The sequence below is a fragment of the Saccharopolyspora rhizosphaerae genome (assembly GCF_003931915.1).
Classification (GTDB): domain Bacteria; phylum Actinomycetota; class Actinomycetes; order Mycobacteriales; family Pseudonocardiaceae; genus Saccharopolyspora; species Saccharopolyspora rhizosphaerae.
Genome location: NZ_RSAA01000016.1, coordinates 110,612 through 165,974, shown reverse-complemented (window position 1 = coordinate 165,974; position 55,363 = coordinate 110,612). Strand labels below are relative to the sequence as shown.

Here is a 55,363-nt window from a genome sequence, read left to right as displayed (position 1 = left end):
TGCACTCGACAGGGTGTGGGAGAGTAAGACACCGCCGACACATACCTTGGTGGGGCGGGGCAGAAGGTGAGAACCTTCTGCCCCGCCCCTTTTTCATGCCCCTTTTCCAGCCACGAGCTCGACCGTCCGGATGTCGTGACGACTTCCTACCCTGCGCACCCGGTCGCGTTCTGTGCATCGCTTCAGTCTCCGGTGCAACACCGTTCTTCGTGGTGGGGGCTGCAGTTCCTGCCTCTGAGCGCGGGCCTGTTTCGTCCAGCTGTCTGCACGCTTCCCGCTGGGCCCGTGTGCAGGCCTTCCGTTCCCGTTCGCGCTGGTCGTGCTGTTTCCTGGACCCCGTCGACCGCTTACCGTCGAGGACAGATCGCGGGGGAGGCCGGTGCTCAGCGGTCGGCGCGGGTGGTCGAGAGGTGCGCTTGGTGAAGCCACCACAGTTCGCCCTTGGGGTGCGCGGGCAGGCTCGGCGACTCGTCGTCGGCGCCGTACCCGAGGAGGGGGCGTGAGAACAACGGCCGAACCTGCGATCAGCCCATCACCGCTGCGACGGCCTCGGGCAGGCCTTCCGTCAGACCCGTGTTCGGCGTCAGGCTAGGGCGCGGCGGCGGATCTCGAAGCAGAGGACGGCTGCGGCGCTGGCGACGTTGAGCGACTCGACGCCGCCGGCCATGGGGATCGCGATCGGTTGGGCGATGCGCTCCTCGACCTCCGTGGACAGGCCGGCCGTTTCGCTGCCGAGGACGAAGACCGCGCGATCGCCGAACTCGGTCTCGTAGAGGCTGTGCTGGGCGTCGGCGTCGAGGGCGTAGAGCGGGTACCCGGCCTCGGTGAGCAGTTCCGCGGCTTCGGCGGCGGTGCGGGTCCGCAGGACCGGGGAGTGGAACGCCACGCCTGCTGAGGCCTTGATGACCAGCGGGTCGAGACCGGCCACTCCGCGGTGCGGAACGACGATGCCGTCGATCCCCGAGGCGGTCGCGGTCCGCAGGATCATGCCGACGTTCGCGGGGGTGGTGAGGCCGTCCAGCAGGAGGATGCTGCGAGGGGCGGTCGCGGGGTCGGCGAGGGCGTCAACGAGCGGACGCATCTTGCGGGCCACGACGTCGGCCACCACGCCCTGGTCGTGACGGCCGTTCCCGGCGAGGACCTTCACCCGGTGCGCGCTGGCGCGCTGCACCTTCACCGCGCGGTCGGCGGCGGCTTCCTCGATCTCCGCGATGGCTCCACCGCGGAGCCCTTCGGCGACGATCACCTTGTCGACCCGCAGGTCGTAGTCGGCCAACGCCTCCAACACGGGCTTGCGCCCGTAGACGGTGACGAATCGGTCCTTCGGGGAAACTTCGCTGGTCACACCATCAAGTGTCACATGTCCGCGTTCAGGCCTGGCGGGTGAACCCCTCGACGCGGGGGCGATGTGTGCCAGGATTTCGGCATGCCCGATCGTCTTTCCGCCGTCGACGCCTCCTTCCTCTACTTGGAGGACTACACGACGCCGATGCACGTCGGTGGTGTTGCGGTGTTCCGGCGGCCGCGAAGCGATTTCGACTACGAGCACCTGCTGTCGATGATCGACCGGCGGTTGGGTCTCGTGCCCCGCTACCGCCAGCGGGTGATGGAGGTCCCGGGCAGCCTCGCCCGTCCGGTGTGGGTGGACGACCAGGACTTCGACCTCACCTACCACGTGCGCCGGTCGGCGCTGCCGAAACCGGGCAACGACGACCAGCTGCACGACCTGGTGGCGCGGCTGATGTCCCGCAAGCTCGACCACACGCGCCCGCTGTGGGAGCTGTACCTGGTCGAGGGGTTGTCGAAGAACCGGGTCGCGATCATCACGAAGACCCACCAGGCGGTGATCGACGGGATCGGCGCGATCGACATCGGCCAGGTGATCTTCGACCTGCAGCGCAACCGCGTGGTCGAGGACCCGGACGCGCTGTGGATGCCGCGCCCGGCGCCGACCGTGACGCAGCTGCTGCTGGAGGCGGCGACGGACGCGGTGCAGCGCCCGGGTGAGGTCGTGGAGAACGCGCGGGCCGCGATGGTCGACGCGTCCGCCACGGTGCAGAAGGTGACGCGCGCGCTCGGGGGCGTCGCGTCGGCGGTCCGCGCCGCGCTGGTGCCGGCGCCGAGCGGTCCGCTGAACGCGCCGACGTCGTCGCAGCGCCGCTTCGCCGTGGCCAAGGCGAAGCTCGACGACCTCCGCGCGGTGCGGCGGGCGCACGGGAGCACGGTGAACGACGTCGTCCTGGCCGTGGTGGCCGGGGCGCTGCGCAACTGGTTGCTCTCGCGCGGCGAGGTGGTGACCCCGTCGACGACGCTGCGCGCGATGGTGCCGGTCTCGGTCCGCTCCGACGACGCCGAGGCCGACGCGGCCTACCAGGACACCGCGAGCCTGCCCGTCGGTGCGGTCGGCAACAAGGTGTCGGCCTACCTGGTGGACCTGCCCGTGGGCGAGGGCAATCCGACGATGCGGTTGCACCAGGTCAGCCATGCCATGCGGGCCCACGCCGAGTCGGGCCAGTCGGTGGCGGCCGATGCTCTGGTGAAGGTCGGCGGGTTCGCCCCGCCGACGTTGCACGCGCTGGGCGCCCGGGTGGCCAACGAGTTCTCCGACCGGCTGTTCAACGTGCTGGTCACGAACGTCCCGGGGCCGCAGGTGCCGCTCTACGCGGCGGGGGCGAGGATGATGGAGATGTTCCCGGTGGTTCCGCTGGCCAAGAACCAGTCGCTGTCGGTGGGCGTGACCTCGTACAACGGCGCGGTGTACTTCGGGTTGAACGCGGATCGGGACGCGATGCCCGACGTCGGCGTGCTTGCGGCGATGATCGGTGAAGCAGTAGACGAGATGATCGGGACGGTCGACGCATGAGGATTTACCTGCCCGCCACGCTGCCGACGTTGCAGCAACTGGTGGCCGACAAGCAGTTCCAGCCGCTCGGCGGGACGGCTTTCGCGTTGACTCCGGCGCTTCGCGAGTCCTACGCCAGCGGCGACACCGAAGAGCTGGAGTACGCGGCGATGCGGGAGGCCGCTCGCGCGTCGCTGCGGCTGCTCGCCGCCGACGAGGACGGCAAGGTCGAGGCGCGGCGGGTGGTGATCTCCGCCGACGTCGACGACGTGACGCTGCGTCCGGACCTGGACCACGCGGTGGTGAAGGTGTCGGGCCCGGTGGTCTGGAAGCAGCTCGCGGCGGTGCACGTGGACACCGGCGAGGCGGAGGACGCGGTGCGCGCGGCCGCCGAGGTCATCGACGCTGCGGACCTCGGCGACCCGGACGCGGAGTTCACCCTGGGCGAGGCCGAGGACCACGAACTCGCTTGGTACGCACCGCAGGAAGTCCCGTTCCTGCTCGAGCTGATGTGAGGCGTCAGCGCGGCGGCTGCGCCATGGGCGGCAGGTCTTCGAAGACGCCGACCTCGTGCTCCGGGGGCAGCGCGATGTCCACCGGCGCGCCCCAGTCGCGGTAGGTCGAGGTCAGCGAGACTTCGCCGGCCTGGGCGACCTCCGTGGTGGCCGCGAACTTCGCGGGCAGTCCCTGCTCGTCGAGCCAGAGCTCGTAGCCGAGTTCGCGCTGCCCGTTGGCGGCCGCGCGCTGGAAGCGCTTCCGCTGCTCTTCGTCCGGGGCGATCTCGGCGGCCTTGTCGGTGAGGATCCGCAGCTCGTAGCGGGTGGTGGGTCGTCCGTCGACGGTGTCCGGTGCGGAGCTCTGGATCCGGGTCGCCTGCTCGACACCGCTGAAGGTGGCGCGCGGGTCGACGGATTCGTGCAGCTGGTCCAGGGCCGGGCTGAGCAGCTTCGACCCGAAGTCCGCGCCGTCGTCGGAGATCCGCAGCCACGGCTTGTTCGCGTCCGGCCGGGCCAGCGGGGTGTTGAGGTAGCCGACGTCGTCCACGATGGACACCGCGAGCCGCTCGGTCCGGGTGTTGCGGGTCTTGCCGTCGAGCACCAGGTCGGCCTGCGGTCCCCGGTAGCGGACGGCACCGTCCGCGGTGAGCTGCCCGACCACGCCGAGGCTTCCGGTCATGGTGGTGTGCGCGGTGCCGGTCCGGTTGATCTTGGCGAGGGTGTCGGTGAGCATCGGCTCGGCCGCAGGGCGCGGGTCGGGGCGGGCGGCGGGCTTGGTCGCCGCCGCGGGGGGCTGCGGCTCGCTGGTGCAGGCGCCGAGTGTGGCGGTCAGGGCCAGACCGGCGGACAGCAGCGCAGTCCTGGTGCGGGCTCGGGGCATCGGGCGCGCTCCTCGGGCGGGTGGTGGACGGGCTCGAGTTTCGCTGGCCAACGCTAGCAACGAAGTGCCGTCATCACCGGGGACGCGATTCCCCGTTAGTGGGACGCGGTCGATCACACGAGGCGCGGTCGATCAGGTTTCGTCGCGCCCCGCCCGGGAGCGCAGCAGTCGGCGGAGCGAGGCGAGCTGATCGGGGTTGCCGCCTTCTTCCGCCGCGTAGGTGTCGAGGTAGCAGTCGGGATCGTCGTCGCCGCCGAGGTGCCCGCAGTTCGGCGGGCACTCCTCCGCCGCTTCGGCGAACTCCTCGAACGGGGCGATGACGTCGTCGGCGGTGACGTGGGCGAGCCCGAACGAGCGGATGCCGGGCGTGTCGACGACCCACCCTCCGCCGGGCAGGGGGAGCGCGACGGCTGAGGTGGAGGTGTGCCGTCCCTTGCCGACGCCGCTGACTTCGGCGGTGGCGCGTTCGGCTTCCGGGACGAGCCGGTTGACCAGCGTGGACTTGCCGACACCGGAGTGCCCGACGAGCGCCGACACCCGGTTGGCGAGCAGCTCCCTCAGTTCCTCGGGTTCGGCGTCGAGGCGGGTGATGGTGATCGGCATGTCCAGCGACGAGTAGTTCTCGATCCACTCGCCCGGCTCGGCCAGGTCGGCCTTGGTCAGGCACAGGACCGGGGAGAGCCCGCCCGCGTAGGCGGCGACCAGGCAGCGGTCGATGAAACCGGGCCGCGGCGGCGGGTCGGCGAGCGCGGTGACGATGACCAGCTGCTCGGCGTTGGCGACGACCACCCGTTCGTAGGGGTCGGTGTCGTCGGCGGTGCGCCGCAGCACGCTCCTGCGATCGGTGACGCGGACGATGCGCGCGAGCGTGTCGGGTTTGCCGGAGATGTCGCCAACCACGCCCACCAGGTCGCCGACGACGACGGGCGTTCGGCCGAGTTCGCGGGCCCGCATGGCGGTGACGATCCGCTTCGGGTCGCCGTCGAGCGCCACGGTCCAGCGGCCGCGGTCGACGGCGATGACCATGGCCTCGGCGGCGTCGGCGTGCTTGGGGCGCTGCTTGCTGCGCGGCCTGCTGCCCCGTCCGGGACGCACCCGCACGTCGGATTCGTCGAGGTTGCGCCAGCCGCGCTTGCTCATCAGCGGGCTCCCGGGATCACGCGGTCTCCTCCAGCATCGCGGTCCACATCCCGGGGAAGTCCGGGATGGTCTTGCTGGTGGTGGCGATGTCCTCGACGACCACCCCGGGGACCTCCAGCCCGAGGATCGCGCCGGCGGTGGCCATCCGGTGGTCGGCGTAGGAGTGCCATGCGCCGCCGGTCAGCGGGACGGCGTCGATGACCAGGCCGTCCTCGGTCTGCTGCACCTGACCGCCGAGCCCGTTCAGCTCGGCCTCCAGGGCGGCGAGCCGGTCGGTCTCGTGCCCGCGCAGGTGCGCGATGCCGCGCAGCCGCGAGCGTCCGGAGGCGAGCGCGGCGAGGGCGGCGACGGTGGGGGTGAGTTCCCCGACGGCCCGCAGGTCGATCTCGACGGGCTCCAGCTGGTCGGGGCCTGTGACGGTCAGGCCGTCGGAGTCGAGGCGGACGTCGGCGCCCATGCGGGCGAGGATCTCGCGGATCGCGTCGCCCGGCTGGGTCGTCCGGGACGGCCACCCGGGCACGGTGACGCTGCCACCGGTGACGGCGGCGGCCGCCAGGAACGGGGTCGCGTTGGAGAGGTCGGGCTCGATGTCGGAGTCGAGGGCTCGGATCGGGCCGGGTTCCACGCGCCACTGGTGGCGGCGCGAGGTGTCGACGGTGACCCCGGCGTCGCGCAGCATCTCGACGGTCATCTCGATGTGCGGCTGCGACGGCACGGGCGGGCCGGAGTGCCGGACGGTGACGCCCTGCTCGAACCGCGGGGCGGACAGCAGCAGCCCGGAGACGAACTGCGAGGAGGCCGAGGCGTCGATGGTGACCACGCCGCCGGGCAGAGCGCCGGTGCCGTGGACCTCGAACGGCAGCGAGCTGCCGGTGATGTCGGCGCCGAGTGCGCGCAGCGCGTCGAGCACGGTGCCGAGCGGGCGCTTGCGGGCCTGCGGGTCGCCGTCGAAGGAGATGCGGCCGACGGCCAGCGCGGCCACCGGGGGCACGAAGCGCATCACGGTCCCGGCCAGCCCGCAGTCGACCTCGGCCGGTCCGCGCAGGTCAGCCGGGATGACCCGCCAGGAGCCGTCCGGCCCGTCGGTGATCGTGGCGCCCAGCGAGCGCAGGGCGGAGGCCATCAGCTCGGTGTCCCTGCTGCGCAGCGGTGCGCGCAGCTCGGAGGGGCCGTCGGCGAGCGCGGCGAGCACCAGCGCCCGGTTGGTGATCGACTTCGAACCGGGCAGCGGGACGGTCGCGCGCACGGCGCCGGTGGCGACGGGAGCAGGCCAGAGCTGGGTCATGGGTCAATGATCCCGCATTCCACCCGGGTGTTTCAGCGCCGGGGCGCTCAGGACGCTCGCCTGGGACGAACAGGACTGCCAGGATGAAGTGGACGGACCCCTCGCCCTCGGGAGGTAGGACACCGGATGTGCGGTAGGTACGCCTCCAGCAAGGACCCCGGCAAGCTCGCCGCCGAGTTCGCGGCCCTGGACGCCACCGGTGGTGCGGCGCCGGGTCCGGACTTCAACGTGGCCCCGACCAAGCGGGTGCTGACCGTGGTGCAGCGACACCCGAAGGACGAGGCCGGTGAGGCCGACCTGGAGAGCACCGAGCGGTCGATCCGGGTCATGCGCTGGGGCCTGGTGCCGTTCTGGGCGAAGGACAAGTCGATCGGCAGCCGGATGATCAACGCCAAGTCGGAGACGGTCACCAGCAAGCCCGCGTTCCGCAGCTCGATCAAGCGGTACCGCTGCCTGGTGCCCGCCGACGGTTGGTACGAGTGGAAGCGCGACGGCGGCAGGAAGCAGCCGTTCTTCATGACGCCGCCGGACGGTTCGAGCGTGGCGTTCGCCGGGATCTACTCGACGTGGCGGGAGGAAGGTTCGGCCGAGCCGCTGGTGACCTGCTCGGTGTTGACGACGTCCGCGGTCGGGCAGCTCACCGAGGTGCACGAGCGGATGCCGATGGTGCTGCCGCAGGGGGCGTGGGCGCACTGGCTGGATCCGGACGAGCCCGACGTGTCGGACCTGCTGCGGCCGCCACCCCTGGAGGTCGCGGACTCGCTGGAGGTCAGGCCGGTCTCCACGGCGGTCAACAACGTCCGCAACAACGGGGTGGAGCTGCTCGAACGCGTGTCGCTCGACGCGCCTGGGCAGGCGGTAGGTTTGGACGCGGAGAAGTAGCGGAGCCGAGGTGGGAGCGGGATGTGTGGTCGGTACGCCGTGCGGCAGGACCCGGCGGCGTTGGCCCAGGAGTTCGCGGCTGCTGATCGCACCGGGGGTGCGACGGGCGCGGACTTCAACATCACGCCGACCAAGACGGTGCCGATCGTCGTGCAGCGCGGTGCTGAGCGCAGCGTCCGGCCGGTCCGCTGGGGGTTGGTGCCGACCTGGGCGGAGGAAGCCGACGGCGGTCCGCCGATGATCAACGCGCGGGCGGAGACGATCACCACCAAGCCGGCCTTCTCGGAGTCCGCGCGACGCCGTCGCTGCTTGATGCCCGCGACCGGTTGGTACGAGTGGAAGCCCGGTGATGCGCGGCGGCAGCCCCACCTGTGCCGGCGCCGGGACGGCCGGAGCCTGGCGATGGCGGCGGTGTTCTCGGCGTGGTGGGATCCGAAGTCCATCCGTCAGCCGCTGGTGACCTGCGCGGTCGTGACCACGGCGGCGGCGGGTGAGCTCGCCGAGGTCCACCACCGGATGCCGCTGGTGCTGCCCGAGGACCGCTGGGCGGACTGGCTGGACCCGAGGCGGAGCGAAATCGACGAGTTGCTGCGCCCCGAGCCGAGCGTGCTCGGCGAGCTGGCGCTCCACACGGTGTCGACCGAGGTGAACAGCATGCGCAACAACCGTCCCGACCTGCTCGAACCTGCCGACCCGGTCCCCGCGCCGGCCGAACAAGCGGTGTTGTTCGAGTCATGACCCGCATCGAGGTCGACACCCCGCACGGCCCGGCCCGGGCCGAGCTGCACTGCGCTGAGGAAGGTCGTGCCGCGCTGCTGCTCGGGCACGGCGCCGGTGGCGGCTTCAACGCGCCCGACCTCGTGGCGGCCACCCGCGCCGCCACCGACGCCGGGGTGCACGTGGCGCTGGTCGAGCAGCCCTACCGGGTGGCGGGCAGGAAGGCCCCCGCACCCGCGAAGCAGCTGGACACGGCCTGGTTGGCGGTGGCCGAGGACCTGGGCGAGCGCTGGTTCGACGACCTCCCGCTGATCTTCGGCGGGCGGTCCTCCGGGGCGCGCGTGGCGTGCCGGACCGCCGACGCGGGGGACGCGCTGGCGGTGCTGTGCCTGGCGTTCCCGCTGCACCCGCCGGGCAAGCCGGAGAAGTCGCGGGCGGCCGAGATCGACGCCGTGAAGAACCCGGTGCTGGTGGTGCAGGGCGAGCGCGACGCGTTCGGGCGTCCCGAGCCAGCCCACAACCGCGAGGTGGTGCTGGTCGCCGGGGACCACTCGCTCAAGGCCGACGTGGACGCGGTGCACCGGGCCACCTCGGAGTGGCTCGGCCGGGTGCTGCGGCTCATCGACTGAGGTCGCTCACCCGGGTGGCTTCTGCGGGCGCGCTCACCTCTTCCGCCCGGTGAACCCGCAGGTCCGAGACGTGTTCGTGAAACCTGATCATCATGTGAAATCCGCTGTGTTGCCCTCGCGCGTCCGCAGCGCGCAGGATGTGGCGGCGTCGGCCCCCCGAGCGATCTTGAGGCCGGGCAGGAGGTCCCCCGATCCTGCCCGGTGCGGGGTGCGGCTGTTGCGCGGCAGCGGCACCGAGCACCGGGAGGAGCGGTCCTGCACGGGATCGCTCCTCCCGGGCTTCCGCTCAACTCGCGATGTCGGCGAAGGTCGCCCCGAGGAGGTCGGCGAGGTCCTGCGGGGCCAGTTCGATCTCCAGACCGCGCCGGCCTGCGCTGCAGTAGATGGTGTCGAAGTCCTGGGCGGTGCGGTCGATGACGACCGGGAGGCGCTTCTTCTGCCCCAGCGGTGAGATGCCGCCCGCGACGTAGCCGGTGGCGCGCTCCGCCGCCGCGATCTCGGCCATCTTCGCCTTCTTGCCGCCCGCGGCCGCGGCCAGGGCTTTCAGGTCGAGCTGGCCGGTGACCGGGACCACGCCCACGGTCAGGCTGCCGTCGACGTCCGCTACCAGCGTCTTGAACACCCGATCGGGTGGTTGTCCCAGCGCTTCGGCGGCCTCGAGCCCGAACGACTCCGCTCGCGGATCGTGGTCGTAGGCGTGCACGCGGTGCGTGACGCCCTTCTTGCTCAACAGCGCCGTCGCTGGAGTTCCCTTGCCTGCCACGCACGTCACCTTAAGGCGGCGGAATAGCCGCCCCGGCAGGAGTGTTGCACCCAGCGTGACGATGGATGCGACGAACACCTGCGTGCTGGACCGTCCGCCGCGCGCCGAGCAGCCGTTGCCGGGGAGTAATGGCAGGACAGCGCGGGTACCCTCGAAGTCGGACCATGCGAAGGACTGCATGGGTTCGTCGTCTGCCGCCACGTCATCTGGGCGGCGTGAAAGGAGCCTGGTGCCTAGCACCCCACAGGACTCGAACACCGCGGAAACAGCCGCGCACGTCGAACAGGACGAGCGCGTGGAGGAAACGGAAGAGCAGCGGGCCGCCCGCTTCGAGCGGGACGCCATGCCGCTGCTGGACCAGCTCTACGGTGCAGCGCTGCGGATGACCCGCAACGCGCAGGACGCCGAGGACCTGGTCCAGGAGACGTACCTCAAGGCCTTCTCCGCGTTCGCGTCCTTCACGCAGGGCACGAACCTGAAGGCGTGGCTGTACCGGATCCTCACCAACACCTACATCAACGGCTACCGCAAGCGGCAGCGCCAGCCGCAGCAGCAGCCGACCGATGAGATCGCCGACTGGCAGCTCGCGCAGGCCGAGAACCACACTTCGACCGGGTTGCGCTCGGCCGAGGTCGAGGCGCTCGACCGCCTGCCGGACACCGACGTGAAGGCCGCGCTGCAGCTGCTGGCCGAGGAGTTCCGCATGGTCGTGTACCTCGCGGACGTCGAAGGGTTCGCCTACAAGGAGATCGCCGAGATCATGGGCACTCCTATCGGCACCGTCATGTCGAGGCTGCACCGCGGTCGCAGGCAGCTGCGTGAGATGCTCACCGACGTCGCCCGTGATCGTGGCTTCTTGCGGGAGACCCAGCAGGAGGTGAGCACTTCATGACCAACTGCGACGAGCCCGATGAGGCCTCATGCCAGGACGCGCTCGCCGAGGTGTGGCTGTTCCTGGACAACGAGTGCGACCCGGAACGCCGGGAAGCCGTCCAGCGCCACCTCGACGGTTGTGGCACCTGCCTGGAGCACTTCGGCATCGAGGAGCACCTGAAGGCGTTGCTGCAGCGCAAGTGCAGCGGTGAACACGCGCCGACCGAGCTCAGGGACCGGCTGCGCTCCTCCATCCGCGAAGCAGTCCTGAGCAAGGCGGAGATCACCGTCGAGCACGGTCCGGAAGGGACGTCGGTCGAGGTCCGGACGAAGAAGTGAACCCTGCTCGACACACCTGACAAGCTTCCACGGCACCGCACCACCCAGGTGGTGCGGTGCCGCTGCGTTGCGGGGACCTGCGAGAGCCGCGTGCCCCAGGTGTGGAACTCAACCGGCACAGCCGCAGGGTCGAGGCGGTGAGCGGCGCAGCCGCCTCTCCAGGTGAGGGACTCAACCGGCACTTCTGAGCGGCTTGGCCACCCATCAGGAGCAGCGCACGGAGTCCACGGAGCCGCTCAGGTCCTGCTACCCGCACCGCTGAACGCGCAAGCTTTGAAAGAAGGTCAAGGCTTCTCGCGGCGGGCGACCCATGCTGCAGCCTGCGTCCGCCGCTCCATCCCCAGCTTCGCCAGCACCGAGGTCACGTAGTTCTTGACCGTCTTCTCCGCGAGGAACATCTGCTCGGCGATCTGGCGGTTGGTCAGGCCCTCGCCGATCAGCTCGAGCACCTTGCGCTCCCGCTCGGTCAGCGCGGCCAGTTCGTCCGGTTCGGGGCTGCTGGACTGCCGCAGGTGCTCGAGCACGCGTCCGGTGGTGACCGGGTCGAGCAGCGAACGGCCTGCGGCGACCTCGCGGACGGCGTTGACCAGGTCCTGGCCGCGGACCTGCTTGAGCAGGTAGCCCGAGGCGCCGGCGTTGATCGCGCCGACGAGGGCTTGTTCGTCGTCGAAGGCGGTCAGCACCAGGCAGTGCGGGGCGTCGGGGAGTTCCCGCAGCTTGCGGGTCAGCTCGAGGCCGTCGCCGTCGGGCAGCCGCATGTCCACGACCGCGACGTCCGGTCCGGTGGCCTGAGCGCGCGCCAGCGCCTCGCCGACACCGCCGGCCTCGGCGACCACCTCGACGTCGGACTCGGTGTCGAGCAGGTCCCGGAGCCCGCGCCGGACGACCTCGTGATCATCGACCAACAGCACCCTGACCGCCACACCACCACGCTAATGGGCGTGCGGGGCGGTGCGCGCAGCAGTGTCGGCTTTTGCTCCCGGGCGACCGGCGCGAGCGTCGATCACTTCCGGGCCTTCTTGGCCTTCTTCGCCTTCTTCCTGGCCTTGCGGGACCCCTTGTCGGCGGTCTTGCGCGCCAGGTAGCCGACGCTGGGCTTGCCGCCGGTGTCGACCGACGCGAGCAGGACCCCGCCGATCAGGCCGACGTTCTTCAGGAAGTGGATCTGCTGCTCGGTGCGCTGCTGCGGGTCCTCGTGCTCCCAGAAGCGGTGCGCGGCCAGCGTGGTGGGCACCATGCTGGCGGCGAGCAGCAGTGAGGCCAGCCGCGGGAACTTGCCCAGGGCCAGCATGGCGCCCGCACCGATCTTCACGCCGGCGTCGATGCGCACCAGCGTCTCGGGATCGGTCGGCACCTGCGCGGGCAGCGCGTCGGTGACCGGCTTCGTCTTCTCCAGCAGCGGCGTGGCGGCCTTGGCGTGGTTCGAGACGTCCTTGAGGGCGCCGATCCCGCCCCAGATGAAGATCGAAGCGAGCATCGGACGCGCCAGGCGGCGAATCAGCATCGGGGGAACCTCCTCGTAGGTCGTCCGAGCTCGACGGTACTGACTCGATCCCCGCCGCGCCTGACAACGATCCTCAGCGCAGGTCGACCTGGGCGAAGACCTCGTCCCAGGCGGCGGCGACCTGGCGGGCGCACAGCTCCGGCGCGGCGCCGCCGATGCCGGTGCCCAGTCCGGGCATGGCGATGGAGCGCACCACGCGGTGCACCGGAGCGCCGTTGTCGAGGACCGCGCTGGCCCAGAGGCGCAGGACCGCACGGGCGGCGAGGTAGGGGTGCACGGTGTCGGCGGGCAGCGCCTCGCCCGGTTCGCGCATGGTCGGCGCGCTGATCAGCCAGATCGGGCTGGGCACGCCGGTGGGGACCAGCAGCGCTTCGCCCACCGGCAGTTCACCGCCGTGGTAGGCGAGCACTGCGCTGCGCACCTGCTCCTCGACCTTCGGGAAGGCGCGCGCGTACACCGCGTCGATGCCGCCGCGCATCCAGCCGTAGGAGTTGGCCGGGCTGACGACGGCGTCCACCTGCACGTCGAGCACCGATCCCTGGTGGGCGGAAATGCCGGGCCTGCTCTCCGCGATCTCCTGCCAGGCCGCGGCCAGCGGCTCGTCCAGCGCGCAGAGGACGAGCTGCAGCTCCGGCTCCGCTCCTTCAGCCGATGAGCGCCCCGAATCTGCGTCCACGCCCCACAGCATCGCAGGAATGCGCCGCGTAGTGGCATTGGGTAGGTCACACCGGCGACGACGTGCCCCTTTGGCCGGGGGCCGACCGGCGGTGACGATCACGGAGCGTGGAAACCGGCCGGTAGCGGGTGGAAAGCGTTCACGTGGCCCGGGGAGATCGGGTTTGCGCGGCCCGTAATCTGGGCGGGTGCCAGAAATCGCCTACCTCGGCCCGCCGGGAACCTTCACCGAGCAAGCGACCCGGCTCTTGACCGCGGACTTCAACGCCGACCTCGTGCCCTGCGAGACCGTGCCGGTCGCGCTGGCCGCCGTGCGCTCGGGGGACGTGCTGGCCGCGGGGGTGCCGGTGGAGAACTCCGTGGAGGGGTCGGTCCCGGCGACCCTCGACGCGCTGACCGCCGACGATCCGCTGGTCGCGGTCAAGGAGGCCGTGATCCCGGTGCAGTTCGACGTGCTGGCCGAGCCGGGGACGGCGCTGGACCAGGTCGAGACGATCGCCAGCCACCCGCACGCGCTGGCGCAGGTGCGAGGCTGGTTGACCGAGAACCTGCCGAAGGCCGACGTGCGCGCGGTCAGCTCGACCGCTGCGGCCGCCGCAGCCGTGGCCGCGGGCGAGTTCGACGCGGCGATCTCGGCGCCGGTGGCCGGTGAGCACTACCCGTCGCTGTCGCGGCTGGCGACCGGCATCGCCGACGTCCGCGACGCGGTCACCCGGTTCCTGCTGGTCCGCAGGCCGGGCCCGCTGCCGGAGCCGACCGGCGCGGACCGGACGTCGATCTGCGCGGTGATCAGCCACGAGGTGGGCACGCTCGCGGACATGCTGGCCGAGCTGTCGCTGCGCGGCATCAACCTGAGCCGCATCGAGTCGCGACCGGTCAAGGACAGCTTCGGGCACTACCGCTTCTTCCTGGACTTCGACGGTCACGTGGCCGATGCGCGCATCGGGGAGGCGCTGGCCGCGCTGCAGCGGCGCTGCGACTCGGTGCGGTTCCTCGGCTCGTACCCGAAGGCGGACCGGTCGCCCGCGCAAGTGCGGCCGGGGGCCTCGGAGCAGGCGTTCCGCAAGTCGGCGGAGTGGTTGGCCGCGGTGCGCTCGGGGAGGTTGGCGTGACGGAGTTCGAACTGCCCGCCGCCGCCGGTGTCCGGCTGGTGCTGGCGCGGCACGGGCAGACGCCGGCGAACGTCGCCAGGCTGCTCGACACGCTTCCCCCCGGGCCGGGGTTGACCGAGCTCGGGGAGCAGCAGGCCGACGAGCTGGCGGACCGGCTCGCCGAGCGGGAGGACAAGATCGTCGCGGTGCACGCCAGCCGCGCGCGGCGTGCGCAGCAGACGGCCGAACCGGTCGGGCGGCGGCTCGGGTTGCCGGTGCAGGTGGTCGACGGCACGCACGAGGTGTTCGTCGGTGAGCTGGAGGGCTTGGGCGGCCCGGCGCTGGCGGTCTTCGACGAGGTCTACGCGCGCTGGCACGGCGGCGAGCTCGACGTGCCGATGCCGGGCGGGGAGTCGGGCCGGGAGGCGGTCACCCGGTTCCTCGCCGGGGCCCGCACCGCCCTGGACGGCGTGTCGGCGGGCGCGGTGGTGATGGTCAGCCACGGCGCGATGTTGCGGCTGGTCGCCGGGGCGCTGGTGGACGAGGTCACCGGCGCGGAGGCCGACGCGTTGCACCTGCCCAACACGGGCCTGATCGTGATCGAGTCGGACCCCGCCACGCGGACCGGCTGGCGATGCCTGACCTGGGACGGCTTGCTCTAGCGACCCGAGCTCGCGGCACAGCCCCTCTGCGGTTGCTGATCACCTGTCCCCCTCACCCGGAGGGGCGGCCGGTTCAGCGCCGTCCGGGAGGTGGCGGAGGTGGTGCGCCGGCGCCCGGTTCGGTGCGGGTGTCGAGTGCGACGTGCAGCGCGGCGGTGTAGCCGGTCGTCACAGCGCCGGTGACGGTGGCCAGCTGCACACCGGCTCCGTCGTCGCCGAAGACCACGTACCCGTCGAGGCTGACCTCGGCGAGGTGGGCGACCGAGGTCTCGTAGCCGGGCTGGGCGTAGACGGTGTCGCAGACCTCCTCCGGCAGCGCCACCTGCGAGGTGGCGATCGTCTTCGACGCGTCGGTGATGTCGGCCTGGCCGGGGTGGACCTCGAAGTGGACGTGCGGCCAGCGGCCCTCGTAACAGGCCGGGAAGACGCTGGTGAAGCGCACCGCGCCCTGCGCGTCGGCGATCTGGACGCCGCGCAGGTAGTTCTCGCCCTCGATGCCCTCGGAGTACATCGAGTAGCGGCCCTCGCGGTCGCAGTGCCACACGTAGACCGCGGCTCCGCTCAGCGGCGCACCGCCGTGGGCCAGGTCGGTGAGGGTCAGCTCCAAGGTGAGAGGGACGCCCTCGGCGACGCCGCTCGGACCGCCGAAGCTGGTGCGGATGTCCTGCCGGACGATGCCGCTGCGCTCGAGCACGTCCGGGCCGTTGGAGCCGTCAGCCGGGTAGGGACCCGCGGTCTCCTCCGGGATCTCTCCGGGGCTGGTGGTGCCGCCCGCGCCGGCCGGCGGGCCGCAGGCGGCCAGTCCGGCCGCTGCCGCGCCGAGGCCGAGCGCCTGCAGCACCCGGCGTCGTCCCCGCAGCGTGCCCAGGTCGAACCCCAGGCCTTGGTCCACGACGTCGTCGTCGGGTCTGGCCAGCGGTCGTCCCTGGTAGGTGGATCTCGACGGTGTCCGGTCGCGTCGCACAGGACCTCCCCCAGCGTTGTTCGGCGACGTCGACGCTAGAGGGGCTGGCTGGGGGAACCCCGTGATCGAGCTGGGAGGCAGCTGGGAAGTCGGCGGGTGTCGGGGTCGCGTTCTACGGTGATGCGCATGACCGGGAGCGATGCGCCGATCGGCGCGGTGGCCTTTGCGGCGCTGGACTTCTTCGTCGACGCCGTGGAGCTGGTGCCCGCCGAGCGCTGGGACGCGCCGTCCAACCTCGACGAGTGGACCGTGCGGGAGCTGGTCGGGCACGTCACCGGGAGCGCCACGAAACTCGCCGTGCTGCTGGAGGGCGGCGAGGCCTGGTTGGCGCCGTCCGAGCCCACCGACTGGATCCGCGACGACCCGGCTGCCGAGCTGCGCGAGATCCGGGGCCGCATCGGGCGCGCGCTGCCGCACGCCGACCTGGAGTCACCGCGGCCCTCGCCGGGCGGCGAACTGCCGCTGCACCGGGCGCTGCAGTTCCCGGTCGCCGACCTCGCCCTCCACGCCTGGGACCTGCACCGCAGCTGCGGACGCACGGTCGAGCTGCCCGAAGACCTGCTGAAGTTCTGCCACTCCCTCATCGACTCCGCACCCGAGGAGAAGATGCGCAGGCCAGGCGGCTTCGCCCCACCCACAACCCCACCCGAGGGCGCAAGCGAAACCCAACGCCTCATGGCCCACCTAGGCCGAGAAGTCGGCTGAACCCGGCCGAGCGAACCAACCTGAACACGGAAGGCTTTTCCGCGGCGAAGCCGCTGTTCCAGGTGTGGGGACTCACCTCGCACCGCTCAGGTCCTACCACCGGCACCGCCCAGCAAGGCGATCCACCAGGAGAGGCTCAGCCCCAGCCGAGCTCGTGGAGCTTCTCGTCGTCGATCCCGAAGTGGTGGGCGATCTCGTGCACGACGGTGATCGCCACCTCCTCGACGACCTCCTCCTCGTCCTCGCACATCGTCAGCAGCGGTTCCCGGAAGATCGTGATCGTGTCCGGCAGCACGCCGTTGTAGGTGTGGTCCCGCTCGGTGAGCGCGATGCCCTCGTAGAGCCCGAGGAGTTCGGCGTCCTCGGGGTGGGAGTCCTCGACCAGCACGACCACGTTGTTCATCGCCTTCGCGAACTCGGGCGGCAACCGGTCGAGGGCGTCGCTGACGAGCTCCTCGAAGCGGGCGCGGGTCATCTCCACCGGCATCAGCGCGGCTCCGTCGCGGGCGCCCCCGGTTCGGTCGGCTGCGGCGGCCGGCCGGCCGGAGCCCTGCCGACCTGGACCTGACCCTTCACGCTGCCGGTCACCGGCGCCAGGCCGCTGCCGTCGGGCAGCTGCGCGCTGAGCTTGCAGTTGACCTGTCGGGACCCCGCCGCCCAGCTCTCCTCGGACAGGGTGTCCCAGTAGACGATCAGACCCTTGTCCTTGGCGACCTCCGGCCCGCCGGCGTAGGCCGCGGTCAGCTCCTCGCACTTGGTGGCCAGGAAGCCGTCCTGGTCGTTCTCGGTGGGGTAGTTGTCCGGGAACTGCTCTGCGAGGTTGACCACGGCGGAGAGCTCCACGGCGTGCGGCCGCGAGCAGTCCACCGGGTCCCAGACCCGCGTGCCGCTGATGCCCAGGCAGCGGCCGGCCGGGTAGACGTTCGACTGGTCCATCTCCGCCGCCTTGCCCTTGATCGGGAACAGCTTCCCGGACGGTCCCGGCTGCTGGAGCCCGCAGTGCAGGGTGCGGTCGCCGTCGGCCCAGCCCTCCTGGCTCGGGGTGAAGGCGCCGACGGTGAAGCGCCCTTCCTCGTCGAGCCGGCCGCCCAGGAACTGGTTGGACACCTCGATGCAGCGCTGCTGCTTGATCTCCTGCCACTGCGCGGTGCTCGGGAAGGGGGCGTTCCGCGGGAACTCACGCAGGTCGTAGGGTCCCGTCACCTCGAACAGGTGCGGTTCCTCGCAGGTCACCTTGCGGATGTCGGCCGCGTCCGGTTCGGTCCAGTTCAGGCACTCGCCGGCCTTGGTCTCGAAGACGACCTTCGGCGCCGGCGCCTCGCCCACCCCGGCCGAACCGCCGACCTTGCTGGACTCCATCGGCCAGTTCAGCAGGATGCTGACCGTGAGGATCAGCAGGGCGCCGATCGCGGCCGCGACCATCACCAACGTGGCGTTGGGCGGCTTCCGGCGGCTTCTTCCGGGGGTGCGTTCGGGCGGGACCATCGAACACATGATGCCTGGCGCGCGCGTGCGCTGCCGCAGTCCGCGCCGGAAACGGAGAGGAAAGGAACGGATTCGTTGCCGTCGGCGTCCCTTCTTTGAGTACTGTTGCGTCTGGGAGTTGGGCGATGACGGAGAATGGCAAGCCAGTGTCTGACAACGAGAGACAGCAGGGGGACTCCTCCCCGGAAGAACCGACCCAGCAGGTGCCTGCGGACGCGCAGGGGCGCATCCGCTACCAGGACCCGGAGAGCACCGCGCCGCGCGAGCCCACCCTCGCCGAGCAGAAGGCCCGGCAGATGGCTGAGCAGCGCCGCGCCGAGGCCGAGCGGGCCGAGCAGGCCGCGGCCGCTGCGAAGACGGCCAAGCGCCGCAAGGCGCTGATCGGCGGCGGGGCGACCGTCGGTGTCGTCGCGCTGGTGGCGGCGATGTACACGGCGTCCGAGGTCAGCGCCGAGGCCAACGCGGCGCAGCAGTACTGCGCGCAGGACCAGAACGGCCAGGCGGTCGCCGCGGATCCGCAGAACTGCGACGAGAACTACGTGCGCAGCCAGGGTGGCTACGTCGACCACCACTCGGGCTTCGTGTTCATGCCGCTGTTCCTCGGTGGCCCGCCGGTCCCGTCGTACCGCTACGCCTACACCCCGGCGGGTTCGCCCGCCCCGCGTGTCGGTTCGACCGTGCCGGGGTCGTCGTTCAACAAGCCTTCAGGCACCACGATCAAGGACACCAAGGGCTCGACCATCCAGCGCGGTGGGTTCGGGATCTCCAGCAAGTCCGGCGGCAGCGGGAGCTGAGCGGGTGAAGCGCAAGACCGAGGATCGGCGCCCGGACTGGCAGCAGAAGGTCGAGGAGCTCGGCCTCGTCTTCGGGACACCGGCGCGCGCTGCCGACGGCAGCAAGCGGCCCTACTGGGACGAGGGCGTGCACTACGAGTTCGACCTGGACGAGGTCCTCTCGCTGGAGGCCGACGTCGAACTGCTGCACTCGATGTGCCTGGACGCCGTCGACCACGTGATCACCACCGAGCGCTACAAGGACTTCGGCATCCCGGAGTGGGTGTGGCCGCACATCGCCGAGTCGTGGCGTCGTCGCGACCCGCACCTCTACGGCCGCTTCGACCTGCGCTACGACGGGACGGGTCCGGCGAAGCTGCTGGAGTACAACGCCGACACGCCGACCTCGCTGCTGGAGGCGGCGGTCGTGCAGTGGCACTGGCTGACCGAGGTCCACGAGGGCGACGACCAGTGGAACTCCATCCACGAGAAGCTCGTCGAGCGCTGGGCCGAGGTCAAGCTGCAGCTGGCCACGAACGAGGTGCACTTCACCTGGTCCGGTCAGGAGCACACCGGTGAGGACAACCTCACCGCTGCCTACCTGCAGGAGACCGCCGCCGAGGCCGGTCTGAACACCGTCGGGCTGGCCATCGAGGAGATCGGCTGGGACAGCTTGCTGGAGCGGTTCGTCGACCTCGAAGAGGCGCCGATGAACACCGTCACCAAGATCTACCCGTGGGAGTGGATGGTCGACGACGAGTTCGGCAAGCACGCGGTGAACACGCTGCCAGCGACCCAGTGGATCGAGCCGCTGTGGAAGATGCTGCTGTCCAACAAGGCGCTGCTGGCGATCCTGTGGGAGATGCACCCCGGCCACCCCAACCTGCTGCCCACCTACCTCGACCAGCCCGGGCTGCTGACGGAGTACGTGCGCAAGCCGCGACTGGGTCGGGAGGGCAACAACATCACCATCGCCGCGCCCGGCTGGGAGACCGAGACCGGCGGCTTCTACGGCGAAGAGGGCTTCGTCTACCAGGCCTTCGACCCGCTGCCCGAGTTCGACGGGATGCGTCCCGCGCTGGGCGCGTGGATCGTCGGGGACGAGTCGGCGGGCCTGGGCATCCGGGAGACCGCCGGGTTGATCACCGACGACGGCGCGGCGTTCGTGCCGCACCGGATCCCGCAGTGATCGGTCCCTCCGCTCGGCGGTGCCAGGCGCTCCCGGGCGGAGGTTTCCTGCGGAAACGGCGTCGGAGGTGGTGTGGGCACCCTGGGCATGTCGCGGTCCGGTGAGGCGGCTACGCTGACCAGCTGTGATCGACCTGAAGACGCTACGCGAGGATCCGGAAGCGGTGCGCGCGTCGCAGCGCGCACGTGGTGAGGACGAGTCCCTGGTGGACGCGCTGCTGTCCGCCGACGAGCGTCGCAGGTCCGCGGTCTCCCGTGCGGACGACCTGCGCGCGGAGCAGAAGCAGCTCGGCAAGCAGGTCGGCAAGGCCCAGGGCGAGGAGCGCGAGGCGCTGCTGGCCCGGGCCAAGGAACTGGCCGCGCAGGTCAAGGAGGCCGAGACCGCGCAGTCGGACGCCGACGCCGAGCTGCTGCGGCTGCAGAAGGCCGTCTCCAACGTCGTCGAACCCGACGTGCCGCCGGGCGGTGAGGACGACTTCGCGGTGCTCAAGCACGTGGGCGTCCCCCCGGAGTTCGACTTCGAGGTCAAGGACCACCTGGAGCTGGGCAACGCGCTCGGTGCGTTCGACATGGAGCGCGGCGCGAAGGTCTCCGGCGCTCGCTTCTACTTCCTCACCGGTGTGGGCGCGCAGCTGGAGCTGGCGCTGCTGAACATGGCCGCCGCGCAGGCCACCGCCGCCGGGTTCACCCTGGTCGTGCCGCCGGTGCTGGTGCGCCCGGAGATCATGGACGGCACCGGTTTCCTCGGAGCGCACTCCAGCGAGGTGTACCGGCTCGAGGAGGACGACTACTACCTGGTCGGCACCTCCGAGGTCCCGCTCGCGGGCTACCACTCCGGGGAGATCCTGGACTTCGGTGACGGGCCGGCGCGCTACGCGGGCTGGTCGACGTGCTTCCGCCGCGAGGCCGGCTCCTACGGCAAGGACACCCGCGGCATCATCCGCGTGCACCAGTTCAACAAGCTGGAGATGTTCGTCTACTGCCGGGAAGAGGACTCCCGGGACGAGCACCAGCGGCTGCTGGCGTGGGAGGAGGAGATGCTCGCCAAGATCGAGGTGCCCTACCGGGTGATCGACACCGCGGCCGGTGACCTCGGCTCCAGCGCGGCCCGCAAGTTCGACTGCGAGGCCTGGGTGCCCAGCCAGCAGACCTACCGCGAGCTGACGTCGACCTCGAACTGCACCACGTTCCAGGCCCGGCGGCTCAACACCCGCTACCGGGACGCGGACGGCAAGACCCGCTTCGCGGCGACCCTCAACGGCACGCTGGCGACGACCCGGTGGATCGTGGCGATCCTGGAGAACCACCAGCAGTCCGACGGTTCGGTCCGGGTCCCGGAAGCGATGCGCCCGTTCCTCGGCGGCCGCGAGGTCCTCGAACCGAAGTGACGTGACGTTCCGGCCGGAACATCGCTCAGTCGTAGCGGAAGACCCCAGCTCAGCTGGGGTCTTCCGTCGTTCAGGGGCCTGGTCAGCGGACGGCGGGAGCGACGCCGCGTTGGAGCGTGCTGCGGACCAGGGCGGCGGCGAGCCTGGCGAGGTCGTGGCCCTCGACGAGACCGGCGAGCTCGTCCGGATCGGTCGGCAGGCCGAGCTTCTTCGCGCCGCTGAGTGCTTTGGAGTCGAAGGAGGGGCGCAGTTCGGGCCACACCAGTTGGGCTTCGCGGCAGAAGATGTCGGCGCCGACCGGGCCCAGCCGCGGCAGTTCCACCAGCAGCGTGCGGACCTCCTCCGGGTCGCCGTCGGCCTTGGCGCGCAACCTGCGCAGGTCACCGTGGTACCGGTCGATCAGCAGCTCGGCGCCCTGGCCGAGGGCGGTCGCGGTGCTCTCGTCGTAGCGCCGGTAGCCCGCGCCGCCGAGGGCGTCGACCCGCTGCTGCCAGGTCGCGTCGAACATCTTCTGCGGGCTGTTCCACGGCGCCAGCTCCCGCGCGGCGTGCACTGCGATGTCGGCCTTGATGCGCGTGGACAGCAGCACCGAGAGCACGACTAGCCGGTACAGCGGTGAGGGCTTGTCGGCCAGCTTGATCCCGGCCTCGGAGGCGTAGCTGGTGCCCGCCTCGTCCAGCAGTGTCCGCACCTTGTCCTGCACCGGCATCGTCACCACCTCCTGCCGACGACGGATACCCACGTCGCGGAGGCAGCACACGTGCCGCGGAAGTCCTACAGCTCGGGGAGGACCTCGGTGGCGATCTCCTCGACCGTGGACTCCTTGCCCGCGTAGGGGCTGTCGGTGCGAGGCCAGTGGGTGATGACGTCGGTGAAGCCGAGTTCGTCGGCGCGGCCGACCACGTCGCGGAAGTGCTCCACACTGGACATCGAGAACGTCGGTGCCGCGTCGAGCTGCAGGTACCGGTCGACGGTCCTCGGATCGCGGCCCTGCTGGTGGCAGATGTCGGTGAAGCGCAGCGACAGTTCGGCGACCTCGCGCCACCAGGCCTCCTCGTCCTCGCCACCGCGGCCGGTGGTCACCCAGCCCTGGCCGTGCTGGGCGGCCAGTTCCATCGAGCGGGTGCCGTTGGCGGCCACCACGAACGGGATTCGCGGCAGCTGCACGCAGCCGGGCGCGCGGCGTGCCTGCACGGCCGAGTAGTAGGTGCCTTCGTGGTCGGTGACGTCGAAGCGCAGGACGTGGTCGAGCAACTCGACGAACTCGACGAAGCGGTCGGAGCGCTCCGGCGGCGACAGCTCCGGCTGTCCCAGGACCTCCGCGTCGAAACCGGTGCCACCCGCGCCGATGCCGAGGGTGATGCGGCCGTCGGCGATGTCGTCCAGCGCGGTCAGCTCGCGGGCGAAGTGCACCGGGTGGCGGAAGTTGGGGGAGGCGACCAGCGTGCCGAGCCGGATCGTCGAGGTGACGGTGGCCGCGGCGGTCAGCGTGGGCACGGCGTCGTACCAGGCCTTGTCCACAAGGGAGTGCCAACCGAGGTGGTCGTAGGTCCAGGCGTGGGCGAAGCCGTACTCCTCGGCCATCCGCCAGAGCGGCTCGGCGGCCCACCACCGGTGTTCGGGCAAGATCACGATCCCAACGCGCACGGGTAGACGGTACTGGTACGGCATCGCGCGTTTCGACCCGATCAGGTGACGAACGTCCCTTCGTGTTGTCACCAGCGACGATGTCCGGATGCTCGGCGCGGCGGGCATGATGGTCGGGTGCGTGAACCTGGCCTGGTGGCATCCGACGTGGACGGAACCCTGCTCGACCCGATGGAGCGGGTTTCCGCTCGCACGGCGGCCACGGCCAGCCGCATCGTTTCCGCCGGAACACCGTTCGTGCTGGTCACGGGGCGTCCGCCGCGGTGGTTGCCGCGGGTGGTCGAGGCCCTCGGGGTGGCCGGGATCGCGGTGTGCGCGAACGGGGCGGTCACCTACGACACGGCCGCCGACCGGGTGCTGCACAGCCACGACATCGACCCGGTGGAGCTGCACGACGTGGTGCGGGAGTTGCGCCACGAGCTGCACGGCTGCGCGTTCGCGGTCGAGCGCACCACGCGCAGCGCCCGCGAGGACCTGCGCGAGCAGTTCGTCGCCGAGGCGGACTTCCACCGCGGGTGGAGGAACACCGACATCCGCGTCGCCGCCACCGACGAGCTCACGGGCAAGCCGGCGATGAAGCTGCTGGTGATGCACCCCGGCCTGAACAGCGCGGAGCTGGCGGCGGCCACCTCGGACATCATCGGTGACCGGCTGCGTGCGACGTACTCGACGGACTCCGGGCTGGTCGAGCTCTCCGCGCCGGGGATCGACAAGGCCGCCGGCCTGGCAGCCGTGGCCGCCGAGCTCGGCATCGCCCGGTCCGAGGTGATCGCCTTCGGCGACATGCCCAACGACGTGCCGATGCTCAGCTGGGCCGGTCACGGCGTGGCCATGCGCAACGCCCACCCCGACGCCCTGGCGGCCGCGGACGAGGTCACCACCAGCAACGCCGAGGACGGCGTGGCCCAGGTCCTCGAGCGTTGGTGGTGAGGGCGGGTCACTGCGGTGCGGCGTTCTCGGACGCCTGGACGCTGACGGCCCGCTCCCGGATGGCTCCGAGCTGGTCGTAGCCACGCGCACCCGGGCACGCGGTGTGGGCGACGTCGCGGTGGGCGAAGATCGTCGGCACCGCGACCTCGGTGCCCGAGGGGTGCTTCGAGCCCGCGGGGGCGCGGGAGACCAGGCGCGTGGTGCCGTCGGCGGGAACGCCCGCGGTGCCCAGCTTCCAGCCGGCCACCTCGCCCACCGAGCGCACCGTCTCGGGTGACGGGGGGACGTCGACGTGGTTGCCCATCATCGAGATGCCGAAGGTGTGGTCGTTGAAGCCGCGCACGTGACCGCCGATCACGTTCCCCTCCAAGCCGCCGGAGCGGCCTTCGAAGACGGTGCCGCACTTGTCGACCAGGGCGTGGTAACCGATGTCGCCCCAGCCCCGCGCCACCGCGTGGTACTCGTAGATGCCGCGCACGAGCTCCGCCGAGCGGTCGCAGGTGTAGTCGTTGGTGCCCGCGGTGTGGTGCACGACCGCGGCCTCGGTGGTGGTCGGCTCGACCGGCCAGGTCATCTTCGACTCGTCGGCGCCCCACTGAGCGCGGGTGACGACCGGCGGTGCACCCGCCTGCGAGGCGTTGACCTGCGGTGGAGCCATCTGCGGCGCCGGGTCGATGCCGATGAACTGCACCCGGTCGGTGACGTCGGCGCCCAGGCCGGTCGCGCGGACCTGCGCCTGGGCGCTGCCGCCGGTCCACAGCGGTTCGCTGCCGCCGTCCTCGGCTTCCAGCGGGGTCCACGGGCCCCAGTCCTCGGCGGTGCGCACCCGCACCTCGATGCGGTCCGGCGCCGGGCCTTCCCAGGTGAGCCCGAGCAGGTCGAAGGGCTCGGCGGTGCGCACCTCGCGCGCCGCGGACCGGTCGTCGCGGGCGGCGTCGCGCAGCGGGACGCGGGTGCTCCGCGTGCCGGGGTCGGGGGAGCCCGGTGCTGCGAGACCGCACGTGCCGGAGAGCGGGAGGAAGGCCAGGGTCAGCAGCGCTGCGGTGACCAGCTTCGGGGGCGTGAACCGGGGACGCATGGGCGGCACCTCGCTTCGGCTGGAGTGCGTGCGCTGTTCTCGGCACGCGCTTCACGGCGAGGGCGAGTATGGATCCGGGACCGATCAGTCGCCTTTCGGGAACCCTCGATCGCTTGAATCCACGGAGTGGAATCAGCGTCCCGGGATCAGGGAGCCAGTGGTCAATTCCGCGGAATTGATCGGACGCCGGGCGAATCGCCCCCAAGCGATCGCCGCGCACGCCAGGAAACCGATCCCGATCAACGTGTAGGCGTTGCCCACGATCTGTTGGGAAATGGTCCAGTCGAGTTCTCGATCTCCGGTGTTGGGCAAGTACCACTGCGGCCCGGCGAGCACGGTGATTGCCGAGATCACCACCGCGATCGTCATCCCGTGCCACCGGTTGCGCAGCGACATCAGGAACACCAGCGCCAGCGCGGGAGCCGCCCACACCCAGTGGTGCGACCAGGAGATCGGGGAGACCAGCAGGATCCACACCGCGTTGAGCACCAGCGCCAGCGGCACGTCGCGGACGCTGAGCGCGTAGCGGATGCCCAGCACGGTCAGCACCAGCAGCACCAGCGCTCCGGCGACCCACAGCGAGTCCAGCGCCACCCCGGTCAGCTCCTGCTTGGCCAGCAGGCTGCGCAGCGTCAGGTTCCCCGCGTACACGGTCCCGAAGGAGTCGCCGGTGGACAGCATCTTGTCCAGCCACCAGTCCGCGGAGTCGCGCGGCGCGGCCAGGAACCCGACGAACACCGTGGTGGAGAAGGTGAGGCCGGTGATCGACATCGCCCGGTAGTCCCTGCGCAGCAAGAAGAACAGCAGGAAGCCCAGCGGGGTCAGCTTGATCGCGGCGGCGATGCCGACCAGCAGCCCGCGCGGCCACCGGGTCCGCGGCAGCAGGCAGTCGGCCGCGACCAAGGCCATCAGCACGAGGTTGATCTGGCCGTAGTTGATGGTCTCGCGCGCGGGTTCGACGAGCGTCAGCCACGGCATCAGCAGCGCGGTGGCCACCGCGACCTGGCCGGAGCGGGCCGCGAGGTAGCGCGAGGAGCGCGCCAGCGAGTAAGCGGTCACCAGGATCGCCAGGTGCGAGCAGAGCGCGACCACGACGACGGCGGCCGTCTCGGACATCCAGGTCAGCGGGATGAACAGCAGCGCGGCGAACGGCGGGTAGATGAACGGCAGCGTCGCGGAATCCGGCGATTCCGGGGTGAGGTCGTCCCCGTACACCTGGTAACCGTTGAGCCACGCACGCGCACCAAGCCGGTAAATCTCGGTGTCCATGTAGCCGCGGGTGTCGATCCAGTGCACGAACCAGACCGCCAGCAACTCGATCACGATCGCCGCCACCAGCAAGTGACGCCCGTCACGGGCGCGCGTCGACACCACAGCTCACCACCCAGCGTTGTGCGCCCATCCCGATCCTTGGACCAGGCGAAACGGTTTCACCGGCGCGTCCGTCGGGCGCGATCGTAGCGGCTCCACAACTCACCGGGAGGGTCGCCCAACGGGTAATAACAGCCACCATTAGTCGCCGCCGGTGTCACCACGCTCACCACTGGCGGGTGATGAAATCCCTGGACAACGCGGAACGGGCGGTGTTCGGCAGTGATATCGACACGCTTCGTGGTCACGTGCAGCCAATAACGTCAACGCGGTTTCGGGGCGGCGTCGCGCTACAGCTACCCTCGACGACTGTGAGCTTCGCAGGCTATGACCTGATCGTTGTTGGTTCCGGATTCTTCGGCCTCACGATCGCAGAGCGCGCCGCCACCCAGCTGGACAAGCGGGTGCTGGTGCTGGACCGACGTGACCACATCGGGGGCAACGCCTACTCGGAGGCGGAGCCCGAAACCGGTATCGAGGTGCACCGCTACGGTGCGCACCTTTTCCACACGTCGAACAAACGCGTGTGGGATTACGTAAACCAGTTCACCGAATTCACCAACTACCAGCACCGGGTGTTCACCAAGCACCAGGGGCAGATTTACTCGTTCCCGATGAACTTGGGGCTGCTGTCCCAGTTCTTCGGTCGCGCCTTCACCCCGGACGAGGCGAAGGCGCTGGTCGCCGAGCAGGCGTCCGAGATCAACACCGAGGACGCCCAGAACCTCGAGGAGAAGGCGATCTCGCTCATCGGCCGCCCGCTGTACGAGGCCTTCGTGCGCGGTTACACGGCCAAGCAGTGGCAGACCGATCCCAAGGAGCTGCCCGCGGCGATCATCAACCGCTTGCCGGTCCGGTACAACCTGAACAACCGGTACTTCAACGACACCTACGAGGGTCTGCCGGTCGAGGGGTACACCGCGTGGCTGAAGCGGATGGCCGACCACCCGAACATCGAGGTGCAGCTGTCCACGGACTTCTTCGAGGTCCGCGGTGAGGTGCCCGCCGGCGTCCCGGTCGTCTACACCGGTCCGCTGGACCAGTACTTCGACTACTCCGAGGGCGAGCTGGGCTGGCGCACGCTGGACTTCGAGACCGAGGTCGTCAGCACCGGGGACTTCCAGGGCACGTCGGTGATGAACTACGCCGACGAGGAGATCCCCTACACCCGGATCCACGAGTTCCGGCACTTCCACCCCGAGCGGGACTACTACCCCTCGGACAAGACGGTGGTCGTGCGGGAGTACTCGCGGTCCGCGGAGAGCGGGGACGAGCCGTACTACCCGATCAACACCACGGAGGACCGGCGCAAGCTGGAGGCCTACCGCGACCTGGCCAAGAAGGAGGCCAAGGAGCGCAAGGTCATCTTCGGCGGTCGTCTCGGCACCTACAAGTACCTGGACATGCACATGGCCATCGGGTCGGCCCTGAGCATGTTCGACAACAAGATCGCTCCATACTTCACCGAGGGCCGTTCGCTGGACGGCTCGCTGGAGGACTGACGTGACCGACCGGACCCCCCGAGAGCCCAACGCCGCTGGTGAGAGCAAGTTCAGCGACGTCACTTCGGTGCGCGCCGGGACCTCGGACGTGGCGCCCGAACAGGTGTTGCAGCGGATCGTGTTCCCGCGTGGCGAGGATCCGCTGGACGTGCGTCCGCTCTACATCGACGAGCCGGAGGCGCTGGCCAGCACCGCCACCGTGGTGTCCCGCCGCCACCTGCGCCTCCCCGCGCACAGCAAGATCTCGCTCGCGTCCTACTTCAACGCCTTCCCGGCCAGTTACTGGAAGCGTTGGACCAAGATCGAAGAGGTCGTGCTGCGGCTGCAGGTGAAGGGGTCCGGTCGGCTCGACGTCTACCGCTCGAAGGCCAACGGTGACAGCGTTCACCTCCAGGGCTCCCCGGTCTCCAGCGACGACTGGACCGCTTTGGAGTTCAAGGTCTCGCTGCAGCCCTTCGAGGACGGCGGCTGGATCTGGTTCGACCTGTTCACCAACGACGTCGAGCTGGAGGTCAGCGAAGGCGCCTGGACCACCGACCAGCCGATGCCCCAGCAGCAGGTCGTGGTCGGCACTACCACCATCCGGCCCTCGGAGTGCATCGAGGCGCTCAAGACCTTGGGCGAGGACCCGCAGGTCATGGCGGTGGTGGAGCGGGTCATCGTGGCCGACCAGGGCCCGCAGAAGGTCCACGAGGTCGAGGGCTTCGACGAGGCCGCCAAGGCCATCGGCGACAAGCTGCACGTCATCGAGCAGGACAACCTCGGCGGGTCCGGCGGCTTCGGCCGGGTCATGTACGAGGGCATCCACAACTCCGACGCCGCCCAGGTGATGGTCATCGACGACGACATCGCCCTGGAACCGGACGGCGTACTGCGGGCCAACGCCTTCGCCCGCGCCGCCACCCAGCCGGTCATCGTCGGTGGGCAGATGCTCAACCTGCAGGCGCGCTCCCGGCTGCACACCATGGGCGAGGTCGTCGACCTCGGCCAGGGGATCTGGCGCGCGGCCCCGGGAGCGGTCACCGACCACGACTTCGCCAAGAAGCCGTTGCGCAAGACCAAGAAGCTGCACCCGCGTATCCACTCCACCTACAACGGGTGGTGGATGTGCCTGTTCCCGCGCGAGATCATCGAGCGCACCGGGCTGCCGCTGCCGCTGTTCATCAAGCACGACGACTCGGAGTACTCGCTGCGCGCCGGGGCCCAGGGCTACCCGACCGTGACGCTCCCGGGTGCGGCGATCTGGCACATGCCGTGGACAGACAAGAACGACGCCACGGACTGGACCGCCTACTTCCACACTCGCAACCGGCTCATCCTGGCCGCGCTGCACAGCCCGGACGAGGTCAAGAACAACATCGTCAAGCAGGGACTCAAGCTCACGCTGCGGCACCTGTTGTCGATGGAGTACTCCACGGTCGCCGTGCAGCAGAAGGCGATCGAGGACTTCCTCAAGGGCCCGTCGGGCCTGTTCGACAGCCTGCGCACGGCGTTGCCCGCCGTCCGCGAGCTGCGCAAGGACTACGACGACGCCAAGACGCTGCCCTCGGCGCGGGAGTTCCCGCCGCCGAGCGCGGACCCGATCATGGCCGAAGGGCTGCTCAACCCGCCGGTGAACCCGGCGGTGATCGCGGCCCGCGCCTCCAAGGCGCTGCTGCACAACCTCAAGGAACCCGCGAACGACGCGTCGGACCGGCCGCAGCTCAACGTGCCGGCAGCCGCGGCCCGCTGGTTCCTACTGGGCAACCTGGACAGCGCCACGGTGTCCAACGCCGACGGCAGCGGGGTGGCGTTCCGGCGCCGCGACCCGGAGACCTTCCGCCGGCTGGGCCTGCAGGCGCTGGCCAACTACAAGCGGCTCGGCCAGGAGTGGGGTCGGCTGCGCGAGGAGTACCGGGCGGCGCTGCCGGAGCTGACCAGCGCGGAGTCCTGGAAGCAAGTCTTTGATTCGAAATGACGCCGACTTTCCCGGAGACGAAGTGGCAGAGCTGACTACGCTGATCGCCCCCGAGGACGTGACCGACCTCAAGAAGGACGAGGAGGTCACGGCCGAGACCATCGCTCTGCGCAAGGTGCAGGGCGCGCTGGCCAAGCCCGCGGTCGTCAAGACGGCGAACGCGATGTCGTTGTTCGGCGAACACGCCGCGGGTTGGCTGGCCATCGGCGCGGTCGGCGCGCTGGCCGACCGCAAGCGTCGCGGCCAGTGGGTGACCGCGGCAGCCGGGGTCGCCGTCGCGCACGCGGCGTCGGTCGCGGTCAAGCGGGTGGTCCGCCGCCCGCGCCCGAAAGACCCCGAGATCGAGGTGCTGGTCGGTACGCCGAGCCAGCTGAGCTTCCCGTCCTCGCACGCGACGTCCACGACGGCCGCCGCGGTGCTCTACGGCGGGTTGACCGGCAAGAAGCTGACCCCGGCACTGGTGCCGCCCATGATGGTCAGCCGTCTTGTCCTGGGGGTTCATTACCCGAGCGATGTGGTCGCCGGTTCGGTGCTCGGCGGTGCCGTGGCACTGGTCACCCGGCGGTTCATGAGACGGCGGAGGAACCGTGGCTGACAACAAGCAAGCTTCGGCCGAGGTAGCCGAGGCCACCGAAGCCTCCGAGGGAGCCGGGTCGGCTGCCTCGAAGCAGGCCGAGGTGGAGGCCGACTCGGAAGGCACCATCGGTGCCGAGTTCGGCGACGAGGTGCTGGAGGCCGAGCCGGCCGAGGCCGGCGACGAGAAGGACAAGTCCTCGGACGCCTACCACGCGAAGGTGACCGCCAAGGCGGGGACCACGGCCGGTCTGGTGACCGGTCTGGTCAAGGAACTGCGCCCGAAGCAGTGGGTCAAGAACGTCCTGGTCCTGGCCGTGCCGTTCGCGGCAGGCGAAATCCTGGACCCGGCTGTCCTGCTCGACGCGGTGATCGCGTTCGTGGTGTTCTCGATGGCCGCTTCGGGCATCTACTTCGTCAACGACGCGATCGATGTCGAGGCGGACCGGCAGCACCCGACCAAGCGCAACCGGCCGATCGCCGCCGGGCTGATCCCGGTGCCGATCGCCTACGCGGTGTGCGCGCTGCTGCTGGGTGGCTCGCTGGTGATCTCGGGCCTGACGAGCATGCAGCTGCTCGCGGTCATGGCGCTGTACATCGCGGTGCAACTGGGCTACTGCTTCGGCCTCAAGCACCAGCCGGTCATCGACCTGTGCATCGTGGCCTCCGGGTTCCTGCTGCGCGCCATCGCCGGTGGTGCCGCGGCGAACCTGGTGATCACCCAGTGGTTCTACCTGATCGTGGCGTTCGGCTCGCTGTTCATGGTGGCGGGCAAGCGCTACGCCGAGGTGAAGCTGGCCGCCGAGACCGGCGCGAAGATCCGCAAGTCGCTGAAGGCGTACTCGCCCTCGTACCTGCGGTTCGTGTGGGCGATCGCGGCCGCGATCACGATCATGACCTACGCGCTGTGGGCCTACGACATCCGCGAGTTCGAGATGTCGCGCTGGGGCCTGATCTCCATCGTGCCGATGGTGATCGCGATCCTGCGGTACGCGGTGGACATCGACAAGGGTGTCGCCGGTGAGCCGGAGGAAGTGGTCCTCAAGGACAAGGTCCTCATGGTGCTCGGCCTGGTCCTGGCAGGCTGCCTGTTCCTGGCGTTCTACCTCTGAGTGACGCTCCGTCGAAGCCCCCGGTCTCCAGTGGCCGGGGGCTTCGTCGTTGTGCACGGTTCGTTCATCGACGATCACCGGTGCGTTCACCTGGCCCGGTGAGAGTGGTGTCGTTGCCGAACCGATGGAGGACCGAACCCCATGGACAAGTCCGTTGCGAAGCTCTCCCGCCGCCACGTGCTGCTGGGCGGTGCCGCCGGTGCCGCGGCGCTGACCGTCGCGCCGTCCGTGCTGTCGCTGCCGGGTGCCGGTGCCGGTGCCGCCCGGCGCGGTGAGGTGTTCACCCTGGGCGTGGCCTCGGGTGATCCGTTGCCGGACGGTTTCGTGCTGTGGACGCGGCTGGCCCCGGATCCGCTGGCCGAGGACGGCATGGGCGGCATGCCGGGCAAGACCGTCACGGTGCAGTGGGAAGTGGCCGAGGACGAGAACTTCACCCGGGTGGTGCGCCGGGGCGAAGCACCCGCCGCGCCCGAGATGGGCCACAGCGTGCACGTCGAGCTGGAGGGGCTGCGCCCGGGCCGGGACTACTTCTACCGGTTCCGCGCCGAGGGCTCGGTCTCGCCGGCCGGGCGCACGCGGACGGCCCCGCTGCCCGGCACCACGGGCGAGCTGTCGATGGCGTTCGCCTCCTGCGCCCAGTACGAGCACGGGTACTTCACCGCCTACCGGCACCTCGGCGACGAGCGGCCGGACCTGGTCCTGCACCTGGGCGACTACCAGTACGAGTACGCGGCCGGTGACTACGAGGCCCCGAGCGGCAACGTCCGCGACCACGCAGGTCCGGAGACCGAGACGCTGGCGAACTACCGGCAGCGGCATGCCCAGTACAAGACCGACGCCGACCTGCAGCACGCGCACGCCGCGGCGCCGTGGGTCGTGGTCTGGGACGACCACGAGGTCGACAACAACTGGGCCGATGAGGTCCACGAGAAGCCGGAGAAGCCGCAACCGAACTTCCTGGAACGCCGCAAGGCCGCGTTCCAGGCCTACTACGAGAACATGCCGCTGCGTCGCGCCCAGGTCCCGCAGGGCATCGACATGCGGCTGTTCCGGCGGCTCGAGTGGGGTTCGCTGGCGACGTTCCACGTGCTCGACACCCGCCAGTACCGCGACGACCAGGTCGGCGGCGACGAGTTCCCGACGCAGGACCCCGCGAACCGGGACCCGAAGCGCAGCCTGACCGGGGCCGAGCAGGAGCGCTGGCTGCTTCAGGGCCTGCGCTCGTCGCGCGCCCGCTGGGACCTGCTGGGCCAGCAGGTCATGTTCGCCGAGATCGACTACCTCGGTGGTGAGGACGAGGGTTACAACCCGGACGCGTGGGACGGCTACGTCGGTTCGCGGCGGCGGGTCCTCGAGGGCTTCGAGCAGGCGGGCACGCGCAACCCGGTCGTGCTGACCGGCGACGTGCACTCGCACTGGGCGAACGAGGTCCACGACGGGGAGCGCGTGGTGGCCACCGAGCTCACCACCACCTCGATCAGCAGCGGCGGCGACGGATCGGCCGAGCTCACCGAGGAGGAGAAGGGTTACCTGACCGAGAACCCCCACGTCCGGCTCTACCGCAACCAGCGCGGCTACGTCTCCACCACGATCACCGCGGACGAGATGACGGTGACCTACAAGGTCCTGCCCCACGTCTCCAAGCCCGGCGCCGAGGTCGAAGACCTCGCCACCTTCACCATCCAAGACGGCACCCCCGGCCTCACCCCATCCTGACCTCCCCAAGCACCCCGCGGGACCACCCTTCGCCCGAGCAACGACATGTCGCGCGAAATGTGCTTCGCCAGCCGAACGACATGTCGCGCGAGATGTCGTTCACCCCGCGCACGGCCCGCACGCCGAGGACGACGCTCCCAATCCCCAGGCTCCGCCGGCTGGCTTCCCGTTCGTGGGCTCTGCCGGCTGGCTTCCCGTTCGCGGGCTCCGCCGGCTGGCTTCCCGTTCGCGGGCTTGGCCGACCGGTTTCGTGTTCGCGTGGGTGTTCACATTTCGCGCGACGTTCGGACCAGGGGGCGCGGGTGACACGCGTGGGCCCGGAAGTTCAGGCGGGTCAGCACCGGGCAGCGGCGGGGGCCTTCGAAGTTCGCGCGAAGTCCGAAACAGCCTGCGGTAAGCCTGCGGTGCCCCGGGAGCCGCGAGCCCGGGAGTGGTGAAGGCCCCCGGGCCGGGTCGTGGGGGTCACCGGAGGCCGAGGGTTTCTGTCACTTCGTGGGCCATCGCGATGGCGTAGGACTGGCCGCGGTCCTGGGGGTAGATCTGCGACATCGTCGCCAGCGTGACGTGGGGCAGGTGCGTCGTGTGCGGCGGGATGAGGGAGCGGTAGGTCGGCGTCACGATGGGCTGGGCGAAGCCGGCCTTGGAGAAGTGCCAGTTGCGGATCCAGGACTCGTCGAAGTCCGGGTTGAGGCGCTTCAGCCACGGGACGTAGGCGCTCAGCAGCTCGGCCGGGTCGGTGGTGAAGCGCCAGTCGTCGCGAGGCACGTAGTTGCCGACGTAGACGACGTGGTTCCCGCCGTACTCCTGCCGGTCGACCATGTTCGTGTGCTCCACGACCGCCAGGAACGGGAACTCGGGGTCGTTGATGTTGAGCCAGTAGTACGGGATGACGCTGCGGTCGACCTCGAGGATGAAGCAGGTCGCGCCCAGGTACTGGTTGCGCCAGAGCACGTCGTCGGACTCGATGTCGGCGGCCTTGGCGAAGGCGGGCTGCGGGACCGTGACGATGAGGTGGTCGAACTCGTAGCTGCTGCCGTCCGACGTCCCCACCTGCACCACCGCGGAGGGCTGGGTGATGGAGGCGACCGGCTTGCTGAACTCGATCTTCCCGCCGCGCTCGGTCACCGCCTCGCTCAGCGCCCGGTAGACCTGGTCGAAACCGCCGTGCACGTAGCCGAGTTCGAACGTGCGGCAGTGGATCCTCGCCCACAGCCACGCCATCGAGATCTCCTCGGCGTGTTCGCCGAACTTGCCCTTCAGCAGCGGCTCCCAGATCGTCGAGGTCACCTTCGGCCCGGCCCAGCGGCGCATCCAGTCCAGCGCGCGCACCTCGTTGAACCGGCTGCCGTCGCGGATCACCTTCAAGGCCGCGGCCGAAGCACCGAAGCGCAACCGGTCGAGCATCGAGAACTCCGGGAACTTCAGCATCTCCACCGGGGTGCCGAAGTCGTGCAGCTCGCCGTCCAGGTACACGCCGGTGGTGGGCTTGTGGAAGCGGAGCTTGTCGCTGAGCCCGAGCTCGCCGATGAGCTCGATCATCGCCGTGTCGCTGGCGAAGCTGTGGTGGTAGAAGCGCTCCAGCGGGGTGCCGCCGACCTCGATCGAGGCCGCGAGCCCGCCGAGCTCGGCGGAGGCCTCCAGCACCGTGACGTCGTGCCCGGCGCGCACGGCGTCGAAGGCCGCGGTCAGCCCGGTCGCGCCGGCCCCGACGATCCCCAGTTTCATCCGAAACTCCACCTCTTGTTGATCGTGTACTGGAACAGCAGGACCAGCGGCAGGCTGGCGAGCTTGACCAGGTTCGCGTCGATGCCCAGCCAGGTCGAGAACACCGCCAGGAGCAGGAACGTCAGCCCGATCCCGGCGATGCCCACCGCGTAGAAGCGCAGGAACCGCACCACGATCCGGTCGGTCTTGCGGAAGTTGAACAGCGAGTTGAGCACGAAGTTGTTGGTGATCCCGGCCGTGGTGCTGATCGCGTTGGCGAGCTGGTGGTGCAGGCCGAACACGTTGAACAGCAGCAGGAACAGCAGGTAGTCGAGCAGCACTCCGCTGCCGCCGATCAACGCGTAGAGCAGCAGTTCCCGGCTGACCAGCCGGGAGCGCGGCTCAAGCTTCGTCATGCCGGATCACATCCCGGACGGTGTAGAGGGGGCGTTGCTGCACTTCGTGGTAGATGCGGCCGATGTAGCTGCCGATGACCCCCAGCGACAGCATCTGCAGCCCACCCAGGAACAGCATCACGACCATCAACATCGTCCACCCCGAGACGGTGATCTCGGGGAAGAACAACCGGAGCGTTATCGAGTAGATGATGCCCACCATCGCCAGCGCGAGGCTCACGAACCCCATGCGGGTGATCAACTTCAGCGGCGCGGTGGAGAAGCCGGTGACGCCGTCGGCGGCCAGTCGCAGCATCTTGCGCATCGGGTACTTCGTCTCGCCGGCGACCCGCTCGTCCCGGTCGAAGAGGAGTTCCTGCTGCTCGAAACCCATCGAGGCGACCATGCCGCGGATGAACCGGCTGCGTTCCCGGAACGTGCGCAGCTCCTCGGCCGCGCGCCGGTTGAGCAGCCGGAAGTCGCCGGTGTCGACGGGGATGTCGACGTCGGCGCAGCTGCGCAGCAGCCGGTAGTAGGCGTGCGCGGTGAACCGCTTGAACGGGGTGTCGCGTCGCGTCCGGCGGCGTGCCTGCACGATCTCGGCGCCCGCCAGCCAGGCGTCGATCATCTGCAGGCTGACCTTCGGCGGGTCCTGCAGGTCGGTGTCCATCACGATCACCGCGTCACCGGTGGCGTGGTCCAGTCCCGCGGTGATGGCGATCTGGTGGCCGAAGTTGCGCGCGAAGTCCACCACCCGCACCCGGGAGTCGTTCTTGGCGATGTCCTGCAGGATGCGCAGCGATCCGTCGGCGGACCCGTCGTTGACGTAGAGGAACTCGTAGGAGAACTCGGGCCGTTGGGCGACCGTGGAGGTCAGCTCGGAGTGGAAGTGCTTGATGCCCTCGGCTTCGTTGTAGACCGGCAGCACGTAGGAGATCAGCTGCTTGGCCTCGGCGTCTTCGGAGCGTGGTTGTTGCTGCGGTACCGGTAGTCCGACCTCGTGGCGAATCGCGTCGGCCATGGTCACTCCCCTCGCCAACCCCACCGTGTCGCTTCAACGCGCTGCACGTCGAAACGGTTGCCCGGGTAGGGGTATTGCACCTCGAACAGGTGTCCCCACTCGGAGTATTCGGGTGTCTTCTCGTAACCGTTGAGCCTCGTCGGGATCTCCTCTTGGACACCGACGTCGCGGACCCCCGCGAAGGCACCACCGATCCCGCGTTCGAAGGCGGCCGTGCCGCCGAACCCCATGGAGTTGGGTGGCGTGATCAGGTACGCGGGCGGTTCGACGAGACCGTCCTCGACCTTCGGCAGGTCCCGCATGCACGGCATGTTCCAGGTCATCGACCAGTCGACGTAGGTCGGCGCCCTGTCGCGCATGTACTCGGTCAGCGGGATGACCTCGCGCAACCGCGGGCCGCTGACCGCCACCCACCCGGCCGGGTCGGTGGTGGTGTCGGCCGCGGTGATGCGGACCCGCTCGGCACCAGGCGGGACCTGCGCGGGGGAGAGGTGGAAGTCGCGGAACCCGGGGTGGTCCTGCGGCCGGTCCTCGATGACGTGGTCGGTGGGGTAGTTCTCGCGCTCGTCGGAGTCCATCCAGGTGTCGTCCAGGACGACCTCGCGGGTGCCCTCCGGTCCGGAGAACTCCAGCGCGACCCGGTTGCCGTCGCCGCTGCGCCCGGCCACGGCGAACGCCAGCTCCTGGTCGGGGGCGAGCTCGGGAAGCGGGAACCAGCCGGTGGCGAGCGTGCCGGTGTTGATCTGGCCGCCCGTCAGGCTGCCCCAGACGGGCACGTCGGCGGGCGGGGTGGAGTCCGGCGCCCACCCGCTGCCTTCGGTGAAACCGGCCATCTGCGCGCCGTCACCACCTGGCAGTGCTCGGAGGTCGGGGGTGACGACGATCTGGTCGGCGATGCCGCAGCTGCCGCCGCGCGCGGCCGCGATGCCCTGCGCGCCGATCGAGTAGGCGTCGTCGCCCTGCCGGATCGGCGCTACCACGAAGGAGCCGAGCACGATCGTCACCGCTACCCCCATCGCCGTGACGCAGACCAGCGCGGGCGTGCGGATGAGCGCGCGCCGCACCCGGTCGTCATGTCGCCGGACCAGCGCGGATCCGGCCATCAGCAGCCCGGCGATGAGAAGCCAGCACAGCGGGTTGTGCAGTGGCCGCACCGGGCCCTCGCCCCAGGGCACCCCGTACTGGGAGTGCAGGAACCAGTTGTTCTTGCCGGAGAAGACGAGTGCTGCTGCGCCCCCGGCGAGCGCGGTGGCCACCACTCCGGCCACCAGGACCACGCGGTCCCGGCTCGCGGTGGCCGCGGCGATGCCGATCACCACCGCACCCGCGGTCAGCGTAGCGGCTCCGACGCCGGCGAGCGCGCCGAAGTAGTGGCTCCACTTCGACGGCGTCAAGGTCATCAGAGCCATGCTGAGCAGCAACGACGCCGCCGGTACGTGCGCCATCCGCAGGCCCGCCTCGCGGCGGGTGCGCAGCAGGACGACGAGGCTGAAGGCGGCGACGACGAGCGTGAGCAGCACGGCGGCGCGCCGGGCCACATCGCCCTGCAAGTCGAAGCCCAGCAGGTACTGCCAGCGCATGACCTCCAGGAACCAGGAGACGTTGGGCCCGTAGTAGCCGTGCAGGTCGGTGGCCTTGGCGGCGCCGAACAAGGACTGGTCGGCGAACATCGCGACCACGCCGACCGAGGCGATCCCGGCCAGCACCGCGACCACCCCCACCCCTGCCAGCCGCCACAGGCGCGGGGCGAGGACCAGCAGCGGAGCGATCGTGGTGATGCCCATCGGGTTGACCGCGATCGACAGGCCCGCGGCCAGCGCGGCCACGCCCAGCCACACCCGGCGCTCGGTGCGCGCCGCCTGCAGCGCCGCCGCGAGCACGGCGGTCAGGCCCAGGGCCTCGAACGCCTCCGGCCGCACACCCATGCCGAAGGGCAGCCACCAGCCCAGGAACGCCAGCGCGGCCAGCACGCGCACCGGCGGTCGCAGGTGCTGGCCGGGAACGGCGGCGCCGAGCACGCCCCGGCTGAGGACCAGCCAGGTCAGCACGGCGGCGATGATGCTGGGGATGCGCATGGCCAGCGGGTTCTGGTTCCACTCGGCCACCGGCACCAGCAGCTGCTGGACCAGCGTGAACGGGGCTTCGGAGGCGTTCTCCCAGCGGTAGTAGTTGCCGATGTCGCCGGTGCGCAGCGCGTTCTGCACGGTCACCGAGGCGAACGAGTCGTCCGGGCTGTTCGGGCCCAGCAGCCACCACCCGGCCAGCACGGCAACCAGCAGCAGGTCGACCCCGTAGCCGAGGAACCGGTGCAGCGGCCGCCGCACCGGCCGCTCGACGTCCCTGCGCCGCTTGCGGTCCAGCGCGGCCAGGACCGCGAAACCCGCTGCCACCAGCACCAGCTGCAGCGTGATGAGCAGGAGCTTCCCCTGCGTGGGGGACGTTTCGAACCAGTTGGCGGTGACCACCTCGACCTGGGTGCCCGCGGCTTCGGCGGGGGCGAGGTCGGTGGTGAACGCGACGATGTCGCGCATCCCCTCCTGCACGGAGCCGGTCCGGTCGCCGATGCGGGCGGTCGCGCCGGACGGGCCGCCGTCGATGGCCACGTCGCAGGCCTGGTCGATCGGCGCGCGCAGCGCCTCCCGGCCCGCGACGAGCGCGATCACGTGGTCCTGGGCGGTGGTGACCGCGAAGCCCTCGGTGGGTTGGCCCGGCGGTCGGGAGGACACCAGCGTCGTCGACTCACCCCGCTCCTGGCCTGCGCGGACCACCTCGCAGGGGACCCGGACGTGCACCTGGTCCGGGTGGTAGGGCACCACGAACGCGACGGTGCTCTCCGGCGGCTGACCGGCCATCGGCCAGGTGACCGTGACCCGCTCACCGACCACCGGCGCGAACGGCACGGCCAGCGCGGCGAGCACCGCGAGGACGCCGACGAGCAAGCCGAGGGCGTGGACGACGCGACGGCGAGGGGCGCGTGCGGCGGGCATCGGCCGATGGGGCTCCGCGGTCAGCTCGATCCCGTCCAGCAACGTTCCCCCAGTCAGCGACGTCTAGCGGATCGCCAGGAAATCGGTCTCCGGAGCGCCAGTTTCAGGCATCCCGTCGTGCCTCGCACACACGATCACTCCTGCTCGAAGGGGTACGAGCCGTCGCCTCCGGTGCCGCTGACGCGTTCGCGCTGGCGAGTCGTGGTGTAGGCGTCACGTTCGCGGTCGTAGCGGACCACGAGCAGGTGGCCCCAGGTGTAACCCGGAGCGCCGCGCATCCGGGTGGGCAGCTCCATCCGCTGGGAGAGCATCGGCATCCCGGCGAACACGCCGCCGAGGTTCGGGTCGGTGGCCATCGAGCCTTCGCCACCCGGGGGCGTGACGAGCATCCGGGGGCTCGCCGCGACACCGTGGCCGACCTGTGGGTAGTCGTTGCGGCAGGGGAACACGAAGGTCATCGGCCAGTCGATCAGCACCGGCCCCTGCGCGTCGAGGGCCTGGCGCAGCCCGACCACGTCGCGCACGACCGGCCCGCTGACGGACAGCCAGCCCTGCCGGTCGGTGCTGCGGTCCTCGGCCAGCACGCGGACCCGGTCGGCCCCTGCCGGGACGTCCCGGGGTTCGAGCGTGAGGTTCCGCCAGCTGGTGAAGTCGCGCCAGTCCTCGTCCCGGCCGTGCCGCGGGTCGTCGTAGGGCAGGTCCGCGGGCGGTGCGTCGCGGAGTTCCGCGCGCCCGAGCACGCGCCTGCCCGCGGCGAACTCCACGACCAGCTCGTTGCCCTGCTCGGGGCGGCCGGCCACCCACCACGACAGCAGCTGCCGGGCGTCCACCCGGGGCAGCACGAACCACGGGGTGATCAGCGTGCCGGTGTTCTGCGGACCACCGTCCTGGCTGGTCCAGGCGTGGTCACTGGCCGAACGGGCGACCGGTTCGTCGGCGCGGGGGTCGTCCGGGTCCTCGGTTTCGGGCAGCTGCAGCGGCTCGCCGGGGTTCTCGAGGCGCAGGTCGGGTTCCTGCGGTGGAGCTCCGCCGGCGGTGAAGCCCTCCAGCTCTCCGGTGTCGTCGGGATCGATCGGCTGGAGGGTCTCGGCGATCGGCATCGCCTGCACCTCGTCCTCCAGGCCGCAGGTGGAGGCCTCGTGGCTGAGCCGGTTCATCCGCGCCACGGAGAAGCGGTCGCCCATCGTCTCCGGCGCCGCCAGGAACGAGCCCAGCAGCACCAGCGCCATCGCCAGCGCGGACCCGGTGAGCACCGACGTCGGCGCGATCGTCCACATCAGACCGCCGAGCGGTCGGGAACGCAGCCGCGTGCGGACGAGCAGGCCGACGAGCACCACCAGGCCCGCCACCAGGCCGACGAGCAGCCAGAAACCCGGGCTGTCCAGCGGCAGGTCCGGCCGGACGGGGGTGTCCGACCACGGCATCGCCAGGTCCGACTGCCACGGCCAGGCGTTCGGTCCCATGAACGCCAACCCGGCCGCCACCGAGGCCGCCACAGTGCCGAACACGCCCAGCAGCCGGGCTTCTCGCTCCGCACCGGCGAGCTCGCCGACCCGGAGCAGCAGCACCGCGGTCACCGCCACCAGCGCCGGTCCGAGGCCGATCAGCGCACCGAAGTGGTGCGTCCACTTCGACGGGGTCAGCCACAGCGCCGCCAGCACCGCGACCACCGACCCCAGCAGCACCGGCAGGTCGGGGAGGTTGATCGCCCGGTGCAGCCGCCGGATCGCGCAGGCTGCGCTGATCAGCACCGCGGTGACCACCAGGAACACCACCAGGCGCTTGCCGGCGGAACCCCACGCGCCGGTGCTGAGCAGCTTCTCGTAGCGGTCGATCTCCTGGTACCAGCCCAAGCTCGGCCCGAACTCGTCGTGCACCCGGGTCGCGCCGCGCACCCCGTTCCAGGACGAGTCGGCGAACATCGCCACCAGCCCCACCGAGCCCAGGCTGGCCAGCAGTGCGACGCGGGTCGGCACGAGCGCCCAGCGCGGCAGCGGACCGGCCCGCCCCAGCAGCGAGCAGATGCGCGGCGCGAACACCAGGACCACCAGCACCGCGCTCACCCCGGTCGGGGTGATCGACACCGTCAGCGCGCAGGTCAGCGCCGCCACGCCCAGCCAGCCGAACGGGGAGCTGCTGCGGGAGGCCCGCAGCAGCGCGGCGACCAGGACCGACGTGCCCAGCGCCAGGAACGGCTCGGGGCGGATCCCGAGGCCGTAGGGCAGCCAGCAGGCCAGGAAGAACACGGCCGTCAGCAGGTGCAGGGGCAACCGCCTGCTGTCGCGGCAGATCGGCGCGACGACGCCGCGGCTGACCACCAGCCAGGTCAGCAGACCGGCGGCGGCGCTGGGCATCCGCAGCCAGAGCGGCTCCAGACCGTCGGCAGACCACCAGCGCATGAAGTGCTGCACCAGCGTGAACGGCGCCTCGGAGGCGTTGAACCAGCGGTAGTAGTTGCCGATGTCGCCGGTTTCGGCGTAGTTGCGGACGGTCATCATCGCGAAGCCGTCGTCGTCGGTGAGCGGTCCGACGAACAGCCACGTCCAGATCACCGCCGCCACACCGGCGTCGACCGGCCACAGCAGCGGGCGGAGGCGGAGACCGCGCAGCACCGGCGGGGTGTGGGCGAACAGCAGCAACAACGAGCAGACCGCGAGCACCAGCGCCGCTTCGACCAACCCGCGCTTGGTCTCGGTCGGTGCGGTGTCGCTCCACGAGTAGGGGCGCGCGGTGACCGAGAACCCGCGCAGCTGCTCAGGTTCCAGCGCCGTGGCGAAGGTGAACACCTCCGGCGCGGGCACACCCGGCAGCACGATCGGAGCGCGTCCGGAGGGTTCGACCACCGAGCTCCGGTCGTCGCCGCGCACCACCAGGCCGCAGGACCCCTCGGGCAGCGGCACTTCCCGCTCACCCAGCAGCAACCGAGGTTCTCCGTCCTGGGTGGACAGCACCAGCCCTTCGCGGTCGCTGCCCGGCGGTGAGGTGCTCAGCACCGTGGTCGGTTCCGAGCGCTGCAGCGCGGCGCGCATCGTGGCGCACGGCACGGTCGCGCGGAACTCGGCGGGCCGGTAGGGCGTGAGGAAGGCCGTCGTGGTGGGGTTCTCGTCCGTCGCCGCCGGCCAGGTCACCTCGGTGCGGTCGGTCAGCACCGGGGCCAGTGGGAGCGCGAGCGCGCAGCACAGGCCCGCCACGCCCAGGCACAGCGCGAGGACGTGCGCCAGCCACCTGCCCAGGCGCGATCGCCGGGGTCCTTCCTCGAGGTGCGGTTCAGCGGGCGCTTCGACCGGTGCGGTGCTCGTCAGGTGCTTCACCCTGTGCTCTCCCGGGGACCGGTGGGGGAACTGCGTTGAGCTTCTTGCAGTTTCACGACCGGCGCCGCCCGGGAGGTTGCCCGGCACGCCGGATGAGGACGAGAAGAGACGTCAGTGGGACCTGCGCGCGATCGCCATGAGATGCGGGCTCGCGCCCAGCAGTTCCGGAGCCGATTCGACCCGGCGGATCGCCCGGAGCACCGCTTCCCGGTGCTCCGCGTCGCGCAACCTGCGGGTGTCGGTGGCCCAGGCCGCGGCGCTCTCGACCGCCACCAGCTCGATCGTGCGAAAACCGGCGTCGGCGACCTCGTCGCGCAGGTCGGAGGGCCGGTGGAAGTAGGTGGAGGTGAACCAGCGCGGGTGCTCGCGAGGGTTCGTGTTCCGGTGCAGGCCGTCCCGCAGCACGCCCTCCACGAGCCCCTCGAAGCGCGGGTCGGCGAGGTCGCCCTTCGCCACGCCGTCGAAGGTCGAGGCGTAGCGGGACACCGCCGCTGCCAGCAGCACACCACCGGGTTTGAGCACCCGGTGCGCTTCGCGCAAGGCGCGCAACCGGTCGGCGCGTTCCAGCAGGTGGTAGAGCGGGCCGAGCAGCAGGACCGCATCGGCCGTGCCGTCGTCGAAGGTCAGGTCCCGCGCGTCGCCGGCGGTGCAGCTCGCCAGCGGTGCGGCGGGCTGGGCGGCGGAGGCCTCGGCAGCGGCCGTCACGTGCGGTTCCCACGCGTCGACCAGGTGCACCTCGTAGCCGTCGCGGGCCAGCGGCAGGGCGTAGGCGCCTTCCGCACCACCGATGTCGAAGACGGTGCCCGGAGCCGGCGGCAGGTGTCGTCCCAGCAGCTCCGCGGTGCGCAGCGCTTCCAGGTACCCCCAGGTGCTGAGGCGATCCCGTTCCGGACCGAGCCGGTAGTACTCGGCGATGGCCGTCTCGAAGTCGTCCACGGAAGATCAGACTACTGGCGGTGTCCAGCCGCCCACACGCAGTTCCGGGTGGCCGGTCCCGCTGCGCCGAACGGGCGAAAACCGCGCCTGCACGGCCGGTTCCGCCGGGAGAGGAGAAACCCGCGGAACGCCCGGCACGTCTCACGGACGTTCCGTGGGTCCCCCGGAACCGAGGGCAGGCGGAGGACCCACGGACGCGGATGCCTGGGGAACCCCACTTCTCCGGGCATCCGCGCTTCCTGATGCGCCTCGCGCTTCCGGAAGCTCGGCGGGCGTCTCACGACTCCCGCACACTGACAGATCGCTGCGCAGGGGTGAAACGTTGCCTCTCGCGCGAAGAAATCTACCCGAGGACCGCGGAGGTGGTCCCCGAACGACGAACGGGGCCGGCGGGATCGACCCGCCGGCCCCGCTTCGACCACTCGATCAGAACGGCAGCTTCTTGAAGATGAAGCGGGGGACGTGCTTGAGCACGAACATGACCCAGCGCATCTGGTTCGGCGCGTAGACCTCTTCCTTGCCCTTGCGGACGCCGTCGATGATCGCCGCGGCGACCTGCTCCGGGGTCTGCGACATCGGCGGCGGCTTCATGCCCGCGGTCAGCTTCGTGTGCACGAAGTTCGGCCGGATCACGGTGACCTTCACACCGTGCTCCTCCAGCGCGTAGGTGAGACCGGTGTAGAAGATGTCCAGGCCGCCCTTGGACGAGCCGTAGACGAAGTTCGAACGGCGAGCGCGCTCACCGGCCGGGGAGGCCATCACCGCGATGCTGCCGTGGCCCTGCTTCTTGAGCTTGTTGGCCAGCAGCACGCCCAGGCCCACCGGGGCGACGTAGTTGATGTCGGCGATGGCGCGGGCGGCCTCGAAGTCCGTCCAGCCCTTCTCGTTGTCGCCCTGGATGCCGAAGGCGATCAGGGTGACGTCGATGTCGCCGTCGGCGAAGGCCTTGTCGATGACCTCGGAGTGCGTCTCCGGCTTGCGGGCGTCGAAGTGCAGGACCGACACCGTGCTGCCGGTCTGGCGCAGCTCCTCGGCTGCGGCGTTGAGCCGCTCCGACTCCTCGGGACGGTCGGCCAGCACGATGCGCAGCGGGCGGTTCTTGGCGTACTGCTTCGCGGTCGTCAGCGCGATGTCCGAGGTGCCACCCAGCACCAGCAGCGATTGGGGGTTGCCAACAGCGTCGATCACAGCTCAAGCCTCCGGCTCATGTCTGAGGCGAATTTGCCTTCGGGGTCAATGTTCTGGCGGATCTTCTTGAACTCGTCCACCCGCGGGTACATCCTGTGGAAGGTCTCGGCCGTGGTCCGGGAGTCCTTCGCGGTGTAGAGCCGGCCGCCGAGGTCGAGGACCTCCTCGTCCAGCTCCGTGCAGAAGCGTCCGAGGCCGTCCACGATCGGGAAGTCCAGGCACACCAGCCAGCCCGGGTGCGGGTAGGACAGCGGCGCCCGGTTGCCCTCGCCCATCTTCTTGATGACGTTGAGGAACGAGACGTGGCCGGAGTGGGCGATCTTGCGGATGATCCGCTTGAGGTCCTCGTCCTTGCCGTAGGGCAGCGAGAACTGGTACTGGGCGAAGCCCTGCGAACCGTAGGCCCGGCTCCACTCGCCGATCAGGTCCAGCGGGTGGTAGAAGGCGGTCAGGTTCTGGATCAGGTTGCGGCCGCGCTTCGGCGTCTTCCAGTAGTAGAGCTCACCGATGGTGCCGAAGGTCAGCTTGTTGGCGAGCCGCGGCGGGAAGACGTCCGGCAGCGTCAGCAGCTGCGGCGCGTCGAACTTCAGCGGGTCGGCGCGCAGCTTCGGCGGCAGCTGGTCGAGCGTGGCCAGCGAGCCGCGGCCGAAGGCGCCGCGTCCCAGCTTCGACCCTGTGGACATCGAGTCGAACCAAGCCGACGAGTAGGTGTACTTGTCGTCGGAGCCGTCGTTGAACAGCGCGATCGTCTCGTCGAGGTTCGCGGTCCGGTCGGCGTCGGCGATGAAGTACGCGGTCTCGGTCCGGGTCATCCGGATCGAGGCGCGCAGGATGATGCCGGTCAGGCCGATGCCGGCCACCGTCGCCCAGAACAGGTCGGCGTCGGGGCCGTTCGGCGTGATCGTGCGGATCTCGCCGTCGGCCGTCAGCAGGTCCATCGCCACCACGTGGTTGCCGAAGCTGCCGGCGCTGTGGTGGTTCTTGCCGTGGATGTCGTTGGCGATCGCGCCACCCACCGTGACCTGCCGGGTTCCCGGCAGGACCGGGACCCACAGGCCGTAGGGCAGCGCGGCCTTCATCAGCTCTTCCAGGCTCACGCCCGCGTCGACGTCGACGATGGCGGTGTCCGGGTTGATGTCGTGGACGCGGTTGAGCGCGGTCATGTCGATGACCACGCCACCGGCGTTCTGGGCGACGTCGCCGTAGCTGCGGCCCAGGCCGCGGGCGATGACGCCACGCTCGTCGGCGGTGCGCACCGCCTCGGCGATGGCGTCGACGTCGGTCGTGCTGAGCACGCGCGCCCGGGACGGCGCGGTCCGTGCCCAACCGGTCAGCGTGCGGTACTCCATTGCTGCGGTCACAGGCCCAGCCTTCGCGAGAGGTCGAGTTTGATCTTCTGCACGTTCGCGACGTGCTCGAACGTGGTGATGACGTCCGGGAGGCCGCCGGTTGAGTCCGTGGTGCCGGCGGTCGTCCAGAACAGCTCCGAGGTCTCACTCCCGGGCTCGTGGGTGCGGACCTCGCCGTCCGCGGTGAGCAGGTCCGGCGACCGGGGGTGATCGCCGATGCCTCCCTGCCTGTGGCGGTTCAGGACGCGGCCGAGGTCCGCCCTGGTCGACGCCTCGCGCGCCGGGCACCTCAGCGGCCGTAGCTCGTCCTCTACCGGTTCCACCCAGCCGAGTCTATCCGCGCATCGGGTTGTGCTAGCGCCGGGTACGAGCGGTCCCCGGTGGATCGCGAAGGGTCATCGCTACACTCGCAGGGGACGTGTGCGCCGCGGTCCGGGTGTCCTGGGCGCGGACGGTCCTGGGCGTCTGGTCCTGCCGTCGTTTCGTGAAGGTGAACCTGTGACAGTGGCCGATACCGCAACCGAACCCAAGAAGCTGGGCGTGTTCGCGCAGCTCACGCGCTTCATCGTGATCGGCGGTGGGTGCGCGGTCATCGACTTCGGGACGTACTCGCTGCTGCTGGGCGTGCTCGGCTGGCCGGTGTGGGTGTCGAAGTCGATCTCGTTCATCCTGGGTACCACGGCCTCGTACGTGATCAACCGGAAGTTCACCTTCCAGGGTGCGGGCCAGGGCAACACCACCGCGAAGGCCGGCGCGTTCGCCGTGCTCTACACCACGACGTTCTTCGTGAACATGGGTTCCAACCAGGTGCTGTGCGTGTGGTTCAACGCGCAGGATCCCTGGCAGTTCACGCTGTTCTGGGTCATCGCCCAGGGGCTCGGCACGATGATCAACTTCATCATGCTCAAGCTCCTCATCTTCCGCGACTGACCCCCTCGAGCTCGCACGAAGGCGCCCGGCCACAGGCCGGGCGCCTTCGTCGTCACGAGGACTCCCAACGGCACTGCTGCCCAGGGCTGAGCAACCCCACCCGCGCGAGCAAGCCGGGACCGCGCGCGAGCCCCCGATCCCACCGAGCTGGGACCTTCAGCCCTCCCTGGAGGAGACACTTCGGGCCAGCCTGAAGGACGCCTCGCACGCCACGTGCCTCCTGGCGCTTCGAGTCCGGGCGTCAGCGCGCCCTCGCGGGGTTCCGTGCCTGGTCAGCGCGGCTAGTTCGAAATTCGCGAGAACTTCGAGGGCCGTCCTCGCGGGTCACACTTCGCGCGAACTTCGAACTCGGCACGAACGAGCCGGGCGCACGCGACCAAGGGGAGCGAGGAGGACACACCCGGACAGGAACAGCGGAGCACCAGGCCCGCCTCCGGCCCCTGAGCAGTCCCCTACGGCGCTCGAGCGAGCCTCATACCGCGCTGACTGGGACCACTCCAGTCAGCCCTTCCGCGGTCACCTCCTCGTTGGCCACCACGGTCCCCAGGCCCGGCGCCCCGTCTTCGCTGAAGGACGTCCTGACCGAGTTCCGGCACTCGGGTGGCGTCCTCGGCGTTGAGGTCGGCCACTGGGCGTGGAGCGTGCGCTCGTCCCTTGCTTCGAGGCCTGGCGGGCAGCGCGCCCTCGCGTGGTCCGTGCCTGGTCAGCGCGGCTAGTTCGAAAAACACGAGAAGTTCGAGGGGCGTCCTCGGCAGTCGAACGTCGCGCGAAACATGACCGCGGCTGCGGCGGCGGGTCGGGAGGTGCGCTCCGTCGGTGTCCGGGGAGCGCTGAGGTGGTGGGTCGGAGACTCCGGGGTGGTGTGCGAGAGCCCGGGCGGTCCGCTCTGGACTGCCCGGGCTCTCGGCTGACTCCTCGTGGTCCCGCTCCTCAAAGCCTTCCCTCGTGGCCCCGCACGTCAGGTAGGGAACCGGCTCCTCAGGGCGCTTCCTGGGTCCGGGCTCCTGGGGGCCTCCTACTGGTCCGACTCCTCGGGGGCTTCGAAGCCCTTGACGTCGTTGCGGTCGTCGGAGCTCGGGACGTCGCCCGGGAGCTGCAGCGGCTTCGGCAGCGGGCCGGGGGTCCAGTTGCCCCAGTGCGTCTCCGCGTGGACGTCCATGGCCGTCTGAGCGGGCACCGCGTCGGCGTCGTACGGGTCGACCGCGTACAGCGAACCCCAGTCCCGGTGGATGTTGTTCTTCATGTACGTCGGCAGCTCGCGCATGCTCGTCGCCACGTTGAGCCAGCCGAACGGGCCACCGGCGTCCGGCGAGGACCAGCCCTGGCCGATGTCGCGGACCTCGGCGCCCGCGGCGACCCGGAACTTCGGGATCTCGGCGACGCCGTGGTGCACGCCCGGCAGCTGCAGGCACGGGTGCACCAGCGCGGCCGTCCACTCCACGAACGTGGGCTGGTCGCCGACGAAGTCGGTCATGTTCACCAGCTGCGGCGCGCGGGGAGCGCTGACCGCGACCCACCCGTTCGGGCCGAGGGCGTTGTCGACCGCCACCACGCGCATCTTCGTGGCGCCCTCGGACTTGCCGCCGACCGTGTAGCGGAAGTCGCGCCAGCCCGGGCCGCCCTCCGGCTGCACCACGTACTTGCGCTCGGTGACGAGGAAGCCGTTCGGGGTGTCGTGCCCGAACTCCAGCGCCACCGAGTTCGCACCCAGCTCCGCGCCGGCCAGCGACAGCACCACCGGCACCTCGCCGTTGGCCGCGCGCTCCGGCAGGTCGTACCACTGGGTGCGCAACTCGCCGGTGCCCACGGCGGCGGAGTCGTAACTGCCCCACACGGGCGCGTTGTCGTCACCGAACTGGTGCGGCGGCTTCCAGTTCGGCTCCTGCGGGTCGCTGCCGTCACCCGGCGGCAGACCGGGCTGGTTGAAGCCGGCCAGCTTCGCCTGCATGTACTGGTCGGCGTCCTCCTTGTCCTCCAGCCGCTTGGGTGGGATGCCGATGTGCTCGTCCTCCGACGGGGCCGCCTTCGACGGCTGGTCCCCGGAGACGCGCAGCATCCCGGACTGCGGGTTGGTCTCGACGTAGATGTAGTCCGACAGACCGCAGCTGGTGCCCACGATCTGCTTGATGTTGTCGGCGCCGAGGCTGTAGCTGCCCCACTGCTTCTGGATCACCTTGCCGAAGTTCGCCAGCTCGAACAGCACCAGCAGCGCGCACAGGATCGACAGCGGCGCGGTGCCCATCCGCAGCGCGCGGCTGCCCTGCTCCTCGCGGTTGAAGCGCTCGTCCACGACCTCCGGGTTGTGCTCGTCGATCCGCAGGTGCTCGACGAACGCGTAGACCAGCGCGATGAACGCGATGACCAGCAGCACTGTGCTCACGTGCCGCGACATGATCTGCGGCGGCATGTTGAACCAGGGCACACCCCAGCCGGAGACGTACCACCAGGCGTTCGGGCCGGTGGCGGCGAAGGCGAGGATGACCATCAGGCCGGCGAAGAACGCCGCCCGGTTGCGCCTGGAGCGCAGCACGGTGCTGCTGGTGGCCAGCGCGGTCAGCGCGGCCAGCGCACCGCCGGTGGCGGCGAAGATGCCGAAGTGGTGCGACCACTTGGTGGGGGTCAGCACCAGCACGCCGAAGGACATCGCGGCGATCGCCAGCAGCCGCCGGCTCGGGCCCAGCGCTGCGCCGCGGATGCGGCCGCGGCGCAGCAGGACGACCGCGCAGGTCGCCAGGCACAGGATGACCAGCAGCACCGGGAAGCGCCGGGTCATCGAGCCGTCTGCGGTGGGGCTGAACAGCAGGTTGTAGCGGCTCAGCTCCTCGTACCAGCTCTGGCTGGGGCCGATGTCGGTGCGCAGCTCGGTGGCGTCCATGACGGACTGCCAGGTCTGGTCGGCGAAGACCAGCGTCAAGATCACCAAGCCGGACGAGGCGATCGGCGCCAGCACCGGCAGCCAGCCGAACTGCTGGGCCCGCTTCTGGACCAGCCGGAACAGCGGCTTGAGGGCGGCCACGAACGGCAGCACGGACACCATGCCGTGCGGGTTCGCGCCCACCGACAGGGCGGCGACCACGAGCCCCAGCGCGGCCGGCATCAGGCGGCCGGTGGCCACGGCGCGCTCGACGGCGCACAGAGCCATCAGCGAGAACAGCACCACGACCGGTTCGGGGCGCAGGCCGTTGTTGTAGGGCAGCCAGAAGGCGAGGAACACGGCGGCGGCGGCCCAGCCCGCGGCGTGCGAGCGCCGAACCTGCTGGCCCAGCCGCGGCAGGACCTCGCGGGAGATCAGCAGCCAGCTGACGATGCCCATCAGCAGCGCGGGCAGCCGCACCCACGGCGTGGCCGTGGAGACCTGCACCCACACCGAGTACAGCTCGTAGAACCAGCCGAACGGGGCCTCCGGGACACCGAACCAGCGGTAGTAGTTGCTGATGTAGCCGAAGCTCTCGCGCGCTCGCGCGATGTTGAGGATGTAGCCGTCGTCCGAGGTCATCGCGCCGATGACCCACCACACCAGCAGCGAGCCGATGACCGCGACGTCCCGGAAGGTCGGCTTCCACCAGCCGATCGCCAGCCACTTCGGGGGCCGTCGTCCCGCCCGCACGTCGAGGCGGCGCAGGCAGATCACCGAGCCGATGAAGGCCAGCACGGCCAACGCGATCGCGGCCAGCTTCAGCGGCGTGGCCTGGCTCTCGTAGCGGGTGTCCACCCGCGCCTCGAACGACAGGCCGGAGACGTCGTCGAGGGTGTCGTCGATGCTCGAGTAGATGCCGGTCAGCTGCGGGCGCTGGTCACCGCGCAGGTTGGCGATCGACTGGTCTCCGACGCTGGCGGTGCTGCCGAAGCCGTCGGAGTGCATCGAGATCGAGCAGTCGCCCGCGGGCACCGGGGCCGTGCCGACCTGCTGGCCCTTCGTCAGCAGCGTCAGCTGACCGCCGTCGACCTGCAGCGTCAGACCGGTCAGCTTGCCGTAGTCCGACGAGGGCGGGTTGGTGCTCAGCAGCTCGGCGGGGCCCTGGGTGCGCGCGTCGAGGCTGCGCGCCGAGGCGCACGGGATCTGCGCGTCGAGCCACAACGGCGAGTAGCCGACCAGCGGAGCCGACACCGACTTGGTGCCCTCCGACGTCGGCCACTTCAGGGTCGTGACGTCGTAGGTGACGGGGAGGAACGGCACCGCCAGCGCGAGGACCGAGCCCAGCAGGCCGAGAACGGAGGCGAAGAGCTTCAGCCGCTTGGCCGACGGTTGAGCACGATCGGTCCCGTTGTCTGCCGAAGGGTCGTCCGTTCGGCGGCTGTCTTCCTGGCCACTGAGCACGAAAGGAGAATAGTAGTTGCTGGTCCGGGCACTTTCGCGGCATTCCGCGGGTGTGCGAATCGACACCAGGGGTAACGCCATGAGCTGCGAACTCAGCGCGGTCTCAGGCGGCTCTCAGCGCCCCGTGATCTTCCCGTTATCGGTTCCGCGTGAAGCCCGCGTGAAGACGAAAGCGGCCGCCGGGGATTCCGGCGGCCGCTCTGCGACTTCGGTCATCGGCGGAAGAACCGCTCCTTGCGTCCCTGGACCACGAGGCGCAGCCACTCGCGGAACGCCTTCGGGTCCTTGCGCTGCACCACGAAGTACAGCCCGAACCGGAGGACCTCCAGCGCGCCGATCTTGCGCATGCCCGGCTGGGACAGCAGGTAACCGCGGTTGCGGTAGGTGTAGTAGCGCTTGTTGTCGTCCGACGGGTCCTGGGCGTGCATGCGCCCGCCCAGCATCGGCTTGAACTCCGCCGACCCGTCCGGGTGCAGGAAGGTCGTGCGGAACGTCGTGCCGAACGGCAGCCCGGAACGCACCAACCGGCGGTGGATCTCCACCTCGTCGCCCCGGAAGAACAGCCGGTAGTCCGGCACGCCCACGACGTCGAGCGTGCTGGCGCGGAACAGTGCGCCGTTGAACAGCGAGGCGATGCCGGGCAGGAAGTCGTCCGGCAGCTCGCTGACCTGGCGCTTCCAGGTCAGGCCCCGGCGCAGCGGGAACGCCAGCGTGTCCGGCGAGTCGATGTTGACCACCACCGGCGACACGGCCGCCAGACGCCGCTTCTCGGCGACCTCCAGCAGCGTGGACAGCGCGTGCTCGTCGACCGGGCGTCCGTCGTCGTCACCCAGCCACACCCACTCCGCACCGAGCGACAGCGCGGTGAGCATGCCCAGCGCGAACCCACCGGCGCCGCCGAGGTTGCGCTGCGAGGCGATGTAGGTCGAGGGCACCGGGCAGTCGTCGACCACGTCGGAGGCCGGCTGGTCGGGGCCGTTGTCGACCACGACCAGGTGGTCCGGCAGGCGCGTCTGGCTCGCGATGACCTTCAGGGACTCGGCCAGCAGCTCGCGGCGGTGCCTCGTGACGATGACCGCGACTACGGATCCGGCGGGCAGCTGCTGTGCGGAGTCAGTGCTCATGCGCCTTCTTTGCTCCCGATCGTGGCCCGCGACTCACCGATGCGGGCCAGGGTTTCCTCACTCAGGTTGTTGAAGGGGTCGTACCCCTTGTAGTGCGTCAAGACCTCGCGCAGCGAGCCCTCTTCGCGGATGCCGCCCTTGTCCATCCAGATCGCGGTGCTGCACAGCTCGACGAGGAACTCGTCGGAGTGCGAGGCGAAGACGAGCATGCCGGACCGCTTGACGAGGTCGTTGAGGCGGTCCCGCGCCTTCTCCAGGAACTCCGCGTCGACCGCGCCGATGCCCTCGTCCAGGATCAGGATCTCGGGGTCGATCGAGGTCACCACGCCCAGCGCGAGCCGGACCCGCATGCCGGTGGAGTAGGTGCGCAGCGGCATCGCCAGGTAATCACCCAGTTCGGTGAACTCGGCGATGTCGTCGATCCGCTTCTCCATCTCCCTGCGGGACATGCCCAGGAAGAGGCCGCGGATGATGATGTTCTCGTAGCCGGAGATCTCCGGGTCCATGCCGACGCCGAGGTCGAACACCGGGGCGACCTTGCCGACCACGCGGGCGCTGCCGCGGGTGGGCTCGTAGATCCCCGACAGCAACCGCAGCAGCGTCGACTTGCCCGCGCCGTTGTGGCCGACCAGCGCCACCCGGTCACCCTCGCGCAGCGACATGTTGATGTCGTGCAGCGCTTCGATGACGGGCACCCGGCTGTCGGTGCCGATCTTGCCCCCGGCCCGGCCGAGCACGGCCTTCTTCAGCGAGCGGGACTTCGCGTCGAAGATCGGGAAGTCGACCGCCGCGTTCCACACGTCGATGCTGACCATGGTTATTCGGCCTCACTCAGACCCAGTAGGAGACACGGGCACGGTAGTTGCGCAGCACGATCAGCGCCAAGATCCAGCCCACGACGGTGATCGCGCCGCACACCAGCCAGTGGTGCCAGGCGATCGGGCTGCCGAGCATGGGCTGCCGGATGATCTCCAGGAAGTGCATGAACGGGTTGATCTCGGCGAGCTTGGCGCGCTCAGCGATCGCCGGGTTCGGGTTCGACTTGAACTGGTCGTAGTTCCACACGATCGGCGTCATGAAGAACATGAGCTGCACGATGCTCTGCGTCACCGGCGGGATGTCGCGGAACCGGGTCGAGATGGTGCCGACCACGAGGATCACCCAGGCCCCGTTGATCGCGATGAGCGCGAACGCGGGGATCGCCAGCAGCACCGTCAAGCTCAGCGGGTGCGGGAAGACGAACAGCAGCACGAAGTAGACGACGAGGTTGTGCGCGAAGAACAGCACCTGCCGCCACAGCAGTCGCAGCACGTGGATGCTGACGGGCGCCGGCAGCTGCTTGATCAGGCCCTCGTTGGAGATGAAGACCTCGGAGCCGTCGTTGACGCAGTTGCCGATGAAGCCCCACACGATGAAGCCCACGGCGAGGTACGGCAGGTGCTCCGCCAGCGGCTGCCCGAACAGCTGGGAGTACAGCAGGCCGAGCGCGGTGACCGTGACGGCCATGCTGATGGTGATCCACAGCGGGCCGATGACGGAGCGCCGGTAGCGCTGCTTGATGTCCTGCCAGCCCAGATGAGCCCACAGCTGTCGCTGGCCGAGGGCGTCATTGATGTCCTTGAACGCTTTTCGCCAGGACCGCGGCGAGGTCTCTGAAGGCGCCGGAGGTCGGTCTAGCGTGCTCGTAGCATGCACGAGCGAAAGAGTACCGACCTTGCCCGTGCACTTTCGGGCTGGGCATCACTCGTCGGGGTAGCGTCCTCTTGACGTCGGGCGCTACCGACCGTTATCGCGTGGGTGGTCAGAGGTATTGCCCGTGGCCCTTGGTCGGGCCGACGTCCGATTCGCCGACCCCGGCGGGCAGTCCCCGGCGCATGTGCTCCAGCTGGGCGCGGGCCGCCATCTGCTGGGCGAACAGCGCGGTCTGCAGACCGTGGAACAGGCCCTCCAGCCAGCCGACCAGTTGCGCCTGGGCGATCCGCAGTTCGGCGTCCGACGGCGTGCTGTCCTGCGTGAACGGCAGCGAGAGGCGCTCCAGCTCCTCGATGAGCTCCGGTGCCAAGCCCTGCTCCAGCTCCCGGATCGAGGACTGGTGGATCTCCTTGAGCCGCGTGCGGCTCGCGTCGTCCAAGGGCGCCTGCCGGACCTCCTCGAGCAACTGCTTGATCATGGTGCCGATCCGCATCACCTTGGCCGGCTGCTCCACCTGGCTGTTGATGTTCTCGCCGTGCTCCTGGCCCTCCTCGTCCGTACCGGACGCGGCGGACCCCACGGGGTTGCCGTCCTCGCCCACCACGAACACCTGCGGCCGCTGTTGCTCGTTCATGCCTGCCATGTTCCCAGTCTGCCGTGTCCTGCGGGGCGGGTCGCGCCGACTCGGCAGCTGCGCCCGGGTCGATCACGTGCGACCACCCTGAGACGGAATCGTGACCCGCGCTTGCGTAGTGTTCCAGCATGGCGTTCGACGTCGCGGCGGTTCGCGGACTCTTCCCCGCGCTCGGCGACGGGTGGGTGCACCTGGACGCCCCGGCTGGCATGCAGGTTCCCGAACAGGTGGCCACGGCGGCGTCGACCGCGCTGCGGGCCCCCGTGTCCGGTCCTGGCGGGAACTTCCCCGCCTCGCAGCGCGCCGAGGCGATCGTGGAGGCCGCTCGTCGTGCGATCGCGGATCTCGTGGGGACCAAGCCCACCGGAGTGGTGCTGGGGCCGAACTCGGCCGTGCTCCTCGGGCGGTTGGCCGACGCCCTCGGCGACGGCTGGATGATCGGCGACGACGTCGTCGTCTCCCGGCTGGACTCACCGGCCAACGTCGACCCGTGGCAGCGCGCCGCCCAGCGCTCCGGCTCGACCGTGCGCTGGGCGGAGATCGACATCGAGACCTGTGAGCTGCCGACCTGGCAGTACAGCGAGCTGGTCACCCCGCGCACGAAGG

General features: G+C 70.2%; 51 protein-coding genes (1 of these 51 only partly in view). 21 read left to right on the top strand and 30 right to left on the bottom strand.

The window, feature by feature from the left end; translation table 11 throughout:
* Positions 1-383 precede the first annotated feature (383 nt).
* Both EIL87_RS27740 and EIL87_RS18180 read right to left on the bottom strand, forming a co-directional pair.
* The gene (locus tag EIL87_RS27740; RefSeq protein WP_267898860.1) at positions 384-509 is read right to left on the bottom strand and encodes a hypothetical protein; all 126 of its coding nucleotides are present in this window, start codon (positions 507-509) and stop codon (positions 384-386) included.
* A 74-nt stretch (positions 510-583) separates the two neighbouring features.
* Positions 584-1,345 (bottom strand): TrmH family RNA methyltransferase, encoded by a 762-nt coding sequence (locus EIL87_RS18180; protein WP_125091749.1) that lies wholly within the window; start codon positions 1,343-1,345, stop codon positions 584-586.
* Positions 1,346-1,426: 81 nt separating this feature from the next.
* Between EIL87_RS18180 and EIL87_RS18175 the strand changes: the two genes are divergently transcribed.
* Entirely contained in the window at positions 1,427-2,863 is a 1,437-nt protein-coding gene (locus tag EIL87_RS18175; RefSeq protein ID WP_125091748.1) for a WS/DGAT/MGAT family O-acyltransferase, read from the top strand.
* Positions 2,860-3,357 carry a DUF6912 family protein gene (locus EIL87_RS18170; RefSeq protein ID WP_125091747.1) on the top strand — a complete coding sequence of 166 codons (498 nt, stop codon included), beginning with the start codon at positions 2,860-2,862 and terminating at the stop codon, positions 3,355-3,357. The genes EIL87_RS18175 and EIL87_RS18170 overlap by 4 nt, the downstream gene beginning before the upstream one ends.
* A gap of 4 nt (positions 3,358-3,361) precedes the next feature.
* Here EIL87_RS18170 and EIL87_RS18165 read toward each other — a convergent pair whose 3' ends face one another.
* From EIL87_RS18165 to aroA, 3 genes are all read right to left on the bottom strand, one after another.
* Positions 3,362-4,219 carry a hypothetical protein gene (locus EIL87_RS18165; RefSeq protein WP_125091746.1) on the bottom strand — a complete coding sequence of 286 codons (858 nt, stop codon included), beginning with the start codon at positions 4,217-4,219 and terminating at the stop codon, positions 3,362-3,364.
* A 132-nt stretch (positions 4,220-4,351) separates the two neighbouring features.
* The gene (gene rsgA, locus EIL87_RS18160; RefSeq protein WP_125091745.1) at positions 4,352-5,359 is read right to left on the bottom strand and encodes a ribosome small subunit-dependent GTPase A; all 1,008 of its coding nucleotides are present in this window, start codon (positions 5,357-5,359) and stop codon (positions 4,352-4,354) included.
* Between the two features lie 16 nt (positions 5,360-5,375).
* Entirely contained in the window at positions 5,376-6,644 is a 1,269-nt protein-coding gene (gene aroA / locus EIL87_RS18155; RefSeq protein ID WP_125091744.1) for a 3-phosphoshikimate 1-carboxyvinyltransferase, read from the bottom strand.
* Positions 6,645-6,770: 126 nt separating this feature from the next.
* On the opposite strand from aroA, the gene EIL87_RS18150 reads away from it, so the two are divergent.
* From EIL87_RS18150 to EIL87_RS18140, 3 genes are read left to right on the top strand one after another with little or no spacing between them, the layout of a single operon-like run.
* Positions 6,771-7,526, top strand: a complete 756-nt coding sequence (locus EIL87_RS18150; RefSeq protein WP_125091743.1) for an SOS response-associated peptidase — start codon at positions 6,771-6,773, stop codon at positions 7,524-7,526.
* A gap of 21 nt (positions 7,527-7,547) precedes the next feature.
* Positions 7,548-8,264, top strand: coding sequence for an SOS response-associated peptidase (locus EIL87_RS18145; protein WP_125091742.1), 717 nt, complete (start codon positions 7,548-7,550; stop codon positions 8,262-8,264).
* Positions 8,261-8,872 carry an alpha/beta hydrolase family protein gene (locus EIL87_RS18140; protein ID WP_125091741.1) on the top strand — a complete coding sequence of 204 codons (612 nt, stop codon included), beginning with the start codon at positions 8,261-8,263 and terminating at the stop codon, positions 8,870-8,872. The genes EIL87_RS18145 and EIL87_RS18140 overlap by 4 nt, the downstream gene beginning before the upstream one ends.
* A 286-nt stretch (positions 8,873-9,158) precedes the next feature.
* Here the strand turns inward: EIL87_RS18140 and ybaK are convergent, their stop codons facing one another.
* On the bottom strand, positions 9,159-9,635 hold the full coding sequence (gene ybaK, locus EIL87_RS18135; RefSeq protein ID WP_125091740.1) for a Cys-tRNA(Pro) deacylase: 477 nt from the start codon (positions 9,633-9,635) through the stop codon (positions 9,159-9,161).
* Positions 9,636-9,864: 229 nt separating this feature from the next.
* On the opposite strand from ybaK, the gene EIL87_RS18130 reads away from it, so the two are divergent.
* Both EIL87_RS18130 and rsrA read left to right on the top strand, forming a co-directional pair.
* Positions 9,865-10,527, top strand: coding sequence for a sigma-70 family RNA polymerase sigma factor (locus tag EIL87_RS18130; RefSeq protein WP_233576348.1), 663 nt, complete (start codon positions 9,865-9,867; stop codon positions 10,525-10,527).
* Complete coding sequence (gene rsrA, locus EIL87_RS18125; RefSeq protein WP_125091738.1) at positions 10,524-10,847, top strand: mycothiol system anti-sigma-R factor; 324 nt, start codon at positions 10,524-10,526, stop codon at positions 10,845-10,847. The genes EIL87_RS18130 and rsrA overlap by 4 nt, the downstream gene beginning before the upstream one ends.
* A gap of 284 nt (positions 10,848-11,131) precedes the next feature.
* On the opposite strand, the gene EIL87_RS18120 is transcribed toward rsrA, so the two are convergent.
* The 3 genes from EIL87_RS18120 to EIL87_RS18110 all read right to left on the bottom strand — a co-directional run bounded on the left by EIL87_RS18120 (position 11,132) and on the right by EIL87_RS18110 (position 13,039).
* Positions 11,132-11,770 (bottom strand): response regulator, encoded by a 639-nt coding sequence (locus EIL87_RS18120; RefSeq protein WP_125091737.1) that lies wholly within the window; start codon positions 11,768-11,770, stop codon positions 11,132-11,134.
* 80 nt (positions 11,771-11,850) lie between these two features.
* Positions 11,851-12,351: a DoxX family protein gene (locus EIL87_RS18115; protein ID WP_125091736.1), complete on the bottom strand. Its 501-nt coding sequence runs from the start codon at positions 12,349-12,351 to the stop codon at positions 11,851-11,853.
* 73 nt (positions 12,352-12,424) lie between these two features.
* Positions 12,425-13,039 (bottom strand): macro domain-containing protein, encoded by a 615-nt coding sequence (locus tag EIL87_RS18110; protein WP_125091735.1) that lies wholly within the window; start codon positions 13,037-13,039, stop codon positions 12,425-12,427.
* Between the two features lie 175 nt (positions 13,040-13,214).
* Here EIL87_RS18110 and pheA point away from each other — a divergent pair, with 175 nt between their 5' ends.
* Entirely contained in the window at positions 13,215-14,138 is a 924-nt protein-coding gene (gene pheA, locus EIL87_RS18105; RefSeq protein ID WP_125091734.1) for a prephenate dehydratase, read from the top strand.
* Positions 14,135-14,779, top strand: coding sequence for a histidine phosphatase family protein (locus EIL87_RS18100; protein WP_125091733.1), 645 nt, complete (start codon positions 14,135-14,137; stop codon positions 14,777-14,779). The genes pheA and EIL87_RS18100 overlap by 4 nt, the downstream gene beginning before the upstream one ends.
* 73 nt (positions 14,780-14,852) lie before the next feature.
* On the opposite strand, the gene EIL87_RS18095 is transcribed toward EIL87_RS18100, so the two are convergent.
* On the bottom strand, positions 14,853-15,743 hold the full coding sequence (locus EIL87_RS18095; protein ID WP_125091732.1) for a dioxygenase family protein: 891 nt from the start codon (positions 15,741-15,743) through the stop codon (positions 14,853-14,855).
* A gap of 126 nt (positions 15,744-15,869) precedes the next feature.
* Here EIL87_RS18095 and EIL87_RS18090 point away from each other — a divergent pair, with 126 nt between their 5' ends.
* On the top strand, positions 15,870-16,448 hold the full coding sequence (locus EIL87_RS18090) for a TIGR03086 family metal-binding protein (protein WP_125091731.1): 579 nt from the start codon (positions 15,870-15,872) through the stop codon (positions 16,446-16,448).
* Between the two features lie 136 nt (positions 16,449-16,584).
* On the opposite strand, the gene EIL87_RS18085 is transcribed toward EIL87_RS18090, so the two are convergent.
* Together EIL87_RS18085 and EIL87_RS18080 are read right to left on the bottom strand one after the other, a co-directional pair.
* Positions 16,585-16,935 (bottom strand): metallopeptidase family protein, encoded by a 351-nt coding sequence (locus EIL87_RS18085; RefSeq protein WP_125091730.1) that lies wholly within the window; start codon positions 16,933-16,935, stop codon positions 16,585-16,587.
* Positions 16,935-17,933: a septum formation family protein gene (locus tag EIL87_RS18080; RefSeq protein WP_125091729.1), complete on the bottom strand. Its 999-nt coding sequence runs from the start codon at positions 17,931-17,933 to the stop codon at positions 16,935-16,937. Before EIL87_RS18080 ends, EIL87_RS18085 begins: the two co-directional genes overlap by 1 nt.
* Before the next feature lie 146 nt (positions 17,934-18,079).
* Between EIL87_RS18080 and EIL87_RS18075 the strand changes: the two genes are divergently transcribed.
* The 3 genes from EIL87_RS18075 (at position 18,080) to serS (ending at position 21,282) form a co-directional block, all read left to right on the top strand.
* Entirely contained in the window at positions 18,080-18,727 is a 648-nt protein-coding gene (locus EIL87_RS18075) for a hypothetical protein (protein WP_125091728.1), read from the top strand.
* A 4-nt stretch (positions 18,728-18,731) separates the two neighbouring features.
* Complete coding sequence (locus tag EIL87_RS18070; protein ID WP_125091727.1) at positions 18,732-19,895, top strand: glutathionylspermidine synthase family protein; 1,164 nt, start codon at positions 18,732-18,734, stop codon at positions 19,893-19,895.
* A 124-nt stretch (positions 19,896-20,019) separates the two neighbouring features.
* The gene (serS, locus tag EIL87_RS18065) at positions 20,020-21,282 is read left to right on the top strand and encodes a serine--tRNA ligase (protein ID WP_125091726.1); all 1,263 of its coding nucleotides are present in this window, start codon (positions 20,020-20,022) and stop codon (positions 21,280-21,282) included.
* An 82-nt stretch (positions 21,283-21,364) separates the two neighbouring features.
* Here serS and EIL87_RS18060 read toward each other — a convergent pair whose 3' ends face one another.
* Both EIL87_RS18060 and EIL87_RS18055 read right to left on the bottom strand, forming a co-directional pair.
* On the bottom strand, positions 21,365-21,991 hold the full coding sequence (locus tag EIL87_RS18060; protein ID WP_125091725.1) for an endonuclease: 627 nt from the start codon (positions 21,989-21,991) through the stop codon (positions 21,365-21,367).
* A 65-nt stretch (positions 21,992-22,056) separates the two neighbouring features.
* The gene (locus EIL87_RS18055; protein WP_233576347.1) at positions 22,057-22,929 is read right to left on the bottom strand and encodes an LLM class flavin-dependent oxidoreductase; all 873 of its coding nucleotides are present in this window, start codon (positions 22,927-22,929) and stop codon (positions 22,057-22,059) included.
* Positions 22,930-23,046: 117 nt separating this feature from the next.
* On the opposite strand from EIL87_RS18055, the gene EIL87_RS18050 reads away from it, so the two are divergent.
* On the top strand, positions 23,047-23,859 hold the full coding sequence (locus EIL87_RS18050) for an HAD family hydrolase (RefSeq protein ID WP_125091723.1): 813 nt from the start codon (positions 23,047-23,049) through the stop codon (positions 23,857-23,859).
* Positions 23,860-23,866: 7 nt separating this feature from the next.
* Here EIL87_RS18050 and EIL87_RS18045 read toward each other — a convergent pair whose 3' ends face one another.
* Both EIL87_RS18045 and EIL87_RS18040 read right to left on the bottom strand, forming a co-directional pair.
* Positions 23,867-24,937 (bottom strand): peptidoglycan recognition protein family protein, encoded by a 1,071-nt coding sequence (locus EIL87_RS18045; RefSeq protein ID WP_125091722.1) that lies wholly within the window; start codon positions 24,935-24,937, stop codon positions 23,867-23,869.
* Between the two features lie 132 nt (positions 24,938-25,069).
* Positions 25,070-26,308: a glycosyltransferase 87 family protein gene (locus EIL87_RS18040; RefSeq protein WP_125091721.1), complete on the bottom strand. Its 1,239-nt coding sequence runs from the start codon at positions 26,306-26,308 to the stop codon at positions 25,070-25,072.
* 311 nt (positions 26,309-26,619) lie between these two features.
* Between EIL87_RS18040 and glf the strand changes: the two genes are divergently transcribed.
* From glf to EIL87_RS18015, 5 genes are all read left to right on the top strand, one after another.
* Positions 26,620-27,810: a UDP-galactopyranose mutase gene (glf, locus tag EIL87_RS18035; RefSeq protein ID WP_125091720.1), complete on the top strand. Its 1,191-nt coding sequence runs from the start codon at positions 26,620-26,622 to the stop codon at positions 27,808-27,810.
* A gap of 1 nt (position 27,811) precedes the next feature.
* The gene (locus EIL87_RS18030) at positions 27,812-29,767 is read left to right on the top strand and encodes a glycosyltransferase (protein WP_125091719.1); all 1,956 of its coding nucleotides are present in this window, start codon (positions 27,812-27,814) and stop codon (positions 29,765-29,767) included.
* A 22-nt stretch (positions 29,768-29,789) separates the two neighbouring features.
* Positions 29,790-30,362: a phosphatase PAP2 family protein gene (locus EIL87_RS18025; RefSeq protein ID WP_199740483.1), complete on the top strand. Its 573-nt coding sequence runs from the start codon at positions 29,790-29,792 to the stop codon at positions 30,360-30,362.
* Positions 30,355-31,452 (top strand): decaprenyl-phosphate phosphoribosyltransferase, encoded by a 1,098-nt coding sequence (locus EIL87_RS18020; RefSeq protein ID WP_125091718.1) that lies wholly within the window; start codon positions 30,355-30,357, stop codon positions 31,450-31,452. The genes EIL87_RS18025 and EIL87_RS18020 overlap by 8 nt, the downstream gene beginning before the upstream one ends.
* A gap of 141 nt (positions 31,453-31,593) precedes the next feature.
* Complete coding sequence (locus tag EIL87_RS18015) at positions 31,594-33,168, top strand: alkaline phosphatase D family protein (protein WP_125091717.1); 1,575 nt, start codon at positions 31,594-31,596, stop codon at positions 33,166-33,168.
* Positions 33,169-33,630: 462 nt separating this feature from the next.
* Here the strand turns inward: EIL87_RS18015 and EIL87_RS18010 are convergent, their stop codons facing one another.
* From EIL87_RS18010 to EIL87_RS17970, 9 genes are all read right to left on the bottom strand, one after another.
* The gene (locus tag EIL87_RS18010) at positions 33,631-34,893 is read right to left on the bottom strand and encodes an NAD(P)/FAD-dependent oxidoreductase (RefSeq protein WP_125091716.1); all 1,263 of its coding nucleotides are present in this window, start codon (positions 34,891-34,893) and stop codon (positions 33,631-33,633) included.
* On the bottom strand, positions 34,890-35,288 hold the full coding sequence (locus EIL87_RS18005; RefSeq protein ID WP_125091715.1) for a GtrA family protein: 399 nt from the start codon (positions 35,286-35,288) through the stop codon (positions 34,890-34,892). Before EIL87_RS18005 ends, EIL87_RS18010 begins: the two co-directional genes overlap by 4 nt.
* Complete coding sequence (locus EIL87_RS18000) at positions 35,275-36,288, bottom strand: glycosyltransferase family 2 protein (RefSeq protein ID WP_125091714.1); 1,014 nt, start codon at positions 36,286-36,288, stop codon at positions 35,275-35,277. Before EIL87_RS18000 ends, EIL87_RS18005 begins: the two co-directional genes overlap by 14 nt.
* A gap of 2 nt (positions 36,289-36,290) precedes the next feature.
* On the bottom strand, positions 36,291-39,275 hold the full coding sequence (locus EIL87_RS17995) for an arabinosyltransferase domain-containing protein (RefSeq protein ID WP_125091713.1): 2,985 nt from the start codon (positions 39,273-39,275) through the stop codon (positions 36,291-36,293).
* A gap of 134 nt (positions 39,276-39,409) precedes the next feature.
* A complete protein-coding gene (locus EIL87_RS17990) occupies positions 39,410-42,586 on the bottom strand; it encodes an arabinosyltransferase domain-containing protein (protein WP_125091712.1) in 3,177 nt (1,058 codons plus the stop codon).
* Between the two features lie 111 nt (positions 42,587-42,697).
* A complete protein-coding gene (locus EIL87_RS17985; protein WP_125091711.1) occupies positions 42,698-43,522 on the bottom strand; it encodes a class I SAM-dependent methyltransferase in 825 nt (274 codons plus the stop codon).
* A 426-nt stretch (positions 43,523-43,948) separates the two neighbouring features.
* Positions 43,949-44,710 (bottom strand): decaprenylphospho-beta-D-erythro-pentofuranosid-2-ulose 2-reductase, encoded by a 762-nt coding sequence (locus EIL87_RS17980; RefSeq protein WP_125091710.1) that lies wholly within the window; start codon positions 44,708-44,710, stop codon positions 43,949-43,951.
* Positions 44,707-46,059 (bottom strand): FAD-binding oxidoreductase, encoded by a 1,353-nt coding sequence (locus EIL87_RS17975; RefSeq protein ID WP_125091765.1) that lies wholly within the window; start codon positions 46,057-46,059, stop codon positions 44,707-44,709. Before EIL87_RS17975 ends, EIL87_RS17980 begins: the two co-directional genes overlap by 4 nt.
* Before the next feature lie 8 nt (positions 46,060-46,067).
* Positions 46,068-46,382 carry a hypothetical protein gene (locus EIL87_RS17970; protein ID WP_125091709.1) on the bottom strand — a complete coding sequence of 105 codons (315 nt, stop codon included), beginning with the start codon at positions 46,380-46,382 and terminating at the stop codon, positions 46,068-46,070.
* 181 nt (positions 46,383-46,563) lie between these two features.
* On the opposite strand from EIL87_RS17970, the gene EIL87_RS27515 reads away from it, so the two are divergent.
* Complete coding sequence (locus tag EIL87_RS27515; protein ID WP_233576346.1) at positions 46,564-46,989, top strand: GtrA family protein; 426 nt, start codon at positions 46,564-46,566, stop codon at positions 46,987-46,989.
* Positions 46,990-48,004: 1,015 nt separating this feature from the next.
* Here EIL87_RS27515 and EIL87_RS17960 read toward each other — a convergent pair.
* The 5 genes from EIL87_RS17960 to EIL87_RS17940 all read right to left on the bottom strand — a co-directional run bounded on the left by EIL87_RS17960 (position 48,005) and on the right by EIL87_RS17940 (position 54,757).
* Positions 48,005-51,307: an arabinosyltransferase domain-containing protein gene (locus EIL87_RS17960; protein ID WP_233576345.1), complete on the bottom strand. Its 3,303-nt coding sequence runs from the start codon at positions 51,305-51,307 to the stop codon at positions 48,005-48,007.
* 212 nt (positions 51,308-51,519) lie between these two features.
* Positions 51,520-52,431, bottom strand: coding sequence for a galactofuranosyltransferase GlfT1 (glfT1, locus tag EIL87_RS17955; RefSeq protein ID WP_125091706.1), 912 nt, complete (start codon positions 52,429-52,431; stop codon positions 51,520-51,522).
* Complete coding sequence (wzt, locus tag EIL87_RS17950) at positions 52,428-53,246, bottom strand: galactan export ABC transporter ATP-binding subunit Wzt/RfbE (protein ID WP_125091705.1); 819 nt, start codon at positions 53,244-53,246, stop codon at positions 52,428-52,430. The genes glfT1 and wzt overlap by 4 nt, the downstream gene beginning before the upstream one ends.
* Before the next feature lie 16 nt (positions 53,247-53,262).
* Positions 53,263-54,126, bottom strand: coding sequence for a galactan export ABC transporter permease subunit Wzm/RfbD (wzm, locus tag EIL87_RS17945; protein WP_199740482.1), 864 nt, complete (start codon positions 54,124-54,126; stop codon positions 53,263-53,265).
* Between the two features lie 106 nt (positions 54,127-54,232).
* Complete coding sequence (locus EIL87_RS17940; RefSeq protein ID WP_199740481.1) at positions 54,233-54,757, bottom strand: bacterial proteasome activator family protein; 525 nt, start codon at positions 54,755-54,757, stop codon at positions 54,233-54,235.
* Between the two features lie 128 nt (positions 54,758-54,885).
* On the opposite strand from EIL87_RS17940, the gene EIL87_RS17935 reads away from it, so the two are divergent.
* On the top strand, positions 54,886-55,363 hold the start of the coding sequence (locus tag EIL87_RS17935; protein WP_125091703.1) for a cysteine desulfurase-like protein. The gene runs 722 nt beyond the window's last position; the window shows 478 of its 1,200 coding nt (coding positions 1-478); the start codon lies at positions 54,886-54,888; its stop codon lies off the right edge, out of view.

What these genes read in the sequence shown, in the direction of transcription:
- EIL87_RS18175 (WP_125091748.1), top strand. Translation starts at nt 1,427, where the DNA reads ATGCCCGATCGTCTTTCCGCCGTCGACGCCTCCTTCCTCTACTTGGAG.
- EIL87_RS18170 (WP_125091747.1), top strand. Translation starts at nt 2,860, where the DNA reads ATGAGGATTTACCTGCCCGCCACGCTGCCGACGTTGCAGCAACTGGTG.
- EIL87_RS18165 (WP_125091746.1), bottom strand. Translation starts at nt 4,219, where the DNA reads ATGCCCCGAGCCCGCACCAGGACTGCGCTGCTGTCCGCCGGTCTGGCC.
- rsgA (WP_125091745.1), bottom strand. Translation starts at nt 5,359, where the DNA reads ATGAGCAAGCGCGGCTGGCGCAACCTCGACGAATCCGACGTGCGGGTG.
- aroA (WP_125091744.1), bottom strand. Translation starts at nt 6,644, where the DNA reads ATGACCCAGCTCTGGCCTGCTCCCGTCGCCACCGGCGCCGTGCGCGCG.
- EIL87_RS18150 (WP_125091743.1), top strand. Translation starts at nt 6,771, where the DNA reads ATGTGCGGTAGGTACGCCTCCAGCAAGGACCCCGGCAAGCTCGCCGCC.
- EIL87_RS18145 (WP_125091742.1), top strand. Translation starts at nt 7,548, where the DNA reads ATGTGTGGTCGGTACGCCGTGCGGCAGGACCCGGCGGCGTTGGCCCAG.
- EIL87_RS18140 (WP_125091741.1), top strand. Translation starts at nt 8,261, where the DNA reads ATGACCCGCATCGAGGTCGACACCCCGCACGGCCCGGCCCGGGCCGAG.
- rsrA (WP_125091738.1), top strand. Translation starts at nt 10,524, where the DNA reads ATGACCAACTGCGACGAGCCCGATGAGGCCTCATGCCAGGACGCGCTC.
- EIL87_RS18115 (WP_125091736.1), bottom strand. Translation starts at nt 12,351, where the DNA reads ATGCTGATTCGCCGCCTGGCGCGTCCGATGCTCGCTTCGATCTTCATC.
- EIL87_RS18110 (WP_125091735.1), bottom strand. Translation starts at nt 13,039, where the DNA reads ATGCTGTGGGGCGTGGACGCAGATTCGGGGCGCTCATCGGCTGAAGGA.
- EIL87_RS18090 (WP_125091731.1), top strand. Translation starts at nt 15,870, where the DNA reads ATGACCGGGAGCGATGCGCCGATCGGCGCGGTGGCCTTTGCGGCGCTG.
- EIL87_RS18085 (WP_125091730.1), bottom strand. Translation starts at nt 16,935, where the DNA reads ATGCCGGTGGAGATGACCCGCGCCCGCTTCGAGGAGCTCGTCAGCGAC.
- EIL87_RS18080 (WP_125091729.1), bottom strand. Translation starts at nt 17,933, where the DNA reads ATGGTCCCGCCCGAACGCACCCCCGGAAGAAGCCGCCGGAAGCCGCCC.
- EIL87_RS18060 (WP_125091725.1), bottom strand. Translation starts at nt 21,991, where the DNA reads ATGCCGGTGCAGGACAAGGTGCGGACACTGCTGGACGAGGCGGGCACC.
- EIL87_RS18045 (WP_125091722.1), bottom strand. Translation starts at nt 24,937, where the DNA reads ATGCGTCCCCGGTTCACGCCCCCGAAGCTGGTCACCGCAGCGCTGCTG.
- EIL87_RS18015 (WP_125091717.1), top strand. Translation starts at nt 31,594, where the DNA reads ATGGACAAGTCCGTTGCGAAGCTCTCCCGCCGCCACGTGCTGCTGGGC.
- EIL87_RS18010 (WP_125091716.1), bottom strand. Translation starts at nt 34,893, where the DNA reads ATGAAACTGGGGATCGTCGGGGCCGGCGCGACCGGGCTGACCGCGGCC.
- EIL87_RS18005 (WP_125091715.1), bottom strand. Translation starts at nt 35,288, where the DNA reads ATGACGAAGCTTGAGCCGCGCTCCCGGCTGGTCAGCCGGGAACTGCTG.
- EIL87_RS18000 (WP_125091714.1), bottom strand. Translation starts at nt 36,288, where the DNA reads ATGGCCGACGCGATTCGCCACGAGGTCGGACTACCGGTACCGCAGCAA.
- EIL87_RS17995 (WP_125091713.1), bottom strand. Translation starts at nt 39,275, where the DNA reads ATGCCCGCCGCACGCGCCCCTCGCCGTCGCGTCGTCCACGCCCTCGGC.
- EIL87_RS17975 (WP_125091765.1), bottom strand. Translation starts at nt 46,059, where the DNA reads ATGGAGTACCGCACGCTGACCGGTTGGGCACGGACCGCGCCGTCCCGG.
- glfT1 (WP_125091706.1), bottom strand. Translation starts at nt 52,431, where the DNA reads ATGAGCACTGACTCCGCACAGCAGCTGCCCGCCGGATCCGTAGTCGCG.
- wzt (WP_125091705.1), bottom strand. Translation starts at nt 53,246, where the DNA reads ATGGTCAGCATCGACGTGTGGAACGCGGCGGTCGACTTCCCGATCTTC.
- EIL87_RS17940 (WP_199740481.1), bottom strand. Translation starts at nt 54,757, where the DNA reads ATGAACGAGCAACAGCGGCCGCAGGTGTTCGTGGTGGGCGAGGACGGC.